This is a genomic window from Corynebacterium sp. UMB6689 (genome assembly GCF_030215295.1).
GTDB lineage: Bacteria > Actinomycetota > Actinomycetes > Mycobacteriales > Mycobacteriaceae > Corynebacterium > Corynebacterium aurimucosum.
Genome location: NZ_JASOLS010000006.1, coordinates 1 through 57,348, shown reverse-complemented (window position 1 = coordinate 57,348; position 57,348 = coordinate 1). Strand labels below are relative to the sequence as shown.

Below are 57,348 nucleotides of genomic sequence, written 5' to 3'. Positions count from 1 at the left end.
GCGCGAGACATCCACCTCGTGCACGCGCACGCCCCACGCGCCCATCTGCGCGGAGATGGCGGTCACGGCGGCGGTGGCCGGGTCCGCGAGCAGCGGGCTGGACTCGGCACCGCGATCCTCCCGGATAGCGGCGAGGAAGCGCTTGCGGGAGGCTCCCACCAACAGCGGGAATTCGCCCTGGAGGAACTCCGGCAAGGCCTTGAGCAAAGCCCAGTTATCTTGTGGGGACTTGGCAAAGCCCAGGCCCGGATCCACGACGATATTGTCGTGGCTGACACCTGCTTGCAGGGCGCTATCGGCCAGCTTCGCCAAGGATTCGTGGACATCGCGCACAACATCCCCGCCGTGGTCGGCCACTCCGGCCGCGCTGCCGAATTGGACGGTGCGCCAGTGCATGAGGCACACCGGTAGGCCGGTTTCCGCCATGGCGCGGTACATGTCCGGGTCGGCTGCACCACCGGAGACGTCATTGATCATGTCGACGCCGGCCTCCGCAGCGGCTTTGGCAACCGAGGCCCGCATCGTATCCACGGAGGTCTTAATCCCCTCCTCGTGCAGCGCCTTGATGACGGGCACGACGCGGCTCTCTTCCTCCTCGGCAGCCACGCGCACCGCGCCCGGGCGGGTGGACTCGCCGCCGACATCGATCATGTCCGCGCCGGATTCCACGAGGTGGCGGGCGTGGTTGAGCGCATCGTCGATGTTGATCCAGCGCCCGCCATCGGAGAAGGAATCCTCCGTGACGTTGACGATGCCCATGACCAGCGTGCGGCCGGGAACAGTGAGATCGCTGACTGCCATTGCTGCTAGCTCCTAATCAGGCTCATGACCTCCGCGCGGGAGGCCGCATTCTTCTTGAATCCGCCGCGGACCGCAGACGTCGTCGTGGTCGCCCCCGGCTTGCGGATGCCGCGCATGGCCATGCACAGATGCTCGCACTCGATGACGACGATGACGGACTGCGCGTGGAGGACCTCCACCAGTGCATCGGCGATCTGGCTGGTCAGCCGTTCCTGGACTTGCGGGCGCTTGGCGTACATGTCCGCCAAGCGAGCCAGCTTGGACAGGCCGGTGACATGGCCGTCGGGACCGGGGATGTAGCCGATGTGCGCCGTGCCGTAGAAGGGCACGAGGTGATGCTCGCACGTGGAGTAGATGGGAATATCACGCACCAGGACAAGCTCTTGGTGCTCCTCGGCAAAGGTCTTGTGCAGGACTTCAGTCGGATCCTGGTGGAGTCCTGCGAAGACCTCGGCATAGGCGCGGGCCACGCGGGCCGGGGTCTCGCGCAGGCCCTCGCGATCGGGGTCTTCGCCCACGGCGATGAGCAGCTCGCGGATGGCTGCTTCGGCGCGCTCGTGATCGAAGTCGTGTTGCGCCGAGATGTTATCGCTCATTGGTGTCGCCATCCTTGTACGGGTTGTTGCGGTATTCGTTCTCTCCCCAGCCGGGTGCTCCCCAGGAGTGATCCTCCGGCTTGGCATGGCGGCCGCGGCGTTCCGGTTCGCGCGGTCGCGACTGGGCTTCCGGCTGCGGTGCAGCGGCATTCGGCACACGCGGAATCTCTTGGGTGTCCTCGTGGCTAGGGCCGGCCTGTTCTGGGGCCACGGTCTCCTCTTGCGCCCCATCGCTGGCGGCCTCATCTGCGCTGAGCTCGCGGCCGGTGGGCTCGGTGATATCGGACTCGCCGAAGAAGGTATTGCCCTTCTCCGGATCCACAAAGTCGCCTGCGTGCTGGCCAAAGCTGAAGCCGATCTCCTCGACCGGCGCCGCCGATGTCGCGGCGGCAGTCTCGTCGCCGTTCTTCTTCGCGCGCTCGAGCTCCGCGTGGCGGCGCTCGCGGGCGGCACGGGAGGCGTCGAGAAGCGTCATGCGCTTCGGCAACTCCTCGCCGCGCTCCTGGGCCAGCTCGACCGGGGTCTTCACCGGCTCGCGGCCAGCCTGGCGCGGGAAGCGGGCGTCCTCGTTCGGGAAGACGTCGAAAGCCTCGCGCGGCTCAATGCCTTCGAAGATGCCCTCGAGGTCCGGGCGGCGCAGGGTTTCCTTCTCCAAGAGCATCTCGGCGAGCTTATCCAGGTAGTCGCGGTGCTCGGAAAGGATGTCATAGGCCTGCTGGTGCGCGCGGTCCAGCAGGTAGGCCATCTGCTCATCAATCTTGGCGGCCACGGCATCCGAATAGTCGATGGAGCCACCGCCGCCGGCGGCATAGGCGAAGGGATCGCCCTGCTCCTTGCCGTACTTGACGGTTCCCAAATCCGGGCTGAAGCCATACTCTGTGATCATGGAGCGCGCAATCTTGGTGGCGTGCTCAATATCCGAAGAAGCGCCGGTGGTGGGTGCTCCGAACACGAGCTCTTCCGCGGCGCGCCCGCCCATGGCAAAGACGAGGCGTGAGAACAACTCATCGCGGGTGTACATGCCCTTATCGTCTTCCTGCGCGGTCATGGCATGGCCGCCGGTGCGGCCGCGGGCCAAGATGGTCACCTTGTAGACGCGCTCGATATCCTTCAGCGCCCACGCGGACAGGGTGTGGCCGCCCTCGTGGTAGGCGGTGACCTTCTTCTCATGTTCGGAGATGATCTTGCCCTGGCGGCGCGGGCCGCCGACGACGCGGTCGGTGGCCTCCTCCAGCGCGTCATAGGTAATGACGTTGCCGCCGATGCGGGCGGTGAGCAGGGCAGCCTCGTTGAGCACGTTGGCCAAGTCCGCGCCGGACATACCGGCGGTGCGCTTGGCCAGCTGCGCCACATCCACTTCCTTAGCCAGCGGCTTGTCCTTGGCGTGCACGCGCAGGATTTGCTCGCGGCCGGCCAGGTCCGGGTTGGTCACCGGGATCTGGCGGTCGAAGCGTCCCGGGCGCAGAAGCGCCGGGTCCAGAATGTCGGGGCGGTTGGTCGCGGCGATGAGGATGACGCCTTCGCGGTCGCCGAAGCCATCCATCTCCACGAGCAGCTGGTTCAGCGTCTGCTCGCGCTCATCATGGCCACCGCCGGTGCCGGAACCACGCTGGCGACCCACAGCGTCAATCTCATCGACGAAGATGATGCACGGGCTGTTCTGCTTGGCCTGCTTGAACAGGTCACGCACGCGGGAGGCACCCACGCCGACGAACATCTCCACGAAGTCGGAGCCGGAAATGGAATAGAAAGGCACGCCAGCCTCGCCCGCGACCGCGCGGGCCAGAAGGGTCTTACCGGTACCCGGCGGGCCATAAAGCAGCACGCCGCGCGGGATCTTTGCGCCCAGCTCATGGTAGCGCTCCGGATCATCCAGGAAGTCCTTGATTTCCTGCAGCTCATCCACAGCTTCATCCGCGCCGGCCACATCCGCGAAGGTGTTGGTAGGCATGTCCTTGGTCAGCTCCTTCGCCTTGGAACCACCAATGCCGAACATGCCGCCCGCGCCCTGCTGCATGCGGGTCATCATCCAGAACAGCAGCGCGAAGAGGATCAGCATCGGCAGCAGGAAGCTGATCATGGAGCCAATGAAGGAATCCTGTGTGACCTTGGTCTGGTACTTATCCGCACCAGAATCCTTCACCGCGTTGAAGACCTGCTCGGAGGCGCGTGCCGGGTACTTGGCAATGACCTCCTCGATGCCCTCCTGCTCTTCGACCGTTACTGGTTCCTTGAGCTTGAGGCGCAGCTGCTGCTCGCGGTCATCGATCTGCGCTTCCTCAACGTTCCGATCCGCCAGCTGCTGCATGGCCACCGAGGTGTCAACCTGCTTGAAGCTGCGGGCATCGTTGCTAAAGAACGTAAAGGCGTACAGCAGAATGAGAACCAGGCCCGCGATCGAGCCATAGCGAATGATGTTCTTATTTTTCATTAATTACCTTGCGAATTCGAGGCCTCATGGTGAGAGGACAAGAAAAGACTAGTCGTTGCTGTAGACCGCGGGGTCCAGCGTGCCCACGAAAGGAAGATCGCGATAGCGCTCCGCGAAATCCAGGCCATAACCCACGACGAACTCGTTAGGGATGTCAAAGCCCACGTCAAAAAGATCCAGCTCCGCCTTGACTACTTCGGGCTTGCGCAGCAGCGTGACCACTTCCAGGGAACGCGGCTGGCGGCCCTGCAGGTTGCGGATGAGCCAGGACAAGGTCAGGCCGGAGTCGATGATGTCCTCCACGATGAGCACATCGCGGCCCTCGATATCGCGGTCCAGATCTTTTAGAATCCGCACCACTCCCGAGGAGGAAGCCGAGTTACCGTAGGACGAGACCGCCATGAACTCCAGCTGGGAGGGGATGCTGAGCTTGCGGGCGAAGTCCGTCAGGAAGAAGACCGCGCCTTTGAGCACGCAGACCAAGATGAGGTCCTCGTCGGTGTTGCGGTATTTCTCGGCAACGCGGTCCGCCATCTCCTGGATGCGCGCCTGAAGATCGTCTTCGGCGATGAGAACGTTTTTGATGTCCTCTCCGTAGGGGTGGGCGGGGACGGCTGATTCATGGGTGTCGTGCACGTGAGCGCTCCTTTGCTGACCGAGGCAATAGTGACAGTTTGCCACCAACGCGTGCTACTTCCAACCTTGTACCTTTCTTTTCGCTGCGGACGGCGACGGGGCCTTGTCCATGCCAGCGCGTGCACAGGGCATCGATGCCGCGCACCGCCTCGCGCGTAACCTCCGCTCCTTCTTCGCGCAGCCACGCGGCGATCGCCCGGCGGCGCTTCGGTTCTGGAAGAACGGCCAGCTCGGTGCAGTCGGTGGTGGGGTGGGTGCTGAGGAGGGCGTCGTCAAGCGCGGCGTCGTGGGCTGCCTGGGCTAGGGCCGGGACGGGGTCTCCACCCACGATCTCCTGCAGTCGCGGGAGGATCTCGCGGCGCAGTGCTACGCGGCGGAAGGCCAGGTCCTGGTTCTGGGGGTCCTGCCAGACCTCCAGCCCCAGCTCCGCGCAGGCGGCCTCGGTCTGGGCGCGGCGCACGCTCAGTAGGGGCCGCAGGATGCGTACACCTTCCACCGCGGAGCGCTCGCGCATGCCCGCCACCCTCCCGCGGAGGGCGCTGAGCAGCAGGGTTTCAGCCTGGTCATCGGCGGTATGCGCCACCGCCACCTCAGCCCAAGGCGCGAAGGCACGGTACCGGGCGGCGCGGGCTTCGGCCTCGACGGAGCCTTGCTTGGCGACGTCCACCCGCAACACATCCGCTCCCGCCCCCAAGGCGCGGGCCTGCTCAGCAGCTCGGCGCGCCTGCGCGGCCGAGCCTTCCTGCAGACCGTGGTCGACGCACAGCGCTGTCACCTCGTGCCCCTCCGCGAGGAGTGCTGCGGTCAGCGCCAAGGAATCGGCGCCGCCGGATAGACCCACCGCTATGGCGCGTGGTTGCTCACCCACCACAGCGCGGACGGCGACGCGGCAGGCCAAGAAGTTGGGGCTTTTACGTGGCCAAAAAGGTTTCTTAGAAGTCATGAAGTGCGGCGGCGAGGGCGTCTTGGGCCTGACGGGCGGAGGTGACTTCGCCGTCGTTGACCAGGAAGGCGAAGGCGTAGACGCGGCCCGACTGGCCCTGGGCGGTACCGGTCAGCGCGGAAGTTCCCGTGAGGGTGCCGGTCTTGGCGCGAACAAATCCGCGCGCAGAAGAATCGTGATAGCGCTCATAGAGGGTTCCTTCGCCACCGGCAAGAGGGAGGTAGCCCAAGAGCGGGCGAAGCTCGTCGGTGGCTACGGCTTGGTCCGCGATGTGGGCGAGGAGCCCAGCGGGAATGCGGTTATCGCGGGAGAGGCCGGAGCCGTCCTTGACGGTGACGCCGTTGACGTCGATGCCGGCGCCACGCAGCTCGTCGAGGATGGCCATCGTGGCGCCGTCGAAGCTTGCTTCCGTGCCCTGGCCGACGGCCAGCTCGCGGGCGATGGCCTCCGCCATGACGTTGTCTGAATACTTTATTGCTTCCTGGGCGCGCAGGGCCAGTGGCTCGGACTCGCTGGTGCCGAGGACCTCGGAATTCTCGGGGGCTGAGCTTAAGTCGGCTTTGTCGGCGCCCAGGCGGGCGGCCAGCGCGCGGGCTACATCGAGGGCAGGCTCGTGGGAGCGCGGAACGTCGCCGGTCTTTTCCCCAATGCGCCCGCCATAGAGCATGGCAGGCTGGATGGGAGCGACATAGCCGCCATCGATATTGTCATCGTCCCAGCCTGGTGCCTGGTCGGGACCGGCCCAGATGGAGGTGTCGATGGAGACTCGCGTGACGGTATCCATCTTCTGCTGGATCTGTTCCGCCAGCTCATCGAGACGCTCGTCCGTCAGCCAGACATCGCCGGCGGCCTTGATAACAACTTCGCCCTCGTGCGCACCTGCGACCACCTCGGTGGTGAGGCGCTCTTCCTCATCGAGAGCGAGTGTTGCTGCGGCGAGGGTGAGGACCTTAGTAGCGGAGGCCGGGGTCAGCGGCTTCGCGGGCTCGCGCTCCCACAGCACCTCGTGGGTGGTGGTGTCGATGACCTGCCCGCCGAAAGTAGCTAGAGCCTTGTCTTTGCCCAGCTCATCCAACCTGGCTTTGAGCGCAGCGGCGTCGAAATCGCCGGGCTCGACGGGCTGGACCAGTGTTGTGGGTTCTTCCTGCTTATAGGGCTGGCCGTGGTCCAGGTGATCGTAGGTGCGCTGGACTTCTACGCCCACGGCGGCCGTCGCCGCCACGGCACCAGCCGTGACGAGGGCCGCAGTACTCCACCAGACATGCTTAGCTTTCATCGCCCTTTAGACTAGCGCGGTAGACTAAGCGGAGCACATACCAACCTAATAGTTATGGAGGATTCAGCCGTGAGCGTTGAAGTAACCATCGAGATCCCTAAGGGCTCCCGCAACAAGTACGAGATCGACCACGAGACCGGCAAGGTCCACCTCGACCGCTACCTGTTCACCCCGATGGCCTACCCGGCTGACTACGGCTTCATCGACCACACCCTGGGTGAGGATGGCGACCCGCTGGACGCACTGGTCATCCTCCCGGAGCCGGTCTTCCCCGGCGTTGTCGTAGAGGCTCGTGTCCTCGGCGTGTTCAAGATGACCGACGAGGCCGGCGGCGACGACAAGCTGCTCGCCGTCGTCGATGACCCGCGCTGGGAGCGCTACCAGGACATCAACGATGTGGAGCAGCACATCAAGGATGAGATCGAGCACTTCTTCACCCGCTACAAGGACCTGGAGCCGAACAAGGAAGTAACCGGCTCCGGCTGGGGCGACAAGGCTGAGGCAGAGAAGATCCTCGAGGAAGCGAAGGCTCGCTTCAAGTAAGCCGCTGCTTCCGCGTGCCAGCTAGAGCACTGTCAGGTACGTTTTGGTAAATAAGGGCTGAAAACCTACCAGTTTTTCGCCACTATTTGCGAAAACGTACCTTTTTCGTTCCGGGGGGAACATTGATTGAGATTTATCGGGGACGCGATGTCTCCCGCGGGGCTCGGCGCAAGGGAGCCATCAAGATTGCGAATGGCTTTTACCTCTCAAAGGAGCCAACACCGCTTCAGCTAGCACAAATCATGTCGCGTGAATGGCCTGACTTAGCGCTTGACGGCTATTCCGCCGCTCGCCGGTACTTAGAACAGCCCCTTCAATTCCCGCTCGAGTTTATTCGCGACTCCACTCTCCCATCGAGCACGTACTTTCGCAGTCGGCGGGCGCGCCCCAAGGCACTGGGCAGCATGAACGGAGTCAATGTATGTAGTCCCCTGCAATGCATTGAGACGATGGCGCAGGAGGATGCCGTAGCCTTCATCGAAGCCTTCTTCGCCGGGCCGCACGGACGCTCGCGCATCGAGACCGAACAGCTGGACTTTCGCCGCCTGCCCAAGCACACGCGTGAAATCCTAGAGAAGGCCATCGTTGGGGCGGATAGCAAGCCGGAGCGCGACCTCACCCGGGGTCTCGAGCCGCACGTCAAGGTCCGCAACAACGTGCGGGTTGGGTCCTACCGCTGGGACTTGGTGCTAGAGGAGTACAAGGTGGCCATCGAGGTGGACGGCTATGCCTATCACAAAGGCGAGAACCGGCAGCGTTTCGAAATCGACCGCCAGAAGCTTAACGACGCCATCCAGCGCGGCTACCGGCCCCTCCACTTCACCGCCGCCACGATTGAGCACCACCTCGACGTCGCTGTGTACCAGGTTCTCGCGGTCATACAAGGGCGGGGTGAGTTCGTGCCTCCGCCGTGGAAGTGGCACCACTACTGGCGGTGGGAAGGCGAGCGTTGGGCAGGCTAGCGTTGCAGCTGTTCAGCCGCAACGTGCCGACAACGAACTGGGCTGACTAACGCTGCGGCTTACTAACACTGCAGCTAACTAACTACAGTGGGACGCGAGCCAGCCGTCGAGCTCGGATTCCGGGGCATCGGGAGCGATGGGGTCCTCGGCGAATTCCTCGCCCGTGCGCGCCTTGTCCTTGGCCGTGGTGAGCATGAGCGAGCGGCCGTCCGGATAATCCAGGACCACGTTGGCAGAGGCGTAGCCGGCAGTCGGCTCACCGAAGGTCCGCACGTTGTCCAGCCCGCGGAAGGCCAAGAGGGTGGCTTCGGCGGAGGAGGCGGTCTCACCGTCGGTCAGCACGGCGACGGGAACGTCGAGCTTGCCGCCCGCTGTGGTGGTTGCAGTACCTCCGCCGGTCACGGAGTTTCCGTCGATGACCACGTCAGTTGTGCCCATACGGCTGACGAAGGAGAGCGCGGTGCCATCCGGTAGCAGGGGGCTTAAGCCCGCATACATCGGCCCCATGTCGCCGCCGTCATTGCTCCGCAGATCCACCACGGCAGCGCAGGCCTCCGGGTGCGCGGCCAGACCTTGAGCGAGCGTATCGGCGTAGGCCTGGCCGTCATCGTGGCGGCCGATGGAGGGCACGGTCGCGCGCAGGACGCCGTCCTCGAAGTCGACCGAAGGCTCGGTGCTTTCGGCGGCCTTTTCCTTTTCGGTGCTAAAGACCTTGGAGTGCTTGCCGCCGGCGGCGTTGATGGCGGCATCGAGGAGCTCGGTGTTCGTGGGGTCCTCCTTGAAGGCCTCGCGTGCGCGCTGGAATTCCTCACTTTCGCCATAGATTCCGGAGAGCGCTGCGGTATCCACCATCGCGGTATTGATGCGCTTCTCGCTGGCATTGAAAAGAAACACGGGTTTTCCGAAGAATGCCCCACCGTAAGAGGGGCCGAAGAAATACACGGCCGCAGCCACGGCGATGAGGGCAACGAGAAAAAGTCCGCCGAAGATTTTCAGTACAGTTTTCATTCTTTTCTCCCTCCGGTTCGCAGCACGTAGCCGCGCAGGGGCTCAACAAGGATAATGGCAAGCAGCGTGACCAGCCAGCCCACGGCTAGGAATCCGAAGGCCATGAGCAGACGGCCAAGAACGTCGACATTGCTTTGTTCGACGCTGGAGAAGAACATCAGCGAGGCGATCCCGCCGCCGAAAAGGAAGCCGAAGAAGCTCAATCCCACCACAGGCCCCATGATGGTCAGGACACCGGAGCGGAACTGGAAGCCGCGCGGCACGCCCATGAGATCCAGGGAGCGGATGAGTTCCTTGTCTTCGAAGATGCCGGAGACCTGCCCCAGAATGATGGACATGGTGGTCAGCGTGAAGCCGAAGATGAGGGTTAATAAGACACCGGTGGAGATGTCTTTGAATACCACGTTCATTCCGGGATCTTCCTTGAGCACGAGAGCCAAGGCGTCGGAGCCCAAGGGGGCGGCAACGAGAAAGCCCGCCAAATAGCCGAAGAACGCGATGGCCGCACTCCGCTTCCATGCCGGGCGCGCATTGCCCGCCACTCGCTGGCAGGCCACGAAGTGCGCGGTGCCAGGAAAGAGAGACATGATGTGTGCGCCGAGCTGCAAGATAAAAGGGGAAATGAGGTTGATGCTCATCACCATGCCAAACATGACCACGATGACCATGGCGGTCGGCGGGCCCGCCTTTCCGGAGAGCAACACACCACCGATACCCGCGATGATGAGGAAGACGATGACGCGCCACCAGCGATAGGCCGCGGGCATCTGGCGCTTGGCCACACCCAGGGGGCTCACGCGCACGCGCTGCATGCCGACGAGTGCCGCACCGATAGCCAACACAAAGAGCACACCGGCCACGGCTAGATAACCCCACCACGGGAGAAGAATCTCGGATACAGCAATAGAACGCATCTGGAAGTCCACCTGCGTAAAGACCGGCGCGATGAGCAGGCTGATCAGCCCACCGAGCACGATGCCGATGATGGCTTGCAGGCCCGTCTCCACGATGGCCATGCGCTCCACCTGGCGGGAGCTCAACCCTAGAAGGCGCAGGGTGGCCAGGCGCTGCTCTCGGCCGGAGGCTCCGAGGACGGCGGCTTGGGCTGTGAGGTTAAACAGCGCCGGAAGAATGAAGGCGCAGGCCAGCAGAGCCAGGGCAAACCACGGGTAAAGGAAGGCCTCCATCTCGTTTCCGAAGGCCTCTTTCAAGGCTGGTGCCGCCTCCTCCACGTGCTGAGCGCGTTCCCAAAACATCCACGTACCGCCCGCAACGAGGAAGGCGATGGCGGACCCAATGGTCAGGCTCACAATGGCCAGCAAGGAAACAATTCCTGTTCCGGAGCGCGCACGAATGGATTCGCGCTGCAGGTCAAAGACTAAAGTCGCGGTGTTCATCGAATCACCTCGAGGCGGCGGTCATCGTGGATGATGCCATCGCGAATCTCCACGCGGCGCTGCATCCAGTCGGCCACCTTCGGGTCGTGCGTGACCATGACCAGGCTCGCCCCGGACTGGCGCACGATGGTGGTCAGCATCTGCATGACCTCGTGACCCGTGGATTGGTCCAGCGCACCGGTGGGCTCGTCGGCGAAGACCACGCCCGGATTGGCCACCAGCGCACGCGCGATAGTCACGCGCTGCGCCTGGCCACCGGACACCTGCGCAGGGCGGCGCTCCGCCAGACCACCCAATCCCAGCTGGTCCAGCAGCTCCATCGCGCGCTTGCGTGCAGCACCGCGCGAAACGCCGTTAAGCATCGCGGGCAGCGCCACGTTATCCACGTTGCTCAGCTCCGGCAGCAATTGACCATCCTGGAAGACGAAGCCGAAGTTGCGCAGGCGGAGGCGGGAGCGGGGGCCGTCGCCAAGCGCGGAGAGCTCCTCATCTCCGTAGCGCACGCTGCCGTGCGTGGGGGTCAGCACGCCGGACATGCAGTGCAGCAGCGTGGACTTGCCGGAGCCGGACGGCCCCATGACGGCCACGAGCTCGCCCGGTTCAATGTCGAGGGAGATTCCGGCGAGCACCGGGCCGCCGCCAAAATCCTTGGTGATGTCTGTCAGGGAAAGTGTCTGTGCCATGTCTCTCATTCCACCGTGAAGGGCCCGCAGAAAGAACAGCCCTAGCGTTGCTCTTTACGGTAGTGCCAGCACTACCCCTGTAGTCGGTGGCGCCCGTTATGCTGAAAGCCGTGTTCCGAAGAAAGCCCCAGCCCGCCAACCATGAGCAACAGCAAGCACAGAAGATTGCGCAGCTCACGGCCTCGCGCCGCGCCATCGCGGATGCCTATGAGGTGGAGCGCGCACGCATCGAGCGCGACCTGCACGACGGCGCGCAGCAATACCTCGTGGCCGCGAGCATGAAGTTGGGAGAGGCACTTCTCGACGCCCCCGCAGACCTCGCCGAGCTGCTCACCGCCGCCAAGCAGGACGTGGACCGCGGCCTGCACTCCCTGCGTGCCACGGTGCACGGCATCCACCCGCAGGTCCTGCAGGATCATGGTTTGGTCGCCGCGCTTGCCGACGCTGCTTCTTCCCACGGCCCCCACGTCAGCGTCTTCGCCCCGCATCCTTTGCCAAAACTCTCCGCTTCCGTGCTGGCCTGCGGCTACTTCTTCGGCACGGAAGCTCTGACGAATGCGGCCAAGCACGCGCCCGGCGCGCCGGTCTCCGTTTTAGTGACCGCAGATGCCTCTTTAAAAATCACCGTGGTGGATGAGGGGCCGGGCGGCGCGCAGGTTGTACAAGGCCACGGCCTAGCGGGGATGGCCGAGCGCCTCGCCGCTTTCGGCGGAGAGATGACTTTATCGTCTCCCCCGGGCGGGCCCACGAGACTGGCGTGCTCGATTCCTCTTCTTCTCGATCGCGGACAGTCAGGAGTGTAAGAAATGAGTTTGAGAATCGTGGTGGCGGATGATTCCGCCATTCTGCGTGAGGGTCTCGCCGGCCTTCTGGAGCGCCGCGGGCATTCGATTGTGGGCCAGGCGGATTCTGCGCCGGCGCTCGAGGCGGTGGTGGACAAGCTGCGCGATGAGCTCCCGGATATCGTCATCACGGACGTGCGCATGCCACCGGCCATGGGCGATGACGGTTTGAAAGCCGCCGTGAACTTGAGAAATGCCTACCCGGGCTTACCCGTCATGGTGCTCTCCCAGTATGTAGCCCCCGCATACGCGGTGGAGCTCTTCGACTCCCCTGATGCCGGGACCGGCTACCTTTTGAAAGACCGCGTCTCCGAGGTGCGGGACTTCCTCTCCAGCTTGGACGTGGTGGCCCAGGGCGGTACCGTCATCGATCCCACCGTGGCGCAGGCCCTCATGAGTTCTGGGCGCAGCGGCTTGGGCGAACTCACCCCGCGCGAGCGCGAGGTGCTCGAATTGATGTCGCGCGGCAAGTCCAACAAGGACATCGCCGCCGAGCTCGTCCTGTCTTCCGCCGCGGTGGCCAAGCACGTCTCCAATATCTTCACCAAGCTGCGTTTAGATCCCAGTGAAGACAACCGCCGCGTCAAGGCAATCTTGGAGTACCTCTCCGCGCACCGCTAAACCGGCCGCTGCCGTTTTGACCCCGTACTCCACACGGGTAGCAGCTGTATGCTTTCGCCCCTCGAGCACGTTATCTTGACTACGCTCACGGTAAATAAGGCCCAAATTTTCGCGATTTTTCGGCCTTATTTACCGTGAACGACATCAAACCCCCTCGCACACTCACACAAAGAACCGGTGCCACATCCACGGCGGGTCCAGATACCGTTTCGTCCCTTGTGCCACCCCGCGCACCTGCTCCACCACCTTGTCCAAATGATGCTCAATCGTGGTCGCGGTGAAGTGGAGGGGCGTATAGCCGCGATGCACCACATCATTTAGCTTTTGACGGTCAAGCTCGAACTGCCGGCGGTTTTCCCCGCGGTGATAAGCGTATCCGTCGACCTCGATGGCAATCTTGTGCTCTTCTAAAAGGAGATCCCACCGGTAGGGGCCAATTTTCGCGTTGTTGAGCACCTTAAAGAAGGGCTCCAGAGCACGAGTAAGAGCCCACTCGGGCACACTATCCGCACCGATGACTGCTTTCTCTAACACTCGCCGAGTGTGTTGCGGGAACCGCCGAAAGTCCATGGAGAGCAACTTCAGCCGCTTTTCCGCGTCCCTACCAGACAAGAACGTTTCCAGGAACTTCACCGCGTGCTTTTCTTCTATGGCCTCCACCGCCTGCAGTGGATTGCAGACGTTTATCCCGTCATAGGGAAATACCCCCTTTGGGCGGGCGCGGCGACCGACATAAAAGCGCGTATCCTCTAAGCCTTTTTCGCGAATGAGCTGCAGTGGAAAGCCAGGTTTCCGCTCAAGAAGCACCATCGCTGCGGAATATCCGTCCAACGCACTGTCTGGCCAATGCCGGCTGAGCACCTGCGCTAGCTCGTATGCCGTTGGTTCACGCGGTAGGTACAGCCCCCGCGTAATTTTGATCGCCTCACCTTTGGCCGCTGCCGCTGCGCCTGCGCGGCCGACAATCTCCTCCATTTAGCCCCCTCCGATTGATTACCCCACCCCGTACTCCTCACAGTAAAGTGCCCCAACCAGTCCCGCAAGAAAACCCCGTAAGCTGGTGCGCATGCAGAACGTACAACCCACTGAAGTACCTGAAAACGCCCAGCTCATCGACGTCCGCGAGGGCCACGAGTGGAACACTGAGCATGCCCAAGGCGCCACGCACATTCCGATGGGACACCTCGTAGAGCGCCTCGACGAGATTGACCCGGACCGCGATATCTACGTCATCTGCCATGCAGGCGGGCGCAGCATGCAGGTCTGCCAGTACCTCGAGCACGCGAAAGGCTGGGACGTCATCAATGTCGAGGGCGGCACGGACGCATGGAAGGCCCAAGGCCGCCCCATGGTTTACCCAAACTAGTGGGCCATAACCCATGATTTAAGTTTGCTACGGTAGGCGCGTAGTATCGTCGGCATGCCTACCTTTAACTCCGTATCGATTCCCACCTCGCTCCTAGAGTCCCCCTCCTTCCAGCTGGAGCGCCTCCGCCGCCGCACCCGCGAAGGCGTCGAGGCCGCACTACAAACGCAGAAGACCACCCTGCGCGAGTACTGGGTTCTCACCTGCCTGGTTGCGGAAGCCGCGTCCTCCCAGTCCGCACTATCGGAAACCTTGGCCATTGACGCTTCCGACATGGTGCGCCTGCTGGATTCACTGGAGTCTCGCAATTGGGTTAAGCGTGAGCGTGACTCCAAGGACCGCCGCCGCCAAATCATTGCCTCCACCAAGAAAGGCGTGAAGGCGCACAAAGAGCTCACCGTTTTGGTAGCGAAGGCCGAGGACGAAGCCCTCGACGCGTCCACCAACAAGCAGCTCAAGCACCTGCGCAAACTGGCCACCGCCATCATCGCGGCGGACACACCTGCCGATACAGAAAGCAGTGATGCTTAAATGACGGAACCCGATAATCTTCCCAGTACAGGGGGCCGCCATGCCCTACACACAGACGAGCCCGAGACCCCGGTAATGCCCGAGGTCCCCAAGCACTACCTCCTTGGTGATGAGGCCGCACCGGCGCGCACCCTCTGGGATATCGTTAAGACCACAGCCGCGCACTTCCCCGAGGCCGCGGCCCTCGACGACGGTGAAATCCTCACCTACGCCGAACTGCTTGCCGACGTCTCCGCATGGGCCACCGAACTCCACGCCAGCGGTGTGCGCCGTGGCGACCGCATCGGCATCCGCATGACCTCGGGCAAGCGCGAGCTCTACCTGGCCATCCTGGCCACGCTCGCCGCCGGCGCGGCCTACGTGCCCGTCGATGCCGACGACCCCGACGAGCGCGCCGAGATGGTCTTCGGCGAGGCCGACATCGATGGTGTGTTCACCGACGAAGGTTTCCGCATGTTGCGGGAGGGCGGGGCGCGGATGGCGCGCCCCGCGTTCGACGAAAAGGATGGCGGTGGAGATGGCGTCCCCTTCGAGGAACCGCGACCCGAAGACACCGCGTGGATCATCTTCACCTCCGGCTCAACGGGTAAGCCCAAGGGCGTGGCCGTAAGCCACCGCTCCGCGGCCGCCTTCGTTGATGCCGAGGCTGCCCTCTTTTTGGTGGATAGCCCGCACGGTCCGCTCGGTCCGGAGGACCGCGTCCTGGCTGGCCTTTCTGTAGCCTTCGATGCCTCCTGCGAGGAAATGTGGCTGGCCTGGGGCCACGGTGCCTGCTTGGTTCCGGCCCCGCGCTCGCTGGTGCGCTCCGGCATGGACTTAGGTCCCTGGCTGATTCGCCGTGACATCACGGTGGTCTCCACCGTCCCAACCTTGGCCGGCCTCTGGCCCGCCGAGGCCCTGGACAACATCCGCCTCCTCATCGTCGGCGGCGAAGCCTGCTCCCAAGAGCTCACGGACCGCCTGGCCACCGAGGACCGCGAGATGTGGAATACCTACGGCCCCACCGAGGCCACGGTCGTGGCCTGCGCGCAGCGCATGCTGCCGGGCAAGCCCGTGTCGATTGGGTTGCCGCTGAAGGGCTGGGACCTGGTGGTCGTCGACAAGCACGGCGTCCCCGTGAACATCGGTGAGGTGGGCGAGCTCGTCATCGGTGGTGTGGGCCTGGCTGCTTACCTGGACCCGGTGAAGGATGCGGAGAAGTACGCGCCGCTGGAGTCCCTGGGCTGGGAGCGCGCCTACCGCACCGGTGACCACGTGCGCCTGGAAGAGGACGGCCTGTACTTTGTGGGTCGCGTCGATGACCAGGTCAAGATTGGTGGCCGCCGCATCGAACTCGGTGAGGTCGAAGCTAACGTCGCCGCGTTGCCGAACGTGTACAACTCCGCCGTGGCCGTGCAGAAGACACCGGGCGGCGAGTCCGTGCTCGTCGGCTACGTCTCCCTGGATGACCCGGATGCCGGCTTCGACCACGAGGCCGCGCACGCCCGCCTGGCGGAGTCCATGCCGGCAGCGCTCGTCCCGCGCATCTGCGTCATGGAGGAGCTACCGATTCGCACCTCCGGCAAGGTGGATAAGAAAGCCCTGCCGTGGCCGCTGCCGGGAGTGGGCGTGGAGGCAGACGGCCTCAACCCCACCGAGCAGTGGCTGGCGGAGCTGTGGGTGGACACCCTGGGTGTTTCCGTGGAGGACGTCAACGCTGATTTCTTCTCCCTCGGCGGCACCTCGCTGGCCGCGGCGACCTTGGTCGGCCGCATCCGCGAGCGCTTCCCCACCGTGGCCGTGCGCGATCTCTACGACCACCCGCGCCTGGGTTCCCTGGCGGAGCAGCTTGCCGGTGCCGAGTCCGTCGAGGACGCCGGACCCGCACGCGAGGTGAAGCCCGTCGGCGCCGGCACGCGCCTCGCGCAAACACTCATCCAGATCCCCGTGATGACGCTGGCCGCCACGACGTGGCTGGCCTGGCTGCTGCTGGGCTCCAACCTGGCGAACCTGCTGGGCGTGGAGTGGGCCATGACCACGCCATGGTGGCTGGTCATCCTCCTTATCGTCATCTTTGTCACCCCCATCGGCCGCATCCCCATCGGTGGTTTCGGCGCGCGGCTGATTACCGCCGGTATTCAGCCCGGCGAGTACCCGCGCGGCGGCTCCACGCACCTGCGCATTTGGGCAGCGGAGCGCTGGGCCGATGCTTCTGGCTCGCGCTCGATTGCGGGTGCTACGTGGGTCAACAACTATGCCCGCGCGCTGGGAGTGAAGATGGGCCGCGGAGTGGACCTGCACTCGCTGCCGCCTGTAACGGGTCTGCTAACCCTGGGCAAGCACGCCGCAATTGAGCCCGAGGTCGATCTCTCCGGCTACTGGCTCGACGGCGATGTTCTGCACGTTGGTGCCATTGAGGTCAAGGAAGGTGCTCGCGTGGGCGCGCGCTCGACGCTGCTTCCAGGCACCGTCGTGGGCAAGGATGCCCACGTCGAGGCCGGCTCCACCGTCACTGGGCGCAAGAAGATCAAGGACGGCCAGCGTTGGTCCGGATCTCCTGCCAAGAAGGTGGGCCGCTCCAAGCACCGCTTCCCATCGCATGCCCCGAAGCGCCGCCCGTGGTGGGTAGCCATCTACGGCGCTACTTCTATCCTTCTGGCCCTCCAGCCCATCGTGGCGCTGGCCGTGGGTGCTGCCGTGGTCGTTGCCCTCATCGCGGTGACCGAGGGCTCTGCCTTCGTCGGCTCCATCTTCTTCGCCCCGCTGGGCGCGCTTGCGGCATTCACCACCTTCATGCTGCAAACCTGGCTGGGCGTGCGCATCCTCTCGCTGGGTATCAAGCCCGGTGTGGCACCGGTGCGCTCCGCCAAGGGCTGGCGCCTGTGGGCCATCGAGCGCCTCATGGACGAGGCCCGCACGCAGCTCTTCCCCATCTATGCCTCGCAGCTCACCCCGGCGTGGCTGCGTTCCTTGGGCGCGACGATTGGCAAGGACGTGGAGATTTCCACGGCCGTCATGGTGCCCAAGCTCACCGAGGTCAAGGACGGTGCGTTCCTGGCGGATGACACCATGATCGGCGGCTATGAGCTCGGTGGCGGGTGGATGCTCACGGGTGAGACCAAGGTGGGCAAGCGTTCCTTCGTGGGCAACTCTGGCATCACCGGACCCGGACGCAAACTATCGAAGAACTCGCTGGTTGCCGTGCTCTCCTCGACGCCGAAGAAGACCAAGTCTGGTGCTAACTGGTGGGGTTCCCCGCCGGAGCGCATGCGCCGCGTGGAGGCCCACGTGGACGGTGTGGAGGGCGAATCCCTCACCTATAACCCGGGCTTTGGGGTCAAGGCCGCGCGTGGTGCGATTGAAACCATGCGCCTGCTGGCTCCGATGACCTCGGCCATGTTGCTGGCGGGCACGTTGGCATCGCTCTACGCTCTTGCCGACGCCCTCGGCATCGCCACCGCCTGGGCCCTCGGCGGCCTCATCCTCATGGTGGCGGGCGCCATCGCGATGGCGATCACCGTGGCGGTCAAGTGGATCTGCGTGGGCACGCAGACCGCTGGCGATCACCCTCTGTGGTCCGCCTTCGTGTGGCTCAACGAGCTACAGGACACCTTCGTGGAGGCGGTGGCCGCCCCGTGGTTCTTTACTCACACCTATGGCATGGGCGAAATCAACCAGGGCCTGCGCGCGCTGGGCGTGACGATTGGCCGCGGCGCCTGGATCGATTCCTACTGGTTCCCGGAGACGGACCTGTGCTTTGTGGGCGAAGGCGCGTCCGTCGGCCCGGGCACCGTGGTGCAAACGCACCTCTTCCAGGACCGCGTCATGAGCCTAGATACCGTCACCATCAAGGCCGGCGCTACCCTGGGCTCGCATTCGGTGGCGCTGCCGGCCTCGGTCATCGGCAGCGTGGCAACGGTTGGCCCCGGCTCCTTGGTGATGCGTGGCGACCAAGTCCCGGGCAACTCCGAGTGGCAGGGAAACCCTATCGAGCCCTGGAAGAAATAGATAAAAAAATAAAGGAGGCGGCAGGTTTACCTGCCGCCTCCTTTTTATGCCTGACTCGCTAATGAGCGGTCGGGGTGCCGTGATTAGTCACCGATCTGGTCGCGACCGCGCTTGACAATCTTGTCATCCACCTGGTCAACGAGCTCGTGGTCCTTGTTGGTGTACTCAAACTTGGAGAGCACGTAGCGCATCGCGTTGATGCGGGCACGCTTCTTGTCGTTGGATTTAATGGTGATCCACGGAGACTCTTCCGTATCGGTGTAGCGGAACTGCTCCTCCTTGGCGCGGGTGTAATCATCCCACTTATCCAAGGACGCTAGGTCCATGGGCGAAAGCTTCCACTGACGGACGGGGTCAATCTGGCGAATAGCGAAGCGAGTGCGCTGTTCCTTGCGAGTCACGGAGAACCATAGCTTAGTCAGGGAGATACCCGAGCCTAGGAGCATGTTCTCCAGCATCGGTACCTCGCGCAGGAACTCTGCGTGCTGGGACTCTGTGCAGAAGCCCATGACGCGCTCCACACCGGAGCGGTTGTACCAGGAGCGGTCGAAGAAAACGATTTCACCACCGGACGGGAAGTGCTGAATATAGCGCTGGAAGTACCACGACGTGGACTCGCGCGGGGAAGGCTTCTCCAGCGCCACGGTGCGCGCACCACGCGGGTTGAGGTGCTCGTTGAAACGCTTAATGGTGCCGCCCTTACCCGCGGCATCGCGGCCCTCGAAGAGGATAATGTGGCGCTGGCCGGTTTCCTTCGTCCAGTTCTGCCATTTCAGCAGCTCAATCTGCAGGGCGCGCTTGATGGATTCGTACTCATCGCGCGTCATGCGCTCCTCGTACGGGTAGTTCTCGCGCCAAGTCTCGACAGGCGAGCCATCCGGCATGATCAGCGAGGGATCATCTTCATCAGAGTCATCGACGACGTAGCCGTCGGTCTGCGCAAGGTCGATCTCGGGGAGTTCGTCGTCTTTAATGTCAGCCATACCTTTAATTCTATCTAGGAAGCAGACATCTGGCGCGATAAAAGAAGTTGTAGCCGCGTGATTTACCCCCGTATGCCCGATGGGCGGCAGCATCCGCCCAGAATGTACGTTTCTAACAATTAGTGCCCCCGAAAGTTGAAGATTTGGGGGCTTAAATGATCGATCCGTACCTGGCCGCCGCCGTCTTGGTACGTTTTCGCACGCAAGCTCATGAAACCGCCTGATTTCGGGGGCTTATTTGCGAAAACGTACCACGCCACCGCGCTGGCCGAACTCAGTCCGGCGGCCCAGTCCTAGGCATCCGTCCGACGGCGAATTTTAGAAATGCGAAACCCCGCTGCCCAGAATGGGTCAGCGGGGTTAACGCTTAGTACTGCGTGAGCAGCGTGCTTTTTAGAGCAGGCCGATCAGCTTGGAAGCGCCGGAAGCCATGTCGCCCAGGCTGTACAGAACAGAGAGGATATCGCCGATGATACCGGTGGAGGAAAGGATTCCCATTGTAATTCTCCTTGGAAATTAAAGGTCTTATGTATGACGTGCCCTAAGGCACGTAAGGTTTACTTGGTGGAGGACATCCAGTTGAACTGCTCGGTCTTAGGAGCAAACTCGTAGGAGTCACCCTGCTTAGCAGCGCCAGCGATGGTATCGAAGACGCCAGCGAAGCCGGTGAAGAGCTTCTTGATGCCGTCAGCGAAGGTAGCGAAGTTACCGAGCTGGTCACCGATGAAAGAAAGATCCATTGTGGTCTCCTCTTGTGAAGTCCGGGTAAAGAGATTGCCCGGAGGGGGTTTGCGGTTTTGCAGACACCCTCAGCGGGCGTCACAAGGAACTATTTTGGCACACCACTGACACATTGCAAGTGAATTCGTGGGTGATTTTTCGCGCAAAGCGCTCCGAAAATCAGAATCACTTTTCAGGTTATTAATTCATCTTCTATTAACCCAGCCTGCAACAACGCGCCTATCTGCAGAAATAGGGAGCGCTCGAAATGAAGGCTTAAGAAATCTTCCTCAGAACGTAACGTTAGCTCCCTGAACCACGATTCATAGGCTTGCTTTACAGAGTAAACTCGCGAAATATTTTTCGCCGAAGCACCCCGAATTACCCCTATTCGGGGTGCTATAAGGACACAAAAGTGTCTCAAGAGGAAGAAAGCTCCCCACGGTCAACCGTGGGGAGCTCGTAATTTGCTAAGGCCTGAAGCCGCAATGCACTTCAGGCCGGGAAGCTAAGGACTAGAAGCCCATACCGCCCATTGCGTCAGCGTCCGGCATGCCAGCGCCTGCACCGGCCGGCTCCGGCTTATCAGCCACAACCGCCTCGGTGGTCAGGAACAGGGCTGCGATGGACGCAGCGTTCTGCAGCGCGGAGCGGGTGACCTTCACCGGGTCGTTGATGCCCGCAGCCATCAGGTCCACGTACTCGCCAGAAGCGGCGTTGAGTCCCTGGCCAGCCGGCAGGGAGGCAACCTTGTCAGCGACAACACCCGGCTCCAGACCAGCGTTCTGAGCAATCTGCTTCAGCGGAGCAGAGAGTGCCTCGCGCACGATCTTGACGCCAGTAGCCTCGTCACCGGTGAGGTCCGAGAGGGAATCCAGAACCTCGGCTGCCTGCAGCAGAGCCACGCCACCACCGGCGACGATGCCCTCTTCTACGGCAGCCTTAGCGTTGCGCACGGCATCCTCGATGCGGTGCTTGCGCTCCTTGAGCTCAACCTCGGTAGCGGCACCAACCTTGAGGACTGCCACGCCGCCGGCCAGCTTGGCCAGGCGCTCCTGCAGCTTCTCGCGGTCGTAGTCAGAGTCGGAGTTCTCGATCTCGGCACGGATCTGCTTGATACGGCCGTCGATCTGCTCCTGGGAGCCGGCACCCTGAACGATGGTGGTCTCATCCTTGGTCACGACAACCTTGCGTGCCTGGCCAAGGTACTCGATCTCAGCGGTCTCCAGGGAGAGGCCAACCTCTTCGGAGATAACCTGGCCGCCGGTGAGGATAGCCATGTCCTGCAGGGTGGCCTTGCGGCGGTCACCGAAGCCCGGTGCCTTCACAGCAACGGACTTGAAGGTGCCGCGGATCTTGTTGACCACGAGGGTGGACAGGGCCTCGCCCTCGACATCCTCAGCGATAATCAGCAGCGGCTTGCCGGTCTGCATGACTTTCTCCAGCAGCGGGACGAGGTCCTTGATGTTGGAGATCTTGGAGGAAACCAGCAGGATGTACGGATCCTCGAGGACTGCCTCCTGGCGCTCCATGTCGGTAGCGAAGTAGCCGGAGATGTAGCCCTTGTCGAAGCGCATACCTTCAGTGACCTCAAGGTCCACGCCGAAGGTGTTGGACTCCTCAACGGTGATAACGGAATCCTTGTTCACGGAGCCGTTGCCCACGGTGTACATAGCCTCGGCGATCTTCTCGCCGATTGCCGGGTCAGCGGCGGAGATACCTGCAGTGGTGGCGATCTCTTCCTGGGTCTCTACTTCCTTTGCGGAGGAGAGCAGGGAGTCAACAACCTTCTTGGTGGCGGCCTCAATGCCGCGCTTAATACCCATCGGGTTGGAACCAGCGGCTACGTTGCGCAGGCCCTCACGCACGAGAGCCTGTGCCAGAACGGTAGCGGTGGTGGTGCCGTCACCGGCGACGTCATCAGTCTTCTTAGCTACTTCCTTAACCAGCTCAGCGCCGATCTTCTCGTACGGGTCCTCGAGCTCGATCTCGCGCGCGATGGAGACACCGTCGTTGGTAATGGTCGGGGCGCCCCAGGACTTCTCCAGGACGACGTTGCGGCCCTTGGGGCCGAGGGTGACCTTGACGGCATCGGCAAGCGTGTTGAGACCACGCTCGAGGCCGCGACGTGCCTCTTCATCGAAGGCAATAATCTTTGCCATGTGTTTGTGCTCCTTAAGCTTTGTTGAGGACGACACTCACGTCTGATCTATGACGGACGCCCGCGACGGCACGGCTGGCGAGTGTTCTCCAGCCCCAACCACATAGATGACTCTGTTTATTTCTGGCACTTGCCATGTGGAAGTGCTAGCGACCATTCTGGCACTCAGGCCTACCGACTGCAAGGTTCAACACGAACGCTATAAGCGAACGGGCGGTGCTTTCGCACCGCCCGCTAAAAAGAACCAATCACGCTGTCTTAAGAAGCAGCTTTCTTCGCCGTCCACTTATAAGCCGCGGCGATACCGCCAATGAAGAGGATGACGCCGATGAACTTGGCTGCCGTGCCGCCCTCGAAGATCTCCAGCGGGGAGTCGCCGGCCGAGGCCGCGATAATGCCGGCGTTGACCACGCCGAAGAGGGACTCACCGACGATGAGGCCGGTGGCCAGCAACGTACCCATGCGCTTGACAAAGTCCGGCTTGGACTGGCGTGCCGCCCAACGGTTGTAGAAGTAGCCCAAGATAGCGCCAATCGGCACCACGATGGTGATCGCCGCCGGCAGGTACATGCCCATGCCCACAGCCAGCGGGGACAAGGAGTACTTGTCGGTGAAGTGGCGCAGGCACTCGTCCACAATGATGATGACGGCACCAATGGCCGCGCCCAGACCGATAAGATCCCATGGCAGAGAGCTATCAAAGATACCGGAGGCCACCGAGGACATCAGCGCAGCCTGCGGTGCAGCCAGCGCATCCTCGCCGGCGCCCTCCATGCCCTGGAAGCCAAAGCCGGTGAGCATGACCTGCAGAATCGGCGGAATCACCAGGGAACCGAAAAGGACACCGATGATGAGTGCTACCTGCTGCTTCCATGGCGTTGCCCCAACCAGCTGACCAGTCTTGAGGTCCTGCAGGTTGTCATTGGAAATAGTCGCAATGCCGAAGACAATGGCCGCGGTAAACAGCGTGTAGGCCACAAGCGAGAGCGGCTCCGCATCCGTACCGCGGGTCACGGCGGCAATCAGCAGCGCCGCGGCGATGACCGCGATGATGCCAATAGAGGAAATCGGCGAGTTAGAGGCACCAATCAGGCCAGCCATGTAGCCGCACACCGACGCGATAACGAGGCCCACCAGCAAGGTGAAGAGCACGGAGACCGTGATCAGGACGGCCATGTGATCGTGAATATCGGTACCGCACACGAAGTTCCACAGCAAAAGTCCAATCGGAATCATCAGGACCAAGATGGTGCCAATGACATAGGGCGCTGGAATATCGCGCTCCTCCACTGCCACTTGCTGGCCATCCTTGCGGTTGCGGGAGGAGGCGAAGGACTCAGCCATGCCCTTGGCAATCGGACCCGTAATCTTAATCAGCGTCCACACGGCGGCGATGGCCATGGTGCCCACGCCGATGAAGCGGATCCTATCGGAGAAGACCGTATCGACGGTCTCCATGATGGCGGCCGGATCTCCCAGACCCTCACCACCGGTGAGGATGGGCAGCAGGATGAGGTAGGAAATAACCACGCCGACGAGCATGGCGATACCGACGGCCAGTCCGACAAGGTGGCCCACGCCGACCAGCGCCAGCGACAGGGAGGTGCCTAGCGTCGTCGCACCTGAGCCGAATTTGAAGTAGGTGGCCACCTCGGAGGCAGCCGCCTTCATTGCTGCCAGTAAAGCCATAAACGCGGAGAGGATGCCGCCAAAGACGATGACGCGCAGGCCCTTCGCGTTTTCCTCGTGGGCGGCTTCGCCGTCCTCACCGGAGCTATCGCCCACCTTGAGGACCTCGGCCGCGGCCACACCCTCCGGGTAGGGCAGGTCCGAGCCCGTCACCAGCGCGCGGCGGAGCGGGATGGAGTACATCACGCCGAGCACACCACCGATGGCGCACACCGCGGCGGTATCGATGAAGGAAAAGCCCTGCCAGTAGCCCACCATCACCAGGCCTGGGAGCACGAAGATGATGGCGGACAAGGTACCGGCTGCCGACGCGATGGTCTGCACAATGTTGTTCTCTTTGACGTTGTGCCCGGCAAAGCGGCGCAGCACCGCCATGGAAATCACGGCGGCAGGAATGGACGTGGCAAATGTCAGTCCTACTTTAAGGCCGAGATACACGTTGGCGGCAGTAAAGATCAGAGTGATGAGGCCACCGATAATAATGCCGCGCAGCGTGAGCTCGCGGAGCGTGGACTGGGAACCTTCGGCGGTCGTCGTCGCCATGTCAGGTCCTTTCTAAGGAATAGTTACTAGAACCCGGGATATATTACTCCCTACTTGTCGATAGACCGATTCGGGGATACGAGTAGGTTGGAGGGCATGACCAAGATTTCTGAGTTTGTCAGCAACGACCGCGATACCATTTTCCAGCAGCTCAAGGAGCTCGTCTCCTTCAATTCCGTCCACAACGAGCCGGGCCTAGAGGAGCAGACTGCAAAGGCGGCGGAGTGGGTTCACGCCGCGCTTGTCGACGTCGGCTTCACCCCCGAAGCCATCACCACTGCTGATGGTTCCACGGCGATCGTCGCCAAGCGCCCCGGCAAGGAAGGCGCGAAGACGGTGCTGCTCTACTCGCACTATGATGTCGTGCCCGCCGGCAACCCGGAGGCCTGGGGCTCCGATCCCTTCACGCTGACCGAGCGCGATGGCCGCTGGTACGGCCGCGGCGCCGCGGACTGCAAGGGCAACGTCGCTATGCACCTAGCGGCCCTGCGCGCACTCGACGCTCACGGTGGAACCGACCTCAACCTCACCGTGCTTATTGAGGGTTCTGAGGAACGCGGCGGCGAGGGCCTGTCCGCGCTCATCGAGGAGCGCCCGGAGCTCTTTGCTGCCGACGCCATCCTCATCGCCGATGCCGGCAACGCTAAGGTGGGCGTGCCGACGCTGACGACCTCCCTTCGCGGCGGATCCCAGATCAACGTCAAGGTCTCCACCCTCCATTCTGCTGTGCACTCCGGCCAGTTCGGTGGCGCGGCTCCCGACGCCGTCAAGGCGCTCATGCGCGCGCTGGATTCCCTGACGGATGAGTACGGCCGCACGACTATCGACGGCGTCGATTGTGCGGGCACCTGGCCGCTGGCCGAGGGCCAAGACACCGCCTACAGCGAGGAAAACTTCCGCTCGGATGCCCAGATGCTCGAGGGCACCGAGGTGATGGGCGCGAAGGTTCCGGCCGGTGCCACCGCCATCGCGGATATGATTTGGGCCCGCCCGGCGGTGACGGTGACCGGCTTTACCTCTACCCCGGTGGCCGAGGCCGTCAACGCCGTGCCCGCTACCGCTGAGGCCAATATCAACCTGCGCACCCCCGCCACCATGGATCCCCGCGCCACCGCGGAGGCCGTGGCCGAGCACCTGAAGAAGCACGTCCCGTGGGGCGCACACATCGAGGTCACCATCCTGGAGGCCAACCTGGGATTCGAAACCGATCCGGCAAAGCCCGCCGTGGCTCTGCTCGGCGAGTGCCTCGGCGAGGCTTTCGGGGCCGAGACCATCACCCAGGGCATGGGCGGATCCATCCCGCTGACCGTGGAGCTGCAGGAGAAGCACCCGAATGCCGAGATCGCGCTCTTTGGCGTCGAGGAGCCGCAGTGCACCATCCACTCCGCCAATGAGTCGGTCGACCCGGGCGAAATTGAAAAGATCGCCATCGCTGAAGCGCTCTTCCTCCAGCGCTTCGCCTAGGCTCCAGTCCAACGCCCAGCCACAGGATGCGCCGGGCGTTGGTCTCTCTTCTCCTGAGCTAGGCGGTTGGCGAGGTGGCGGAACGCCAACAGGAGACGCATATATAACTGTATGAAACGAAAATGTGAAAACTGGGATTTCAGACTGTATCGTGAGCATTAGTGAACGCCCGCCAGCGCGGTGGGTTTAACCCAGTCCCCCGACAAGGAAAGGACGCCACCGCAACCTCGTGCTCACTCTCTTTTGCGCCTTGGTCGTCGCATCCATCGCCGCTCCATTCCTCATTTTCTACCTTGGCCGCCGCGCCTTCGGGCTCTTGGCAATCGCGCCCGCGGTCGGCTTCTTCTGGGTACTCCAGCAGCTCACCACTGGCACGCTGCGCAACGGAAACCAGCTGGCTTATGACCTCAACTGGATGCCAGCCGCGCACCTCAATATCAGCTTCCGCATGGATGCGCTTTCTGCGTTATTCAGCCTCATCATCTTGGGAGTAGGCGCGCTGGTCTTGCTTTATTGCTGGGGCTATTTCGACCATCCTCGGCGCCGCCTTGCCCTCTTTGGTGGCCAGATGGTGGGCTTTGCCACGGCCATGTATGGCCTGGTCATTTCCGATAATTTCCTGCTGCTCTACGTCTTTTGGGAAATCACCTCCCTGCTGTCTTTCCTCTTGGTGAGCTATTACGGCGAGCGCGCCTCGTCGCGTCGATCAGCGCAACAGGCGCTCATGGTGACCGTTCTGGGCGGCCTCGCCATGCTGGTCGGTATCACCCTCCTCGGCCGCCAGACCGGCGCGTGGTCTTTCAGCGGTATCGCCGCCACCGAAGACCTCGCCAACACCCCCTACCTCACCGTGGCGATCGTGCTGATTCTCTGCGGTGCGCTCTCCAAGTCCGCCATCGCCCCGGCCCACTTCTGGCTGCCCGGCGCCATGGCCGCGCCGACCCCAGTCTCGGCTTACCTGCACTCCGCAGCGATGGTGAAGGCCGGTATCTACCTCGTCGCGCGCCTCGCTCCCTCGGTGCATGACATTCCTACCTGGCACCTCGTGGTCATCCCCCTGGGCGCCTTCACCATGCTGCTCGGCGGCTGGATGGCGCTCAAGCAGCGTGACCTGAAGCTGGTTTTGGCTTATGGCACCGTCTCACAGCTGGGCTTTATCACCGCCATCATCGCCATCGGATCCCGCGAGGCCATGCAGGCAGGACTGGCGCTAACTTTCGCGCATTCCCTCTTCAAGGCAGCGCTCTTCATGATCGTCGGTGCTATCGACCATTCGACGGGGACGAGGGACATCGACAAGCTTGCGGGCCTGGGCAAGAAGAACCCCGCGCTGTATGTCCTAGCTATCCTCCCCGCGATGTCCATGGCGGGTATTCCACCGCTGCTGGGCTTCGTGTCCAAGGAAGCCACGCTGGAAGCCATCATGGGCGAGGAGCTGCTCGTCGGCATGCCGCGCAACATGCTACTCGTTGCCGTCGTCGTCGGCTCCGCGCTGACGATGGCCTATGCCCTGCGCTTCTTGTGGGGTGCGTTCTCCTCCAAGGGGCAGGAAGAGCCTTCGGAGGCAGTGGCACACATGCACCACATCGGCCCCTTCCTGTGGATCCCGCCGACGGTGCTGACCTTGCTCACCATCTTCTTTGGCCTGCGGCCGCTGCCGCTATCCCACGGCATCACGCAGCACCTGGACAACACTTTTGGGACGGAGCAGGCTTCCGAACTAGCCCTATGGCATGGCTTCACCATCGCGCTGCTGCTTTCCGTGGTCATTGTCGCCGCCGGTTTCCTCCTGCACTGGCAGCGCCAGGCGCTCACGAAGGCCCAGTTCACCTACCCGGCCCTGGGCTCGGCAGATGATTCCTACGACGCCGTGATCAACGCCCTACGCCAGCTCTCCCTGCGCATCACCGCCTCCACCCAGCGCGGTTCGCTGCAGTTCAACCTCACGGTCATTTTCGCTACGCTCATGGTGCTGCCCATCGTCATGCTCATCAACGGTGATATCACCAACGTGCACATGATCGTGGCTGAGAACCCTTGGCAGGCCATCGCTGCGGTGATCATCATCATCGCTGCTGTCGCAGCCACCGTGCTGGATAACCGCCTCTCGGGCGTCATCCTCGTCGGCGTGACCGGCTACGCCTTGTCTTTCATCTTCGCGCTACAGGGCGCACCGGACCTGGCGCTAACGCAGCTCCTTGTGGAGACCATCATCATGGTGCTCTTCATGCTGGTACTGCGCCGTATGCCGGCCAATACCGAGTGGAAGCAGGAGCCCAAAACCGGTCGCTTGCGCGCCTGGCTGGCAGTCGGCGTGGGCCTGGCCGTCACCGTGATCGGTATGTTCGCTATCAACGCCCGGCGCGAGGAACCCATCTCGCACTACATGCCGGAGTTGGCCAAGGAGATTGGCCACGGCGCCAACACGGTCAACGTCCTGCTCGTGGACCTGCGTGCGTGGGATACCTTTGGCGAGATCACGGTGCTCGTCATTGCCGCAACGGGTATTGCCTCGTTAATTTTCCGCACGCAAAGCTTTACCCGCGCCTCCCGCCGCCCGACCTTGCAGGTCACTGGGCGCCGCTGGCTGGCTGCAGGCGTGGAATCGGAGAAGGCGCTCAACCGTTCGCTCATGGTGGACGTGAGCACCCGTATTCTCTTCCCCTCGATGATGGTGCTGTCCCTGTACTTCTTCTTCGGCGGCCACAACGCCCCCGGCGGCGGTTTTGCTGGCGGCCTCGTGGCAGCCTTGGCGCTGATTCTGCGCTACCTGGCGGGCGGCCGCGAGGAGCTCGAGGAGGCGCTGCCACTCGACGGCGGCCGCACCATGGCGGTAGGCCTGCTGTTCTCCCTCAGCGCCGTCATCACCCCGATGCTCCTGGGCTATCCACCACTGACCTCTGGGTACACGAAGATCGGCGTACCGCTCATCGGTGATGTTTCCTTGCCGTCGGCGCTCATTTTCGACGCCGGTGTCTACCTCATCGTCGTCGGTCTCACGCTCTATGTCTTGTCTTCCTTGGGTGCCAAGCTCGATGAGGAAGAAGAGATGCGTAAGCAGCGCGCCCGCGACCGCGCCCGTTCCCTGTCACGCCGGGCGAAAGAGAAAGAAACCACTGCCACCGCAGAGAAAGGACACGCCTAATGGATGCCAACCTCATGCTCCTGCTCGCTGCGGGCGTGCTCTGCGGCGCCGGGGTGTACTTATTGCTAGACCGCGCCATGACCAAGATGCTGCTCGGCATCTTGCTGCTGGGCAATGGCGCGAACCTCTTCATGCTCATGGCTGGCGGCAAGGCGGGCTCACCGCCAATCGACGGCCGGACCTCCTTGCCCTATGGCGAGGACATCGCCGATCCACTGGCCCAGGCGATGATCCTCACGGCCATCGTCATTTCGATGGCACTGACCGGCTTCATCCTCACCTTGGCCTACCGCCAATATCGCTACCGCACCGCGGACGTGATTGAGGATGACACCGAGGACGCCGCCATCGCCGCGATTGCCTCACGTCCGGGCAACGCCTCGGCTGCCCCCGACCATGACGCCTCCAATGACCCGACCACCGGCCGCAACACCAAGGAAGGCGATAAATTTGGCCCCGAATTCTTCGAGGCTCCCGTGAAGGAGGCCACCGATGAGTGACACCATCTCACCCCTGGTGGATCTGCTGCTGCCCTATATCAGCTACCTGATCCCCCTGCCGATCATCATCCCGGCCTTGGCTGCCGCGCTAGCGATGCTTTGTGCACGCAATGCCAATGCGCAGCGCCGCATCGCTTTCTTCTCCCTGCTCACGCTCGCCACCGTGAATGCCGCTCTGATTTTCATCGCGGATACCACCGGCATTCAAACCCTGCAGGTGGGCGGCTGGGACGCCCCAGTGGGCATCACGCTGGTGGCGGACCGTTTGTCCACGGTCATGCTCTTTACCTCCTCCGTCGTCCTGTTCTCCGTCATGTGGTACGCCATTTCACAGGGCGTGCGCGACGGCACTAAGGACGAGCCGGTGGCGACCTTCCTGCCCACCTACATGTTGCTAACCATGGGCGTGAACGTGTCCTTCCTGGCCGGTGACTTGTTCAACCTCTACGTGGGCTTCGAAATCTTCCTCGTGGCCTCCTATGTGCTGCTGACCCTCGGCGCCTCGCCCGCACGCGTGCGGGCCGGCGTGGGCTACGTCATGGTCTCCATGGCCTCCTCGCTCATCTTCGTGCTGGCCTTGGCTTATATCTACGCCACGGTGGGCACGATGAACATGGCCCAGATTGGCATCCGGATGGAGGATATCCCGGCGGGTACCCGCTCCGCAGTGTTCGCCGTGCTGCTCATTGCCTTCGGCATTAAGGCGGCCGTCTTCCCGTTGGATGCCTGGCTGCCGGACTCCTACCCCACCGCACCTTCCCTCGTCACCGCGGTCTTCGCGGGCCTGCTCACCAAAGTTGGTGTCTACGCCATCATTCGCGCGCGTACCTCAATCTTCACCGATGGAGGGCTGGATGGCCTGCTCATGTGGGTCGCGTTGGCCACGATGCTCGTGGGTATTTTGGGTGCTATCGCCCAATCGGATATCAAGCGATTGCTGTCCTTCACGCTGGTCAGCCACATCGGCTATATGATTTTCGGCGTTGCCCTCGGAACCTCGCAAGGTTTGTCGGGCGCCATTTTCTACGCCGTGCACCACATTCTGGTCCAGACCGCGCTCTTCTTGGTGGTAGGCCTCATCGAACGCCAGGCCGGTACCTCCTCGCTGCGGCGCTTGGGCTCGCTAATCTACACCGCGCCGCTCATCGCCATCTTGTACTTCATCCCAGCCATGAACCTGGGTGGCATCCCGCCCTTCTCCGGCTTCCTGGGCAAAATCATGCTGCTCCAAGCCGGCGCGAACGAGGGCTCGTGGATGTCCTGGGTCCTCATCGGCGGCGCGGTGGTCACCTCCCTGCTCACCTTGTATGTCATGGTGCTCGTCTGGGCCAAGGGCTTCCTGCGTGACCGCGGCGACGCCCCCGAGGGCAACCTCGCCATGGTGCGTCCTTCCCCGCTGGGCGAGGTCACCGAATACGTCGAACTGGCAGATCGCGATGATGTCGGCCGCGTGCCCTTCGGCATGCTGGCCTCCACGTCCCTACTCGTCATCGCCTCGGTGTCGATGTCCTTCCTGGCAGGCCCCATCTCCGGTGTCACCACCCGCGCGGCCACCTCGGCGCAGGATGATTCCATCTACCGTTATGCCGTGCTGGGTGATTCCGCCGAGGCCCCGACGCGCCACCTAGACCCCGCCGAGCGCTACGAGGAGGGCGCGGATTCCCGCAAGAACCGGAGCGAGCCCATCCCGGATCCGGAGCCGGTGGCGCCGACAACGAGGACGTCGCCAAGCGCCACGCCCGCTCTGCCCACCACCGTGCGCAAGGATGAAAAGGAGGTATCGCGATGAGATTTGCCGGGATTAAGCACCGCTTCCGGCCCTGGTTCATGGTGTGGATCATCGTCATGTGGTGCATGCTCATGGGCGAAGTCACCGTGGCGAACCTGGCAGGCGGGCTGCTTGCCAGCCTGTTCATCGTCTTCGCGCTACCGCTGCCGGCCATGCCCGTGGCAGGAATTTCGGTGAGCTGGGGCAAGCTTTTCATCTTCATGGCGCAGTGGTTTGTGGAGTTAATGGAAGCTTCCCTCAAGGTTGGCTGGCTGGCGGTGCGCCCGCAGGAAGTGCCGAAGACCGCGATTGTGAAGTTGCCGATGCGCGTGGAGAACGAGTTCGTTCTCGCGCTGGCGGTGAGCTTGTATAACCTGCAGCCGGGCGGCACGGTGTCCGATATCGATATTGCCAACCGCATGCTCACCATCCATCTCCTCAACGCTGACTCTGAGGAACACTTGGAGCGGGAGATCGCGGCGGTGCGCAAGCTGGAAGCCGATATGATTGCCATCTTCGAAAGGAGCCACCCCTGATGGATACTGACGTGTATAACATCCTGCTCACCGTGGCCGCGGGCTTCCTCGTGGTGGCCTTCCTCATCACCACGTGGCGCATCGTTATCGGCCCCAACTCGCTCGACCGGCTCATCGCCATGGACGGGCTCGTGGCCATGTTCCAATGCGCCCTGGCCACCTATATCTGTTGGACCTTGGACACCACAGTCTCCAACGCGATGCTGGTCGTGGCGCTCCTCGGATTCATTTCGACGGTCTCCGTTACTCGCTTCAGGAAGAGGGATTCATGAGTTACGCACTGATTGCCGATGTCCTCTCCATCATCCTCATCCTCGTCGGCTCGATACTCATTCTGGCGGCCGCGATTGGAGTGGCACGGTTTGGGGACACGATGGCGCGCGTGCATGCCATCGCTAAACCACAGACCACGGGGCTCATCTTCACCATTCTGGGCGCCATCATCAAGGTGACGGGTTCGGAAAGCTTCAGCGTGGCTGAGCGCGGCGACTTGGGCATCCTGGTGCTGCTTGTCCTTTTCGCCATGATCACCAGCCCGGTGACCGCACAAAGAACCACGCGTATCGCTCGCCGCGAGGGCCTGTACGGCACGCCGGATTCGATGCTGCGCAACGAGGCCCCCGCCGCGCGTTCCCTGCGCCGAAAGTAAGGACACGGGCCCCTTCTCCCAGGAAAAGAGGGAGCATTAATATAGGCTGCTAAAGGCAATAATAGGTGCTCATTCGAGGAGAGTCGACGTGAAAAAGCTGCAAGGCGTACCAACGATATGCGCTGTCCTCGCACTGGGCATCGCTGTGATGGTGTACAAGTTCAGCCAATACGATGGACCCCACTCCTTCACCTACATCCTCCCCTTCGACCTCTCCATCTACCGCATGGCGGGCGAGGACCTCAACACGGGCGGCCTGCTTTACGACGCCCCCTATATCTTCCAATTCCCCTTCACCTACCCGCCGTTCGCGGGCCTGCTGTTCAAGGTTTTGCCCTTCTTCAGCAAGGGTGCGCTGACCATTATCTGGCCCTCGCTCATGTTCCTAGCGGTGCTGGCGATCGTCGTCATGATCTTCCGCGAGCGGGGCGTGAAGATGACCCCGGCCGCGGTACTCGTCGCCGTGCTGCTTACCGCGCTCACCCCGGCGAATGAGGCGATGCACGGGTCGCTGTACTACGGGCAGGTCAACGTCTTCTTGATGCTGCTCGTGGCCTTGGATTTCCTGCCGCTTAAGCACCGCCTGCCGGGCGTGGGAATTGGACTGGCCGCGGGCATCAAGCTGACCCCGGCCTATATGGGGCTGGCCTTGCTTTTTGAGAAGCGCTGGTGGGCCGCCGCGGGGGCGGTCATCACCTTCTTGGTGACCGTGGTGCTCGGCTTCCTCTTCGTACCCGATGCGATGGATTTCTGGACCGATGCCATGTTCAATTCTTCCCGCGTGGGCGAGCATGCCAACCCCGGAGCAAAGTCGCTGCGCTCGCTTATGTTCCGCGAGCTCGGCATCGATGGCGGCATCTGGTGGCTGTTGGCGGTCATCGTGGTCTTCGCGCTTACCTGCCTGGCGCTGCGCACCGCATACCTGCGCGGCAACCGTACCGCGGCCTTCGCGCTAACTGGCCTGAGCACCTGCTTGGTCTCCCCCTTCTCGTGGTACCACCACTTCGTGTGGACCATCCCCTTCGTGGTCATGGTCTTCGTATCAGTCAACCAGGCGCTAACTGCTCGGCTATCCGGGAAGTTCGGCGAGCAGCTCGCCGGTCTTGCCTCCGTGGCGGCCCTGTTCGTGGTGTCACTGCCCTTCATGTCGGTCCCGGTGTGGTTCACCATGTCCACGGCCAACCTCGACGCGATCGAATCCTTCCAGCCGTGGGCGACCTCGCTGTGGACGCTGTCTTGCATCGTCTTTATCGCCGTCTACGCCGTGTGGGGCTTCGTCGCGCCGCGCAAGCGCGTGGCGGAGAAGAGCTAGGGGCGGTTCGCCAGGTCTTGACAAGGTACGTTTTCGTAAATAGTGGCTCGAAAACTCGTGTTCTACAAGGCTTATTTACCAATCTGTACCTTCGCCCCCTAGGGCTTAGCCCTCAGCGAGCGGCAGGAGCTGCTCCATCTCATCCGCGGTGGCCTTGACCACCTTCTGCCAGCTGCCGGTCTCCTCATACAAGCGGCGTTGGCGCTCATAGCCCGCACCAGAATCGATGATCTCCTGCACCAGCTGCAGCTCCCGGGCACAGCCTAGTTCTTCTGAGAGCGGGGCCAGCTCCACCAACAGATCCGCCAGCTCATCTTTGATCCAGCGCTCATCGGTCTCGCGCGAGGTGATGACCAGCGCGTCCATGCCATAGCGCGCACCGCGCCACTTGTTCTCCGCCACGTGCCACGGCTGGAGGGTTGGCAGCTTTTCGCCCGCATCGATCATGCGATCATAGTGCACCACCAGGCAGTGCGTGAGCGCCACGATGGCGGAGAGCTCGCGGAGGTTGGAGGCGGCATCGGAAATGCGCACCTCCACCGTTCCCCACTTCGAGGCCGGGCGGACGTCGAAGTGCATCGAGCCGGTGTGGTTGATGACCCCCGAAATGGCCTGGTCCCGCATGTAGGACTTCCACTGCTCCCAGTTTTCAAATTGGTAGGGCATGCCCGCGGTAGGCAGCTGTTGGTAGAGCATCGTGCGGTTGGAGGCGTAACCGGTATCGAGTCCCTCCCACCCCGGCGAGCACGCGGAGATGGCCAGCAGGTGGGGGTATTTGGTCATCAGCGCATTGATGATGGGCCACACGCGCTCCTCGTGGCTAATGCCAACGTGCACGTGCGTGCCCCACAGCAGCATCTGCTGGCCCCAGTACTGGGTGCGGTTGATGATTTCGGAGTAGCTCTCCTTCGCGGAGACGGGGTTCTTCCGGAAGTCCGTGAAGGGGTGCCCGCCCGAGGCCCACAGGCGCACATCCATGGAATTGGCCGCTTCACGCACTGCGCTGAGCGACGTCTGCAAGTCCCCCATCGCCTCCGGCACCGTCCGGCATACCCCGGTCACCAGCTCCACCGTGTTCTGGAGGAATTCCTTTTCCAAGTGGATGTCGGGGTGAGCGGCGTGTACGTGGTCAATGAGCTCCGCACCACGCGGCACGAGGTCCCAAGTCACTGGGTCAACGAGGGCGACTTCCCACTCCACGCCCAGGGTGGGCTCAGGCGAGCGGGCGAAGTTCTCTTCCGGAATATTCACCCATTCATCCTATCCACCAACAGGGTGAATTTAATAAGTTTTTATTCCTTAGGCCTGGGGAACGGCGAGGACCACGACGACGGCATCGCCCTTAGTGTAATCCCCGGTCAGCTCGGCCGGGTAAGGCGCAATGGCTTCCGCCGGAACATTGCCGCCGTAGTACTGGGCGGCGACTTCCTTGGCCAGGTTCTCGGCCGCCGCATCACCCTGCGGGAAGAAGATGGTGGTCTGCGGTGCGACGAGGACGTCGCCGCTGATGTTGCCTACCTCGGCCACCTTGAATTTTTCGGTCTTGAGGCGCTCTGCCTCGTCAGCGGCGTAGTTGGCGCGGCCGGAGTTGTTGAAAACGTTGACGGGGATCTCCGCCTGCGGGCGGTCAGAGTTGCCTACGGCGGCGCCCGCCTCAGCGTTCTCTTCGCGGTTCTCCTTGCGCTCCGCGCCGGCCTGGTCAGCGTTCTCCGAGTCGGCGTCGGCATCAGCCGGGCGCTCGTGCTCGGCGGCGTCCTTGTTCTTGTCGGCTTCGCCCTCCGCACCGCCGGTAGCAGCATCACCTTCAACGCCACCGGTGGCGGGACCGGAGACGGCGGCGTCGTTGGCGGGCGCATCCTGCGCGGTGTCCTCGGAACCATCCGAGGTCATGGCGTAAAGAGCCCACATGCCGAGCATGACGGCCACGGCGATGAGCACCATGGCAACACCACGCAGCGGGAGCTTGCTAGCGGAGGCCGGGGCGGCGGCAGCCGAATCGGAATCGGCGGCGTGGCGCGCGCGGTCAGCGGACGAGGCAGAGTTTTCCGGATTCACATTAGTCACACTGGCAACTCTAGTATCTATGGGCCTCAGTCCGGTGCATTGTCGTGTGCGGCGCGCCGGACGTCCTCGCGGGCGTCGCGAAGCCGGCGCAAACGCGTCACCAACAACGGGTAGGAAGCATGCGCGGCGGGGTTATCAAGGAGCACGTTAAGGCGTTGGTGGTAGCGCACCGGAGTAATGTCCAGCTGCGCACGGATGGCCTCCTCCTTGGCGCCGATATCGCGCGGGGCGTGGGACTCGAAGTCCAAAATCGCGGCGTCTAGGTCTGACAGGGAGTGCATGCTTAGACTGTATGCCATGACTATTCGTCCCATCGTTATCCACGGCGACCCGGTCCTCCACAATCCCACCGAGCCGGTCACTGAAGCCATCGACTCCCCCGAGCTACAGGAGCTCATCGCGGACATGCACGAGACCATGGATGCCGCGCACGGAGTAGGCCTGGCTGCAAACCAGGTCGGCGTGAACAAGCGCCTCTTTGTCTACCACTGCCCCGACACCGACGGGCCAGATGGCACCGAGCTTCCCGAAGGCGGCATGCGGCGCGGCTGCGTGATCAACCCGGTGCTGGAAACCTCCGAGATTCCGGAGACCATGCCGGCTGACGACGGCTCCGAGGACGAAGGCTGCCTCTCCGTTCCGGGCGAGGGCTTCCCCACCGGCCGCGCTGACTGGGCGCGTGTGACCGGCAAGAATGAAAAGGGCGAGGACATCTCCATCGAGGGCTATGGTTTCTTCGCGCGCATGCTGCAGCACGAAACCGGCCACCTCGACGGCTTCGTCTACACCGACGTGCTCACCGGCCGCTACAAGCGCCAGGCCAAGAAGGCTATTAAGCGCAACGGCTGGACCGAGGCCGGGCTTACCTGGCTGCCAGGCGAGGACGAAGATCCCTTCGGGCACGACGACTAATGTCCCGCATCTTCCGCTCCGATTCCGTCCAGGTGGGCGAGCGCGTGGTGGCCCGGCGCGATTTCGGCGGCGTGCACAGTGATGTCATCGGCCACGTGCTCAGCCTGGAGCCGCTGGTCATCCGCCCCCAGGAAGTCGGCGGCTACCCCTCTTCGCTCGACGCAGTGGAGATTCCGCCGGAGCAGCTCAAGATCATTAAGCGCCTCTCCCCACGTACCGTCCGCAATTCCGATATCCGCGCCGTCGAGGTGGCCACCGCGGCCGCCTTCCCCGGCAAGGAGCACACGTGGACGTCTGATGGCCAGTGGCTCCTGCGCGCGGGTGATGGCGTGACGGGCCGCTCAAACTCCGCGATTCCGCTGGGCCCTTCCGCGGGATTTCTGCCGGTACCGATGGAGGAGATCGACGCGTTTTATGCGCGCCACGATCTTCCTGTGCGCTTGGCCATCCCGGAGCGCATCGGCTCCTCCGCAGAAAAGCTCGTGGCGGCCGAACCCGAAGCCTGGGAGCTCGAGCCGGAAATCCTAGTGATGGTGCGTGATGTGGCGGATCTCCCAGAACCGGAAGAGGTCACCTTCCGCATCGATGCGCAGCCCGATTCCGAATGGCTCGATCTCTACCACTTCCGCGGCCAAGCTCTACCGCCTTTAGCCTTGGAATACCTGCGAAGCCACATCGAGGGAACGATGGGCTTCGGGCGCCTCCTCTCCCCTACGGGCGAAACCATCGCTATTACGCGCGGCACCCTAACGGAATCCGGGGACGGCACCGTGTGGCTGGGTTACTCCGCCGTGGAAGTGGCCGAAGGTTGGCGCCGCAAAGGATTGGGCACCGCCTTGGGCGCGCACATGCTGGCCTGGGGCAAGGCCCAGGGTGCGGAGAAGGCCTACCTGCAGGTCGTAGCCCATAATACGGCTGGGATCCGGCTCTATGAGAAGCTCGGCTTCCTCGAGCAGCACCGTCACCGTTACGCCCACCGTCTACCTCAAGTACCCTAAACCACATGCGCATCGCTACCTGGAACATCAACTCCGTTCGCACCCGCGCTCAGCGCGCGGTGGATCTGCTGGCCAAGCACGACATCGACGTGCTCTGCCTGCAAGAAACCAAGGTGGCGGATGCGAAGTTCCCCCGCGAGCCTTTCGAGGAAGCCGGCTACCACGTGACCTGCCACGGGCTGAACCAGTGGAATGGCGTGGCCATCCTGTCCAAGGAAGAACCGGAAGAGGTCCAGACCTTCTTCCCCGGTCAGCCTGGGTTCCACAAAGACCCCACTAAGGAGCAGGCGCGCGAGGCCCGGGCGCTATCGGCCCGCATCCGCGGGATTGAGATGTGGTCCCTCTACGTTCCCAACGGGCGCGACATCACGGACCGGCACTTCGACTACAAACTGGACTTCCTCTACTCTTTGGCGCGCTATGCGGAGACTCGGGCGCAGTCGAAACTCTTGCTCACGGGTGACTTCAACATCGCGCCGCGAGATGAGGATGTCTGGGATATGTCGCTCTTCCGCGGCAAGACGCACGTCACCGAACCGGAGCGCGCCGCCTTCCAGATGCTGGAGGAGTCCGGGCTGGTGGAAGTCACCCGCCGCTTCACTAAGGAGGAGCGCTGGACCTACTTTGATTACAAGTCCCTGCGCTTCCAGAAGAACGAGGGCATGCGCATCGATTTCCAGCTGGCCAGCGAACCCCTCGCACGCCTCGTCCAAGGAGCGCAGGTGGACATGGTTGAACGCGCCGGCGACAAGACCTCCGACCACGTTCCACTGATCGCGGATTTCGATGTCCCCGATTTCGCGTCAGTGCGCTAACCTGCCATGAACCTCAACATCGATCTCTCCGTCTGGCAGTTTGTACTGCTGCTTATTGATTACGGCATCAAAATCATCGCCATCGGCGTCGTTCCCGAAGGCCGCCGCCCCTCCAGCTCCACTGCCTGGCTGTTGGCCATTCTTGTGCTGCCCATCGTGGGGCTGCCGTTGTTCTTGCTCATGGGCTCGCCCTATATCAACCGCCGGCGCCACCGCATCCAGCAGGAAGCCAACGCCCTGCTTAACGACGTCACCGCCTCCACCCCCAACCACCCCTCGGGCCGCCTCTCCCCGGAGGTGGAATCCCTCATCCAGCTCAATCGCAACCTCACCGGCCACCCAGCTCTCATTGGCCACAACAAAGGCCTGCACGCCTCCTATGAGGAAGCCATCCTGGCCATGGCGCGGGCCGTGGACCGCGCTGAGAAATACGTGCTCATTGAGATCTACATCCAGTCCTGGGATGAGGTGACCGATGTCTTCTTCCAATCCCTCGCGCGCGCCCGAAAGCGCGGCGTGGAGGTCAAGCTGCTGCTAGACCAGATCGGCAGTTTGAAGTACAAGGGCTACTTCACGCTGGGCAGACGCCTCACCGAGATTGACGTCGACTGGCGGCTCATGCTTCCGCTGCAGCTGCACAAAGGCCGCTTCCGCCGCCCGGATTTGCGCAACCACCGCAAGATCGTGGTCATTGACGGCCACACGGGCTTCTTGGGCTCGATGAACATGATCAAGCGTGAATACAAGACCAAGGACCGCGCATGGATCGACTACATGGTCGAGATGACCGGCCCTGTGGTGACGTCCTTGGCCTCGGTGTTCGCGGTGGATTGGTACCTGGAATCCGAAGAGCAGCTGTCCTTGGATATGCAGCCCTATGACGACGCCATGACGGCCGACTCCAACCACCTCCAGTTGGTCCCCTCCGGCCCCGGTTACACCACGGAACCCAACCTGCGCATGTTTAATTCGGTGGTGCACCACGCCAAGGAGAAGCTCATTCTCTGCTCGCCCTACTTCATCCCGGACGAGTCCCTCTTGGAGGCGGTCACCACCGCGTGCTACCGCGACGTTGAGGTGGAGTTGTTGGTGTCCGCGAAGGCGGACCAGTTCATGGTCAACCACGCGCAGTCCTCCTACTACCAAGCACTGTTGGAGGCTGGCGTGCGGATCTTCCAATTCCCCGAGCCCTTCGTGCTGCACTCCAAGTTCATTCTTGCGGACCCGAACCTGCCGGAGCGCGACTCCTTGTGCATGTTTGGTTCCTCCAACATGGATATGCGCTCCTTCGGTCTCAACTATGAATCGACCATGTTGGTGGCCAAGGGCGACCTCATCGATGACTTCACTCAGTTGGCCAGCAACTACAAGAAGGTCTGCCACGAGCTCACCCTCGAGGAGTGGAACGAGCGCGGCCTGCTGCGTCGCTACGTGGACAACGTCATGCGTCTGACCTCCGCCCTGCAGTAGGGGATGCATGGGGACCCGCACGTGGTTCCCTTATTGCCAAGGGAGCCGAACAGCACGCAGAAGGCATCTCCTAGAAGGCGTCTACCAAAAGGCGCTTTTGGTCCTAAAAACGCCAACTAGCGCCCGCAAAAGGCGTTTTCAGAGGCAAAGACGCCCTTTGACTGATGCCTTCTGCAGTGCGCCGTTTGCAAGGCTCCAATTGCGTAGCACGCGGTGCTCGGTGTCTTGTGACGGTACCCGTTTGCTCAGCGGCTTGTACTCGGGACCTTGTGCAACGTCCTGGTGCACAGCTCCGCACTAGGCGGCGCTGCGCGCTACGCGGCGCCGCGGGCCAGCCGCGTGGATACCACAAGGCCGCACAGCGAGATGAAGCTGCAGCACACCATTCCGATGGCCATGGTCAGCGCTGCGTTCGAGCCCCAGCCCATGAGCGGGCTGATGGCGCTGGCCAACATAGACTGGCCGAAGCCCATGATCGCGGAGACGCTACCCGCTCGCGGGCGCATGAGGCCCGTGGCCAACGCCGTGGCGTTGCCCATGATGAAGCCGGTCGGCGCCACGCAGGCAAAAAGCACAGTGAGGCAGACCCATACCGGAGCGCCAAACAGCACCGACAGCAACAAGAGCACTCCGCAGACAAAGACACCGGTCACGCCGATGCGCAACATGACCGCCGGGGAGACCGAATCCATCGCCCGCGAATTCACCAGCGTGGCCGCGAAGAGGCCCACGGAGTTGACGCCAAAGATCAGCGAATAGCCCAAGGGCGAGAATCCCCACTGGTCCTGCACCACGAAGGCCGAGGCGGAGATGTAGCAAAACATCGAGCAGAAGCCGAAGGCCATGGTTACCAAGTAGCCCCACACCCGGGCATTTGTCAGCACCGCCCAGTAGTTGCCCGCGACCGTGCGAAACAGCCCGGCGCGGGAGCGCCCGCCCGCGGTTTCCGGGACGATGGCAACCGCCAGCACCAATTGCACCGCATGCAGCCCAGCCAGCACCCAAAAGATGCCACGCCAGCCCAACGGCTCCGCCAGGACGCCGCCGAGCACCGGGGCCACCGCCGGTGCGATGCCTTGCAGTGCCATGAGCAGCGAATAAGCCTTCGCAGCCGCCGATCCGTGCACAAGGTCAGGAACCACCGCGCGGGCCAGCACCGTGCACGCACCGCCACCGAGGCCCTGCAGCACACGGGCAGCCACGAGAACGGTGGCGGTAGGAGCCATCGCTGCCAGGACAGAGGCCGCCAGCGCGAGGGCGGCACCGGCAATAAGGAGGCGCTTGCGCCCGATGGCGTCGGACAGCGGGCCCATCACGAGCTGACCCACCCCCATGCCAATGAAAAAGCCTGAGATGGTCAGCTGCACCATGGACCGGGTGGTGCCCAGTTCGGCGACGATCTCCGGCATCACCGGCAAATACATATCTGTGGCAAAAGGCGCTGTTGCGGACAACAGCGCCAATGTAGCCAAGAGTGGATAGGGAATCACGCGTCGCGCTTCTCCAGCACGATGACGCCCACAATCCACAGAACTGCGGCCCAGCCGAAGAAGACGAGAGCCTCAAAGCCTACCGATGACCACGGCGCGTTCTCATCCACATAGTTCACCGCCCAGTTCTGGAAGGCGGTAAAGGGCATGAAGTGAATGACTTTATCGCCCACCAGCGGCAGCACGCGCACGATATTTTCCAAGCCCAAGTACAAGATGAGGCAGATAGCCACCGTGCCGGCGGTTTGCCGCAGCAGCATGCCTAAGCCTTGAACAAAGGCAACCAGGCCAAAAGCGGCGAGCGGGAAGGCCCACAACATGTACTTGCCATCCTCGCTGGCAAAGGGCTGAAAGGCCTCCGCCGCAGATTCGTTCGTAGTCACATCCGCCAACACGAAGATGTACACCAAGCCCAAAAAAGCAATAATCGCCGCAATGACTCCGTAGAGCAGCAGCTTGGCGCAGGCCACGGTCCAACGCTTCGGGTTGGCCATGAAGGTCAGGGATTGCGTCCTATAGCGGTACTCCGTAGTCACCACCATCGCGGCCTGGATCATGATGATCGGCATGCCCATGAGCAAGATGATGGCACCCAGGCTGCGCTCCTGCAGCGGGCTAATACCCAGAACCGCTTCGCCCGCGTTGAGCGAGTTCAGCAGCGTCCAGCCGGTCACAATGAGGAAGATGAGGACCGTGGTCCACCAGAAGGACTTCGTCGTGCGCAGCTTCGTCCACTCCGAGTGAACAGTATTGAGAAACATTAGCGGTGTACCCCTTCCTGCGGTGCCTCCGCCTGGTACTGCACCGCGCGATCCGTCATAGCCACATAAGCCTCTTCCAGCGAGGCGCGGTGGAGCGTCAATTCCGTCAGCGGCACACCCGTGGAATAAGCCAGCTGGCCCACGTAGTCCGTGGTCTGGTGAGGAATCACTAGCGTTGGTCGCTGTTCCTCATCAGCCGACTCGTGGTAAAAAATCCCGGCTTCCTTGAGCGCCGAGCCGAACTCGCGCAGGTGCTCCGAGCGCACGATGACCGAAGAGCTGGAATTCTCCTTCACAAAGTCATAGGTACGCTGATTAGCCAAGAGCCTGCCGCGGCCAATGACCACCAAGTGGTCGGCCGTCTGCGCCATCTCCGCCAGCAGGTGGGAGGAGATGAGCACCGTGCGGCCTTCTGCTGCCAGCGCGCGCACGAGCGAGCGCACCCAGCGAATGCCCTCCGGGTCCAGGCCGTTGACCGGCTCATCCAAAATCAGCACGCCCGGGTCCCCCAGCAATGCAGCCGCCAAGCCCAGGCGCTGCCCCATGCCGAGGGAGAAGCCGCCGGCCTTCTTGCCCGCAACATCAGCCAAGCCCACAAGCCCGAGCACCTCATCAACGCGGGAGGTGGGGATCCCGTTGGCTTGCGCCATCCACGTCAGGTGGTTGGCGGCGGTGCGGTTGGCGTGGACCGCTTTGGCGTCGAGAAGCGCGCCCACCTCACGCAGCGGGTTCTTCAGCTCGCGGTAGGGTTTGCCGTGCACTAGGGCGGTGCCAGCGGTGGGCTTGTCCAAGCCCAGGATCATGCGCATCGTCGTTGATTTTCCAGCGCCGTTGGGCCCCAGAAAGCCGGTCACTTGGCCCGGCTCCACCTGAAAGGTGAGGTCATCGACGGCGCGGACAGACTTGTACTGTTTGGTCAGTCCGGCTACTTCAATCATGTCCTACAGCGTGCCACAGGTTCCCGCCGCGCGCCTGTATCAGCTGCCGTTTTCTTCCCAATACTTCAGCAACCGCGGCAGTGCTTCCCGGAAGGGAGCCAAAAGCTCCAGCTCTTCTATCTGGTTAAAGGGCACCCAGCGCAGCTCTGCGGATTCTTCGTTGGCGGTCGTGGCTAAGCGCTGCCCCGAAAGAGTCCGCGCTAACACCGTGGTATAAGTCCAGCCTTCCTCGAAGGGCCCGGCGGTAACGAGCGAGCCTAGAACCTCGACGTCCGCCGGCGAGATTCCGGTTTCTTCCTCCGTCTCCCGCAGCGCGGCCTGCTCCGGCGACTCCGGCTTATCCCGCGCCCCGCCCGGGATTCCCCAGGTCCCACCGTTATTCGTCCACGTAGCGCGATGCTGCAGAAGCACGTCATCCCCTGCCACGAGGAAGAGGCCAGCGGCGCCAAACTTGCCCCATACCGGCACCCCGCCCGGACCTTTAGACCAGCCATCACCGGAAAGCTCTGGGTTAACGCGTGTACACATGTCTTATACGATACGCGAGAATAAGCCCACACCACCCTGCCCCAAATCATCGCGCGATGGGGTGCGGGGCGCTATCCTAAGGGAATGACCGGCCCGGCCACCGAACTGCGCGAGCACTCCCCCGAATCATGGGGCGATCATTGGCTCGATGAGGTCACCGAGCCTGCTGCCCCGGCTTTTAGCCGCCCCACGCAGCTGGCCATGAGCTCCTTCTCCGGCCCAGCGCGCGTCCTCCGGCGCTTTTATAGCTTTGCTTCCACCACGCCCGGCAAGCTGTTTACGGTCACCGTCATCCTGACCGCCGCGCTCGCGGCAGCCGGGTTTTCTATGTCTTCTTCCTCGGCCGCGCGCCACGATGACCTGGATACTCTGCTGACCTCCACGGAGCCGATGTCGAATGCGGCGCATCACCTCTACACCAACCTGTCTCTGGCCGATACCGTGGCCACCACCGGCTTCGTGCAGGCGGGCGTCGAACCGGAGCATAACCGCAACCGCTATAACGAGGCCATCGATGCCGCGTCGGTCGCCGCCACGCAGGCCATCGTGGGCACCTCCGCCGAGGATGAGCGCGTGCGCGAGCTCGTCACCTTTATCCAACGCGAGTTGCCGGTGTACACCGCCCTCGTGGAAAAGGCGCGTGTCAATCACCGCGCGGGCCACGCCGTGGCGAATTCCTATATGTCCAACGCCTCGGCACTCATGCGGACCCAGATTCTCCCCGCCGCCGCGGAGCTGTTCACCCTGACCTCGGAGAAGGTGAGCCAACAGCAGCAGCGTCTGACCCGCCCGCAGTGGGTTCCGCTGTCCGGGCTGGTTGCCGCACTCATTTTCCTCGGCTTGGCGCAGTGGTGGCTGTGGCGGCTGACCCGCCGCCGCTTCAACCGTGGCTTCGTGGCGGCCACGGGGTTGCTGTTCCTCGCGCTGGTGTGGGCCTCCGCCTCCAACTTCGCCACGTGGGCCTCGGGCCACCAGGGTTTCGAGACGGTGTCGCGCCCCTGGGACTCACTGACTGCCTCGCGCATCGAGGCCCAGCAGATGCGCACCTCGGAGACTCTCGCGCTAGTCTTGCGCTCCTCCGAGCAGGACATGTCCGTGCACTTTAGCTCCACGGTGTACTCCGTGGACCAGGCCCTGCGGGATTATGAGCAGGCGCTTAACGACGACGACTTCCCCTCCTCCGATCCCTCCCTGATTCCCCGCGCCAAGCAGGCAGTGGAGGACTGGACATCCACGCACGAGAAGTTCACCGAGGACCTTGCCATGGGCGACTATGATGGCGCGCTGTACCAGGCCACCGCCATCGATCCGGATGGTGACCCTACCGCCGCCAGTGCTTTCAACGCCGTGGATAGCTCCTTGGCAGCGCTCATCGATCAAGCCCGCGATGCCATGCGCACCTATCTGGTCCAGGGGCTCAATGCCATGACGATGGTCTCGACCGGCGTGCTCCTGGCCACCTTTGGTGCGATTATCGCCGTGTGGCTAGGTATTCGTCCCCGTCTGCAGGAGTACCTGTGATGCGCCGCCGAAACTCTCAACGCTTAGCGTGGACCACAGCCTTGCTCATGCTCAGCAGCGCCGTGGCGCTCAGTGGCTGTGAGCCGGAGCCACCCAGCACACAGGACCCCATCCTCCCGTCCACCGCGAACCTCGATTCCACGCCGGGACCACCACTGCCGGAGGATGCCATCATCGAGCCCGCTGGCGCCGGCGAGGCGTCCAAGCAAAGCACCGAAGAGGCCTATGGCTCCTACCGCCCGGACGATAAGAAGCCGGAGGAGCGCGTGCCCGATATCCTGGCGCGCGGCCGGCTTATCGTGGGTGTGGATCGCTCCAATAACCTGCTCAGCTACCGCGATACCGCCAGCGGCGAGGTCCGCGGCTTCGAGGTCGATATTGCTCGCGAAATCGCCCGCGATATCTTCGAGGATCCCAACAAGGTGGACTTCCGCTTCGTGGAGGCTTCCGAACGCGCGCGTGCGCTCAATGATCGCACGGTGGATATCGTCATCCGCACCATGACGATTAGCCCCAGCCGCCAGCGCGAAGTCTCCTTCTCCATTCCCTATATGCAAACCGACGCGCGTTTGCTGGTGCTGAAGAACTCCGGCGTTGAGTCCATCGCGGATACCGCTGGGATGACCTTGTGTGCGACAAAGGGTTCCACCATGGTGGACGCGATACGCACGCACGCGCCTGCTTCCGACATCCTAGAAACCCGCGCGTGGGGCGATTGCCTCATGGCCCTGCAACTGGGGCAAGCGGATGGCATCGTGGTAGATGATGCGCTGCTCTCCGGCATGCTGGCCCAGGATCGCTACACCGAGATTGTCGGTGGTCCCCTCGAAAGCCAAAGCTATGGCGTGGCCGTGCGCAAGCCCGATGGCTCGTATGATTCGCGCCCGCTTATCCGTCAGGTGAACTCCACGCTGGAGCGCATTCGCAAGGACGGGACCTGGCAGAGGCTCTTCACAACGTGGCTGGGGGATTATATGGAACAGCCGGTGCTCCCGGCACCTAAGTACCTCGATGAGACCCCACCCGCGACGGAATCCCAGCCGAGTTCCCCAACCAGCAACCCACCCGGCGAGAAGAAGGAGGGACACTAATGTCGCACCGCTTCAGCGAGGATGAGCTCGATCACCTCACGCCCGAAGAGCACGAGACCGCGGAGCCCGAAGGTCCTGCCGACGCCACGCAAGCCGTCCGCTTCGATCCTTTCGCGGATGACGATGACGATTATTCGGAGGATCACCTTCTCGGCACCTCGCCTGCGAAACCAGGCGATCCGAGAACAGCAGCCTCCGGCGCCGACAACACGGAAGCCTCCGACCGCACCGCGGCGGTACCTTTCGATCCCTTCGCCGATGACTTCGATGAGGATGACCCCGCCGCCACTGGCGCCGTCCTCTCCCCCGCCGGTCAGCCCGGCGCGCACGGCAGCGCGACGAACAAGCCTGGCGATGGCGAATACGTCGATTCAGACAATATCGCGGCACTGATCGAGGAGCTGGGGCAGCTGCGAGATCGTCGCAAAGCAGAGGACCCTTCGCAGGCCTCCCGCCGCCGCGCGCTCGATACCTTCCGCCAGCGCCGCAGCACCAAGCGCACCGACCGCGAAGTGGCCGATGGCATGGCCACCTTGCCCTTCGTCGTCCCGGATGATCCCACTCAAGCACTCATCGATCCGCAGGATGCGCCCCGCGCCGCCCCGCCGCAGCTTAAGCCGGGTGACATGGTGGCGGGCCAATACGAAATCCTCGGCGTGCTGGCGCATGGCGGGCTGGGCTGGATCTACCTGGCCAATGACCATTTCGTCTCCGGGCGCATCGTGGTGCTCAAGGGCATGCAATCCACCAACTCCGCCGAGGAAACGGCGACTGCGGAGGCGGAGCGTGAGTTCCTCGCGGATATCACGCACCCGAATATCGTCAAGATTTTCAACTTCATCGATGATCCCCGCGTGCCCGGCGGCTTCATCGTCATGGAATACGTCGGCGGACCTTCGCTGAAGCAGCGCCGCAACGACCAGGCCAATGACCGCTTCCCGGTCGATACGGCCATTGCCTATATCTTGGAAATCCTGCCCGCCCTGGATTACCTGCACGCCCGCGGCGTGGTCTACAACGACTTAAAGCCCTCCAACATCATCGTCACCGAGGACCAGGTCAAACTCATCGATCTGGGCGCGGTCTCCGGCATCGGTGCCTTCGGGCATATCTACGGAACACAGGGTTTTCAGGCGCCGGAGATCTCCACCCAGGGCCCCTCGGTGGCCAGCGATATTTATACCATCGGCCGCACCCTGGCCTGCCTGACGTTGAAACTGCCGGTGGAGGATGGCGTCTATAAGCCCGGTCTCCCCTCCCCCACGGAGGAGCCGCTGCTGCGCCGCTACCTCTCCTTCTACCGCCTGCTCTTGCGCGCGACTGACCCTGACCCGGAGCAGCGCTTCGCGTCGGTCTCCGAGCTGCGCGACCAGCTCTTCGGCGTCCTGCGCGAGGTCATCGCGCTCCGTGATGGCATCCAGCACCCGGCCCAGCACTCCGTCTTCTCCCCGCAGCGTACGACCTTCGGCACGAAGCACCTGGTCTTCCGCACCGACCAGCTCATCGATGGCATCGACCGCACCGTCCGCATCACCGCCCCCGAGGTGGTCTCCGCGCTGCCCATCCCGCTGGTTGTCCGCTCTGACATCGGAGCCCCGCTGCTGCAGGGTTCCTCCTATACCGAGCCGCAGGAAGCGCTAGAAACCCTGCGCCAGGCCATGCAGGCCCCGGAGTACGAAGAATCCGCCGAGATTCCCCTCGGCGTGGTGCGCGCCATGATTGACCTGGGCTATATCGGCCAGGCCCGCGAGTGGTTGACCTCCATCGAGGAGCGCTTGGGCAAGGACTGGCGCTTCCACTGGTACTCGGGCGTGACCGAACTGCTCTTGGACAAATACCGTGAGGCCCAGGCCCACTTCGCGCACGTCCTCGACGTCCTGCCCGGTGAGGCCGCACCGAAGCTGGCCATCGGCGCGGTCAACGAGCTCATCCTGCAGCAGCTGGGTTTTTCGGAAGCCGCGCTTATCGACGCTGCCGTTGCCCGCGCCTGCGCCAACCTGACCACCTCGCTGGCGGATTTGCCCAATGATGCTTTTGAGGACCAGCCGGGCATCTGGGACCACATCACCGATGATCCGGCCCACCTGCGTTTCAATTCGCTGCGTCTCTACGGCATCGTGTGGGCCACGAACCCGACGACGGTCTCCTCCGCCTTCGGCTTGGCCCGCCAGCTGCGCGCCGAGCACCAGGTTGAACTCGCCGTGGCCACCTTAGATAAGGTCCCCAATGCGTCACGCCACCACCGCATGGCCCGCTTGACCACGGTTCTGCAGCTCATCGTGCACGACCTTTCCGAGTCCCGCATCCGGCGCGCCGCCCGCCGCTTGGAGGAGATTCCGCAGAACGAGCCGCGCTTTTTGCAGATCAAGATTGCGGTCATCTCCGCCGGGCTGACCTTCCTGCGTGAATCAGACCTCGACGCCGCGGCCTCCCCCAACGATCTCTTCGAGTTCCCCTTTACCCAGCGCGGCCTGCGCTATGGCCTGGCGGATACCCTGCGGGCACTGGCCCGCCAGGCACCGTTCGCCCGCCACCGCTACGCGCTGGTGGACCTGGCCAACAAGGTCCGACCGGTCACGATGTTCTAGCCGCCGACCAGCCGTCGGCATAGCCAACGCTCGACTTAGTACAGGCCCGCCTCCCGGGCCATGGCCGCAATGCCCGCGGACTTCTGCGCGATAGCCAGCTCCTCGTTGGTCGGCACCACGAAGACCTTGACCTGGGAATCAGCAGTCGAAATCATGCGCGGCTCCTTCGAGCGCACGAGGTTGGCTTCCTTGTCGAAGTCAATGCCGTACATGTCCAGGTTGTACAGCGAATCCTGGCGGACCTCAGTATCGTTCTCACCCACGCCGGCGGTAAACGTAATCGCGTCCACGCGGCCCAGCGCAATCATGTACGCGCCGATGAAGCGGCGCAGCTGGTGGATGTAGATGTTATAGGCCAGCCAGGCATCCTGGTCCTCGTTGTTGATGCGCTCGCGCAGCACGCGGAAGTCGTTGACACCCGCAATGCCCTTCACACCGGAGCGCTTATTCAAAAGGTTATCGATCTCATCGATCGACATGCCTGCCTCACGCGAGAGGTGGAAGATAATACCCGGGTCAATATCGCCCGAGCGCGTGCCCATGGCCAGACCCGCCAGCGGGGTCAGGCCCATCGAGGTATCAATCGGGCGGCCGTTGCGAATCGCCGCCGCCGAGGCACCGTTGCCCAAGTGCAGCGTGATCTGGTGAACGTGGCCCGGGTCGCGGTCCAGCAACTTCGGCACCTGCTGCGAAACGAACTCGTGGGAGGTTCCGTGGAAACCATAGCGGCGGATGTCATACTGCGAGGCCACGTCGTTGTTGATGGCATACAGTGCTGCCGCCGGCGGCATGTGGTTGAAGAAGGCCGTATCGAAGACCGCCACGTGCGGGATCTCCGGCAGCAGCTTACGCGCCACGCGGATACCGTCCAGGTTCGCCGGGTTGTGCAGCGGTGCGAGCGGGATGAGGTCCTCGATCATGGACTCGATCTGGTCCACGATGAGCTGCGGCTCGCTGAACAGGCGCCCGCCGTGCACCACGCGGTGCCCCACGGCAATGACCTCGACATCCGTCGGACCCACGCCGTGCTCGTGCATGATGCTAAACGCGCGGTCCAAGCCGAAGGAGTGGGTGGGGATCTCCAGTTCTTCCTTGAATTCCTCACCGCCCGTCTTGACGGTCACCGCGCCCTGCGGCTCACCGACCTGCTCCACCAAGCCGGAGACCAGCGGGGTATCCGTGGCCGAGCTTTCCGGGTCCACCAGCTGGAACTTGACCGAGGAGGAACCCGAGTTGAGAACGAGTACGTACGCCATCTACTTCACCCCTGCCTGAATAGCGGTGATAGCCACCGTGTTGATGATGTCCGGAACGGTTGCGCCGCGCGAGAGGTCATTGACCGGCTTGTTCAAGCCCTGCAGAATCGGGCCTACCGCCAACGCACCACCGGTGCGCTGCGCCGTCTTATAACCGATATTGCCGGCCTCCAGGTCCGGGAAGACGAAGACCGTGGCCTTACCCGCAACCTCGGATTCCGGAGCCTTCTTGGCGGCCACGCCGGGGTCGCAGGCAGCGTCGAACTGCAGCGGTCCATCCACCGCCACGGAGGAATCGATGCCGCGAGCCACCTCGACGGCCTGCGCCACCTTCTCCACGTCCGGGCCAGCGCCCGAGGTTCCCGTGGAGTAGGACAGCAGCGCCACGCGCGGGTCCAGGCCGAACTGTGCTGCGGTCTGGGCGGACACGATGGCGATCTCGCCGAGCTGCTCCGGAGTCGGGTTCGGGTTCACCGCGCAGTCACCGAAGGCCCACAAGCGCCCCGGCATCACCATGAGGAAGATGGAGGAGACCACGGAGGCCTCCGGCTTGGTCTTAATGATCTGGAAGGAAGGCTTAATGGTGTGCGCCGTGGTGTGCGCTGCGCCGGAGACCATTCCATCGGCCAAGCCCTTGTGTACCATCATCGTGGCGAAGTAGGACACGTCTTTCATGGTCTCGCGCGCTTGCTCCAGCGTCACGCCCTTCTTCTTGCGCAGCTCCGCGAAGTCCGCCGCAAATTCTTCTGCCAGCGGGGATTCCAGGTGGTTGATGATGTCCACACTGGACAAGTCAATCCCGAGTTCCTGGGCGCGCTTTTCGACGTCCCCGTCACCCAGAATCGTCAGCTTCGCCACCTTGCCCTTGATGAGCTCACCCGCGGCCTGAAGGATGCGGTCATCCTCACCTTCCGGCAGCACGATGTGCGCGCCAATCTCGCGGGCCTGATCCAAAAGCTGCTTCTGGAAAAGCTCAGCGCTCATATAAGGTTCGATCTCCTCCAGGGAGGAAATCGCACCAGGAACCGAGGAGACGTCGGTCAACGCGCCCACCACCGTGGCACCCACCGAACGCGCGTGGTTCAGCGCCAACTCCGCGGCGCGTGCGGGTGCAGCGGAAATCAACACGAAGGGCAGACCTAGGGCGGCGGCGGCCTTGGCATCAAAGTCCATAACGCCGGTGCCCTGGAGGACCAGGTTGCCCGCAGGGGCATTCTCCAGGACTTCGCTGAGCGTGGTTCCCAAGTCATCTACCTGGGCGAAGGTGGCCCCTAGTTCCTGAGCCACAGCAGCAACGTCCAAACCGTCGAAGCCGCGCCCAATGACGCTGATAAAGGCGGAATTCCGTGAGGACTTGGCGGTCATGAGAAACCTTTCTCTGCTTAGAAAGCGTGTACCCGGGCTCACATAGTGGGGCACACAGTGACACTACGACACTTTCACAGTACGGCAACGCACCTCTTCTCGCCGCCAATCCATCGCCTTCCCTCAGCAACTCCCCAGGCCACTGGCGCCCCACCCGAAGACAAAGTGCGTTATCCCACAGAAACTTGTCTCCATTAAACCCCCGGAGTAGGCTCCTAACCAGGATTGTTACTTCGGGCAAGACCTAGGCTCCCCACTCTTAGCCGTGTGGGGATGGTTCGCTATGAACCATTGTGGCCTAGGTCTTTCTTGGTTTTTAGCCACAGTGCCTGCCTACTCTCGAAAGGATTCTCATGTCGACAGAGACTCGCTCGGCAGCCGAGGCCATCTTGGATGGCATCGGCGGAGCGGAGAACATCACCTCTTTCACGCACTGCGCTACGCGCCTGCGCTTTGAGCTGGCTGATGCCTCCAAAGCCGATAAGGAAGCACTCGAATCTATCCCCAAGGTAATGGGCGCTGTGCCCCAGGGTGGCCGCAACTACCAGGTGGTCATCGGCGGTGACGTGGCCACGGTCTATGACGAGATCAACGCTCTCCCACAGATGAAGAACGCCGGCGCCTCCGCCGGCCAATCCAACGACGATGTCAAGGCCGCGGCCCGCGCCAAGTCCAAGGGCAAGCTGCCGTGGATGGATACCTTCTTCGAGTATCTCTCGGATTCCTTCCGCCCCATCCTGGGCGTGCTGCTGGGTGCTTCCCTGGTCATCGCCTTCGCCTCGGTGCTGGATGCTTTCGGCGTCGTGGACTTCCGCTCCCCGGACAAGCCGGCCTCCTGGTTCTTCGTGGATGCCATGTGGCGTTCCGTCTTCTTCTTCCTGCCGGTGATGGTGGCCTATAACGCTGGTAAGAAGCTGCGCATCGACCCCTGGGTTCCCGCGGCGGTCATGCTCGCGCTATTCACCCCGGAGTTCCTCGATCTCTCGGAGAACCCCGCGGTCCAGTGTGTTACCAACGACACCCTCGGTGCGGAGCAGTGCTCCATTGAGATCTTCGGCATGACCATGCAGCTGCAGGACTACGGCGGAAACGTCTTCGTCCCGCTCATCATGGCTGCTGTCGCCGCCCTCTTCTACAAGGGCTTCCAAAAGATCATCCCGTCCGCGGTGCACATGGTCTTCGTTCCCTTCCTCACCATGATCGTCCTCATCCCGCTGACGGCCTTCCTCATTGGCCCCTTCGGCGTGTGGGCCGGTAACGGCATTGGCGCCGGCCTGTCCTGGATGAATGACAACGCTCCGTTCGTCTTCGCTCTGGCCATCCCGATGCTCTACCCCTTCCTGGTTCCGCTGGGCCTGCACTGGCCGCTTAACGCCCTCATGCTGGTCAACATCCAGACTTTGGGCTATGACTTCATCCAGGGCCCGATGGGCGCATGGAACTTCGCCTGCTTCGGTGCTACCGCTGGTGTGCTGGCTCTGTCCATCCGTGACCACGACAACGTGATGCGCCAGACCTCTGGCTCTGCCCTCCTGGCCGGCCTGCTCGGTGGTGTGTCTGAGCCTTCCCTCTACGGTATCCACCTGCGCTACAAGAGGATTTACCCGCGCATGCTGGTGGGCTGCTTCGCTGGTGGTCTGACCGTGGCTCTGCTGACCCTGGGCACGAACGGCATTACTACCGATGCCTTCGTCTTCACCTCCCTTTTGACCATCCCGGTCTTCACCCCGATGGCCAAGTACGCCATCTCCATTGCTGTGGCCTTCTTCGTGGCCTTCCTGCTCATCCTCTTCACCGACTACCGCACCCCGGAAGAGCGCGCTGAGGCCAAGGCCGCCCGCGAGGCAGCCGAGAAGGCCGAGCTCGACAACGCCGACAACGCTGACAACGCCGCGCTTGCCGACGCCCCCGCAACCGCAGGCACCTCTGCTGCCGGCGCCGGTGCTGGCGCTGCCACCGCAACCGCTACCAAGGCAGACGCCCCGGCCAAGGCTGCTGAGCCCGCCGCTGGCACCACCACCGACATTGCTTCCCCGGCTGCCGGCAAGGTTGTCCCGATGGCTGAGATCGATGACCCGGTCTTCTCTGCTGGAACGCTCGGCGATGGCGTGGGCATCGTCCCTGAGGGCAACGACGTTTACTCCCCGGTGAGCGGAACGATCGTCAGCGCCATGAAGTCCGGCCACGCCTACGGCATCAAGACCGAGGACGGCGTGGAGGTCCTGGTCCACATCGGCATCAACACCGTCAAGATGAAGGGCGAAGGTTTCGCCCCGGCCGTCAAGAAGGGGGACACCGTCAAGCAGGGCGAGCTGCTTGCCACCGTTGACTTTGCCAAGGTCACCGAAGCCGGCTACGACACCACCATTGTCCTGGCCGTGACCAACACCAAGGCACTGTCTGCCGTCACCCCGGCTGGCCTCAACCATGCCTCCGCTGGCGATACGGTCATCACCACGACCCGCTAAAGGACCCACTAGGGAACCTTTAGCACGCCTTTGACGAACCCTGACTAAGCTGGCTCGATGTAATCACCATCGTGGCCGGCTTTAGTCGTTTTGGGCCTCAACCGTCTAGCCTCATCCGGCTAGCCTTAACAAGTTAACCTCAACCAGAAAGGTGCCTTGTGCAACTGCTGCGAGTATTCAATAATAACGTCGTTCTCGCACGGCGCGGCGCGGAGGACGTCATTGTCACCGGCCGCGGCATTGGCTTCCAGGCAAAGCCTGGCACTGAGGTTGACCCGGCCAAGGTGGTGAAAGTCTTCGTCCCGGATACCGGCCGCGACCCGGACCACCTCGCCGCCATGATTGCCGGTATCCCCGGCGAATACGTGCAGCTGGTCATCGACGCCATGCACTCCGTGGACATGTCTGAGGCTCTGCGCAGCAAACTCACGCTCGTCGTAGCGATTGCGGATCACATCCATGGTGCGGTCAGCCGGGGCAAGCCTGTGGCTTATCCCTTGGAAGCTGAGGTACGCCACCTCTACGCCGATGACTTTGCCCTCGCGCAGAAACTGCTCGCCGCCATCAACAGTGGACTGCACAAGCCACTAGCCCCTGACGAGGCCGTGGCCATCACGCTGCACCTGGTCAACGCCGGCTTCACGGTCGGGGATCTCTCCGGCACTTACCGCATGACGGGCCTCATCCAACAGATCCTGGCCGTTATCGGCTCACACAACGACACGGAGCTCAACAGCGAGGACATCTCCGTCGCCCGCTTCATCACGCACCTGCGCTACCTCTTCGTACGCATGGCGGAGCACCAACAGCTCGACTCCGACGACCGCCAAGTCGCCACCGCCATCTCCGCCCGCTACCCCGACGCCGTCGAGACCGCCCAGATGGTAGCTAACCTGATTGAGCTGCGCCTCGACAGCGCTCTAACCCCCGATGAAGTCTCCTACCTGACGCTGCACATCGCACGCCTGGAGGAGTCCTCCGCCTAAGCCGCCGGCGCCTCAGCGCCACCTTCAACAGGTGCTACCGGCTCTGCCACGGTGATGATGTTGTCCTCGTAGCCGAGCTGGCCACCAACAAACTTGCCACCGCAGGTAATGAGGACCAGACGGTTCTCCCCCTCCGTGTCATTGACCACGTCCGGGAAGCCCGCGCCCTTCTGCAGACGGTACGGTGCTTCGGTCACGCGGAAACGGCGCTCCTCACCATCGATGAAGACGGTGAATTCTTGGCCCTGCTCCAGGGTGGTGAACTTCTCTGCAAAGCCCGTTCCCTGCCCTTGGTAGTTGATGTGGCCGGTAATAACGCTGGAGCCAACCGGGCCAGCCTCGCCCGGGACAGCGGATGCGGAGTACCAGCCCAAGCGCTGCACATCGCGCGGCGGGATCAGCATACCGGTATCGGTGACCTGAATCGGATCGATGGCCGCGAACTCCTCGTTGATGCCCAAGGACATGGCGCCAAAGCCACGGAATTCACCCGGTGCCGGTTCCACCTCATGGTTCTGCTCACCGGAGTCATCCACGAAAGGATCATTGTTGGTCGTCGGTGCGGCCTCCTCAGTGCTTTGCGATGTCTCCGCCTCGCCACCACTGGCATTATCATCCGCGGAATCATCGCCATTGCGGCCTGCATAGATGACCAGCTGCACGACAACCAAGATGATCGCGATGAGCGCGGCAATTCCGATGAGCAGCTTCTTGTTGCTCTTCTTTTCTCCGCCTACCGGTTGTGCATCCCCGGCTCGGTGTTTCGCCCCAGCAGTCTCCCCTGTGGAATCGGTGGGGTACTCCGGAAAATCGTTCTGCTGGCCTTCCTCAGCCATAATCTCTGCTCCTAGCTTCTAAAGTTCTAGCGGTTGGGTTCTAATGCTTAAGTTCTAAAAGTGTCTTAGCTCTAAAAATGCTAGCTATAGTTCTTCTTTTTAAACCATAGATTAAAAATCAGACGACTAATCCCCTCCAGCGTTTTACGCCCTGGAGGGGATAGTCTTAATCATTCTCTGCCCCTACCACTCCCGGGCGGTGAGGGCCGGGATGGTGTTGCAGTGTGGACTACTGAATGAAGTCCTTCATGCCTGGGTCAAGCTCGGTCGCACCGGACGGTACGTGCTTGATCTCCACGCGCTTGGAGTTGGACGGCAGCGGCTGGCCAGCGTCCTCCGGCGGAGTTGCATCCAGCACAGTGACCTCGCGGTCGTCGCGGCCGGTGTTGCCACCATTCTCCTCGGTCGACTCACCGTGGTTGTTGCCACGGCCGCCGTCCTCGGTGACGTCGTTGTGGTTGCCACCGTCGTGGCCACCGTTACCGCCGTCGTGGCCGCCATTGCCACCATCGTGGCCACCGTTGCCACCGTCGAAGCCATCAACGATGATCTTGATCAGGCCCAGACCCGGGATGAGCAGCAGCCACCAGGGCAGGTCCTTCTTCGAGGAGCCCTTGCCACCGCCGTTCTCCTCGTCCTCATCCGGGGTATCGGACGGGTTCTCCGAAGTGACAGTCTGGTCCTCGTCGTTGATGTCCTTGTGCTCACCAATCTCGTTCGGCGTCTCATTGCCCGGAGTCTCCTCACCCTTGGAATTAACTTCCTTAGAAGTCAGAGTCTCAAAGGCAACCGCAGCCTTAACCGGCTTAGTCACATCATCATTAACGGTAATGGTCACAGCCTCAACACCATTCGGCGCAGTCGGCACAAACTTATGACCAATGGTCTCACCAAGAACAGTCTTGCCATCAGCCTTCGAAATCAGCTGCGCATCCAGGAAGTACTCCTTACCCGGAACCAGACCCTCATAGGAAACCTGGTCAACAATCTTGGCACCAGCAACAACCTCACGCAGGCCACCCTCAAAGTCAGCATTCGTCGAAATCTTCGGCTCACCAGACTCATCACCCTCATCAGAGGTCACAGTCTGATCCTTATCGTTGATGTCCTTGTGCTCAGCAATGTCATTCGGATTCTCCGAATCAGCATCCGGAGTCTCCTCGCCATC

50 protein-coding genes (1 of these 50 only partly in view) are annotated in these 57,348 nt (G+C 62.7%); 24 read left to right on the top strand and 26 right to left on the bottom strand.

What is annotated here, in order from left to right:
* The 6 genes in view from folP to dacB are tightly spaced (at most 48 nt apart) and all read right to left on the bottom strand, a layout consistent with a single transcriptional unit that may run on beyond the window.
* Positions 1-801, bottom strand: the 5' portion of a protein-coding gene (gene folP / locus QP363_RS04775; RefSeq protein WP_284763069.1) for a dihydropteroate synthase. The gene continues 129 nt to the left of window position 1, outside the view; the window shows 801 of its 930 coding nt (coding positions 1-801); it begins with the start codon at positions 799-801; its stop codon lies beyond the left edge, outside the window.
* Positions 802-806: 5 nt separating this feature from the next.
* Positions 807-1,397, bottom strand: coding sequence for a GTP cyclohydrolase I FolE (folE, locus tag QP363_RS04770; protein ID WP_284763067.1), 591 nt, complete (start codon positions 1,395-1,397; stop codon positions 807-809).
* Positions 1,387-3,828, bottom strand: coding sequence for an ATP-dependent zinc metalloprotease FtsH (gene ftsH / locus QP363_RS04765; RefSeq protein WP_284763065.1), 2,442 nt, complete (start codon positions 3,826-3,828; stop codon positions 1,387-1,389). Before ftsH ends, folE begins: the two co-directional genes overlap by 11 nt.
* Positions 3,829-3,876: 48 nt before the next feature.
* Positions 3,877-4,464 (bottom strand): hypoxanthine phosphoribosyltransferase, encoded by a 588-nt coding sequence (hpt, locus tag QP363_RS04760; protein ID WP_070645541.1) that lies wholly within the window; start codon positions 4,462-4,464, stop codon positions 3,877-3,879.
* Positions 4,448-5,407: a tRNA lysidine(34) synthetase TilS gene (gene tilS, locus QP363_RS04755; RefSeq protein WP_083311452.1), complete on the bottom strand. Its 960-nt coding sequence runs from the start codon at positions 5,405-5,407 to the stop codon at positions 4,448-4,450. The genes hpt and tilS overlap by 17 nt, the downstream gene beginning before the upstream one ends.
* Positions 5,397-6,683, bottom strand: a complete 1,287-nt coding sequence (gene dacB / locus QP363_RS04750) for a D-alanyl-D-alanine carboxypeptidase/D-alanyl-D-alanine-endopeptidase (protein ID WP_284763063.1) — start codon at positions 6,681-6,683, stop codon at positions 5,397-5,399. The genes tilS and dacB overlap by 11 nt, the downstream gene beginning before the upstream one ends.
* A gap of 69 nt (positions 6,684-6,752) precedes the next feature.
* On the opposite strand from dacB, the gene QP363_RS04745 reads away from it, so the two are divergent.
* On the top strand, positions 6,753-7,226 hold the full coding sequence (locus QP363_RS04745; RefSeq protein ID WP_010188812.1) for an inorganic diphosphatase: 474 nt from the start codon (positions 6,753-6,755) through the stop codon (positions 7,224-7,226).
* 404 nt (positions 7,227-7,630) lie between these two features.
* Entirely contained in the window at positions 7,631-8,188 is a 558-nt protein-coding gene (locus QP363_RS04740; RefSeq protein WP_236659381.1) for a DUF559 domain-containing protein, read from the top strand.
* A gap of 78 nt (positions 8,189-8,266) precedes the next feature.
* On the opposite strand, the gene QP363_RS04735 is transcribed toward QP363_RS04740, so the two are convergent.
* Genes QP363_RS04735 through QP363_RS04725 form a run of 3 tightly spaced genes read right to left on the bottom strand, consistent with a single transcriptional unit; the run spans position 8,267 to position 11,276 of the window.
* Complete coding sequence (locus QP363_RS04735) at positions 8,267-9,196, bottom strand: S41 family peptidase (protein WP_070445869.1); 930 nt, start codon at positions 9,194-9,196, stop codon at positions 8,267-8,269.
* Entirely contained in the window at positions 9,193-10,593 is a 1,401-nt protein-coding gene (locus QP363_RS04730) for an FtsX-like permease family protein (RefSeq protein WP_216381227.1), read from the bottom strand. Before QP363_RS04730 ends, QP363_RS04735 begins: the two co-directional genes overlap by 4 nt.
* Positions 10,590-11,276, bottom strand: coding sequence for an ABC transporter ATP-binding protein (locus QP363_RS04725; protein WP_070731706.1), 687 nt, complete (start codon positions 11,274-11,276; stop codon positions 10,590-10,592). The genes QP363_RS04730 and QP363_RS04725 overlap by 4 nt, the downstream gene beginning before the upstream one ends.
* A 98-nt stretch (positions 11,277-11,374) precedes the next feature.
* Here QP363_RS04725 and QP363_RS04720 point away from each other — a divergent pair, with 98 nt between their 5' ends.
* Together QP363_RS04720 and QP363_RS04715 are read left to right on the top strand one after the other, a co-directional pair.
* Entirely contained in the window at positions 11,375-12,079 is a 705-nt protein-coding gene (locus QP363_RS04720; protein WP_070718164.1) for a sensor histidine kinase, read from the top strand.
* A gap of 3 nt (positions 12,080-12,082) precedes the next feature.
* Positions 12,083-12,739, top strand: a complete 657-nt coding sequence (locus QP363_RS04715) for a response regulator transcription factor (protein ID WP_070645531.1) — start codon at positions 12,083-12,085, stop codon at positions 12,737-12,739.
* Positions 12,740-12,901: 162 nt separating this feature from the next.
* Here the strand turns inward: QP363_RS04715 and QP363_RS04710 are convergent, their stop codons facing one another.
* Positions 12,902-13,714, bottom strand: coding sequence for an endonuclease domain-containing protein (locus tag QP363_RS04710; protein ID WP_284763043.1), 813 nt, complete (start codon positions 13,712-13,714; stop codon positions 12,902-12,904).
* 91 nt (positions 13,715-13,805) lie between these two features.
* On the opposite strand from QP363_RS04710, the gene QP363_RS04705 reads away from it, so the two are divergent.
* From QP363_RS04705 to QP363_RS04695, 3 genes are all read left to right on the top strand, one after another.
* A complete protein-coding gene (locus tag QP363_RS04705) occupies positions 13,806-14,105 on the top strand; it encodes a rhodanese-like domain-containing protein (protein ID WP_144656931.1) in 300 nt (99 codons plus the stop codon).
* Between the two features lie 54 nt (positions 14,106-14,159).
* The gene (locus QP363_RS04700; RefSeq protein WP_070546251.1) at positions 14,160-14,636 is read left to right on the top strand and encodes a MarR family winged helix-turn-helix transcriptional regulator; all 477 of its coding nucleotides are present in this window, start codon (positions 14,160-14,162) and stop codon (positions 14,634-14,636) included.
* A 75-nt stretch (positions 14,637-14,711) separates the two neighbouring features.
* Positions 14,712-18,623 carry a Pls/PosA family non-ribosomal peptide synthetase gene (locus tag QP363_RS04695; protein WP_284763174.1) on the top strand — a complete coding sequence of 1,304 codons (3,912 nt, stop codon included), beginning with the start codon at positions 14,712-14,714 and terminating at the stop codon, positions 18,621-18,623.
* An 83-nt stretch (positions 18,624-18,706) separates the two neighbouring features.
* On the opposite strand, the gene ppk2 is transcribed toward QP363_RS04695, so the two are convergent.
* The 5 genes from ppk2 to QP363_RS04670 form a co-directional block, all read right to left on the bottom strand.
* Entirely contained in the window at positions 18,707-19,606 is a 900-nt protein-coding gene (gene ppk2 / locus QP363_RS04690) for a polyphosphate kinase 2 (RefSeq protein WP_010188788.1), read from the bottom strand.
* A gap of 393 nt (positions 19,607-19,999) precedes the next feature.
* Entirely contained in the window at positions 20,000-20,104 is a 105-nt protein-coding gene (locus tag QP363_RS04685; protein WP_284763038.1) for a porin, read from the bottom strand.
* A 59-nt stretch (positions 20,105-20,163) separates the two neighbouring features.
* Positions 20,164-20,346, bottom strand: coding sequence for a PorH family porin (locus QP363_RS04680; protein WP_284763037.1), 183 nt, complete (start codon positions 20,344-20,346; stop codon positions 20,164-20,166).
* Positions 20,347-20,841: 495 nt separating this feature from the next.
* Positions 20,842-22,488 (bottom strand): chaperonin GroEL, encoded by a 1,647-nt coding sequence (groL, locus tag QP363_RS04675; RefSeq protein WP_070445838.1) that lies wholly within the window; start codon positions 22,486-22,488, stop codon positions 20,842-20,844.
* A gap of 257 nt (positions 22,489-22,745) precedes the next feature.
* Complete coding sequence (locus tag QP363_RS04670) at positions 22,746-24,719, bottom strand: OPT family oligopeptide transporter (protein WP_284763035.1); 1,974 nt, start codon at positions 24,717-24,719, stop codon at positions 22,746-22,748.
* A 96-nt stretch (positions 24,720-24,815) separates the two neighbouring features.
* On the opposite strand from QP363_RS04670, the gene QP363_RS04665 reads away from it, so the two are divergent.
* From QP363_RS04665 to QP363_RS04630, 8 genes are all read left to right on the top strand, one after another.
* Positions 24,816-26,183 (top strand): dipeptidase, encoded by a 1,368-nt coding sequence (locus QP363_RS04665; RefSeq protein ID WP_284763033.1) that lies wholly within the window; start codon positions 24,816-24,818, stop codon positions 26,181-26,183.
* A 229-nt stretch (positions 26,184-26,412) separates the two neighbouring features.
* Positions 26,413-29,328, top strand: a complete 2,916-nt coding sequence (locus tag QP363_RS04660) for a Na+/H+ antiporter subunit A (RefSeq protein ID WP_284763032.1) — start codon at positions 26,413-26,415, stop codon at positions 29,326-29,328.
* Positions 29,328-29,828 (top strand): Na(+)/H(+) antiporter subunit C, encoded by a 501-nt coding sequence (locus QP363_RS04655; RefSeq protein WP_070445823.1) that lies wholly within the window; start codon positions 29,328-29,330, stop codon positions 29,826-29,828. Before QP363_RS04660 ends, QP363_RS04655 begins: the two co-directional genes overlap by 1 nt.
* Entirely contained in the window at positions 29,821-31,617 is a 1,797-nt protein-coding gene (locus QP363_RS04650) for a Na+/H+ antiporter subunit D (protein WP_284763030.1), read from the top strand. The genes QP363_RS04655 and QP363_RS04650 overlap by 8 nt, the downstream gene beginning before the upstream one ends.
* Positions 31,614-32,132: a Na+/H+ antiporter subunit E gene (locus tag QP363_RS04645; RefSeq protein WP_070445817.1), complete on the top strand. Its 519-nt coding sequence runs from the start codon at positions 31,614-31,616 to the stop codon at positions 32,130-32,132. The genes QP363_RS04650 and QP363_RS04645 overlap by 4 nt, the downstream gene beginning before the upstream one ends.
* A complete protein-coding gene (locus QP363_RS04640; protein ID WP_010188770.1) occupies positions 32,132-32,404 on the top strand; it encodes a monovalent cation/H+ antiporter complex subunit F in 273 nt (90 codons plus the stop codon). Before QP363_RS04645 ends, QP363_RS04640 begins: the two co-directional genes overlap by 1 nt.
* Entirely contained in the window at positions 32,401-32,781 is a 381-nt protein-coding gene (locus tag QP363_RS04635) for a monovalent cation/H(+) antiporter subunit G (RefSeq protein WP_070445814.1), read from the top strand. Before QP363_RS04640 ends, QP363_RS04635 begins: the two co-directional genes overlap by 4 nt.
* Positions 32,782-32,869: 88 nt before the next feature.
* Positions 32,870-34,093, top strand: a complete 1,224-nt coding sequence (locus QP363_RS04630) for a glycosyltransferase 87 family protein (protein ID WP_070645519.1) — start codon at positions 32,870-32,872, stop codon at positions 34,091-34,093.
* A 105-nt stretch (positions 34,094-34,198) separates the two neighbouring features.
* On the opposite strand, the gene QP363_RS04625 is transcribed toward QP363_RS04630, so the two are convergent.
* From QP363_RS04625 to QP363_RS04615, 3 genes are read right to left on the bottom strand one after another with little or no spacing between them, the layout of a single operon-like run.
* On the bottom strand, positions 34,199-35,344 hold the full coding sequence (locus tag QP363_RS04625) for a glutamate--cysteine ligase (RefSeq protein ID WP_284763018.1): 1,146 nt from the start codon (positions 35,342-35,344) through the stop codon (positions 34,199-34,201).
* 48 nt (positions 35,345-35,392) lie between these two features.
* Complete coding sequence (locus QP363_RS04620; RefSeq protein ID WP_083311451.1) at positions 35,393-36,157, bottom strand: LytR C-terminal domain-containing protein; 765 nt, start codon at positions 36,155-36,157, stop codon at positions 35,393-35,395.
* 26 nt (positions 36,158-36,183) lie between these two features.
* The gene (locus QP363_RS04615; protein WP_284763014.1) at positions 36,184-36,438 is read right to left on the bottom strand and encodes a DUF3263 domain-containing protein; all 255 of its coding nucleotides are present in this window, start codon (positions 36,436-36,438) and stop codon (positions 36,184-36,186) included.
* Between the two features lie 16 nt (positions 36,439-36,454).
* On the opposite strand from QP363_RS04615, the gene QP363_RS04610 reads away from it, so the two are divergent.
* The 4 genes from QP363_RS04610 to cls are packed head-to-tail and all read left to right on the top strand — an operon-like array spanning position 36,455 to position 40,352.
* A complete protein-coding gene (locus QP363_RS04610) occupies positions 36,455-37,069 on the top strand; it encodes a peptide deformylase (RefSeq protein WP_144657595.1) in 615 nt (204 codons plus the stop codon).
* On the top strand, positions 37,069-38,067 hold the full coding sequence (locus QP363_RS04605; protein WP_284763012.1) for a GNAT family N-acetyltransferase: 999 nt from the start codon (positions 37,069-37,071) through the stop codon (positions 38,065-38,067). Before QP363_RS04610 ends, QP363_RS04605 begins: the two co-directional genes overlap by 1 nt.
* 5 nt (positions 38,068-38,072) lie before the next feature.
* Complete coding sequence (locus QP363_RS04600) at positions 38,073-38,882, top strand: exodeoxyribonuclease III (RefSeq protein ID WP_070711595.1); 810 nt, start codon at positions 38,073-38,075, stop codon at positions 38,880-38,882.
* Positions 38,883-38,888: 6 nt separating this feature from the next.
* Positions 38,889-40,352, top strand: a complete 1,464-nt coding sequence (cls, locus tag QP363_RS04595; RefSeq protein ID WP_284763009.1) for a cardiolipin synthase — start codon at positions 38,889-38,891, stop codon at positions 40,350-40,352.
* Between the two features lie 314 nt (positions 40,353-40,666).
* On the opposite strand, the gene QP363_RS04590 is transcribed toward cls, so the two are convergent.
* From QP363_RS04590 to QP363_RS04575, 4 genes are read right to left on the bottom strand one after another with little or no spacing between them, the layout of a single operon-like run.
* Positions 40,667-41,842 carry a multidrug effflux MFS transporter gene (locus tag QP363_RS04590; protein WP_284763008.1) on the bottom strand — a complete coding sequence of 392 codons (1,176 nt, stop codon included), beginning with the start codon at positions 41,840-41,842 and terminating at the stop codon, positions 40,667-40,669.
* Positions 41,839-42,603, bottom strand: coding sequence for an ABC transporter permease (locus tag QP363_RS04585; protein ID WP_284763006.1), 765 nt, complete (start codon positions 42,601-42,603; stop codon positions 41,839-41,841). Before QP363_RS04585 ends, QP363_RS04590 begins: the two co-directional genes overlap by 4 nt.
* Positions 42,603-43,541 (bottom strand): ABC transporter ATP-binding protein, encoded by a 939-nt coding sequence (locus tag QP363_RS04580; protein WP_070445782.1) that lies wholly within the window; start codon positions 43,539-43,541, stop codon positions 42,603-42,605. Before QP363_RS04580 ends, QP363_RS04585 begins: the two co-directional genes overlap by 1 nt.
* 39 nt (positions 43,542-43,580) lie before the next feature.
* A complete protein-coding gene (locus QP363_RS04575) occupies positions 43,581-44,069 on the bottom strand; it encodes an NUDIX domain-containing protein (RefSeq protein ID WP_070524690.1) in 489 nt (162 codons plus the stop codon).
* 84 nt (positions 44,070-44,153) lie between these two features.
* Between QP363_RS04575 and QP363_RS04570 the strand changes: the two genes are divergently transcribed.
* The 3 genes from QP363_RS04570 to QP363_RS04560 are packed head-to-tail and all read left to right on the top strand — an operon-like array spanning position 44,154 to position 49,269.
* Positions 44,154-45,590, top strand: a complete 1,437-nt coding sequence (locus QP363_RS04570) for a hypothetical protein (RefSeq protein WP_010188750.1) — start codon at positions 44,154-44,156, stop codon at positions 45,588-45,590.
* Entirely contained in the window at positions 45,590-46,681 is a 1,092-nt protein-coding gene (locus tag QP363_RS04565; RefSeq protein WP_284762999.1) for a glutamate ABC transporter substrate-binding protein, read from the top strand. Before QP363_RS04570 ends, QP363_RS04565 begins: the two co-directional genes overlap by 1 nt.
* Positions 46,681-49,269: a serine/threonine protein kinase gene (locus QP363_RS04560; protein WP_284762997.1), complete on the top strand. Its 2,589-nt coding sequence runs from the start codon at positions 46,681-46,683 to the stop codon at positions 49,267-49,269. The genes QP363_RS04565 and QP363_RS04560 overlap by 1 nt, the downstream gene beginning before the upstream one ends.
* A gap of 35 nt (positions 49,270-49,304) precedes the next feature.
* Here QP363_RS04560 and QP363_RS04555 read toward each other — a convergent pair whose 3' ends face one another.
* Positions 49,305-50,525, bottom strand: a complete 1,221-nt coding sequence (locus QP363_RS04555; RefSeq protein WP_010188744.1) for an acetate kinase — start codon at positions 50,523-50,525, stop codon at positions 49,305-49,307.
* A complete protein-coding gene (gene pta / locus QP363_RS04550; protein WP_284762993.1) occupies positions 50,526-51,890 on the bottom strand; it encodes a phosphate acetyltransferase in 1,365 nt (454 codons plus the stop codon). It abuts the gene before it with no gap.
* A gap of 353 nt (positions 51,891-52,243) precedes the next feature.
* On the opposite strand from pta, the gene QP363_RS04545 reads away from it, so the two are divergent.
* Positions 52,244-54,358 carry a glucose PTS transporter subunit IIA gene (locus QP363_RS04545; protein WP_284762992.1) on the top strand — a complete coding sequence of 705 codons (2,115 nt, stop codon included), beginning with the start codon at positions 52,244-52,246 and terminating at the stop codon, positions 54,356-54,358.
* A 158-nt stretch (positions 54,359-54,516) separates the two neighbouring features.
* Positions 54,517-55,344: a PRD domain-containing protein gene (locus QP363_RS04540; protein WP_284762991.1), complete on the top strand. Its 828-nt coding sequence runs from the start codon at positions 54,517-54,519 to the stop codon at positions 55,342-55,344.
* Here QP363_RS04540 and QP363_RS04535 read toward each other — a convergent pair.
* Positions 55,341-56,180: a class F sortase gene (locus QP363_RS04535; RefSeq protein WP_284762990.1), complete on the bottom strand. Its 840-nt coding sequence runs from the start codon at positions 56,178-56,180 to the stop codon at positions 55,341-55,343. The genes QP363_RS04540 and QP363_RS04535 overlap by 4 nt on opposite strands.
* 229 nt (positions 56,181-56,409) lie before the next feature.
* Positions 56,410-57,348: VaFE repeat-containing surface-anchored protein (locus QP363_RS04530; protein WP_284762988.1), on the bottom strand; the 939-nt coding region annotated here is incomplete at its 5' end.

Excerpts from the sequence above, each read along its gene's own strand:
- folE (WP_284763067.1), bottom strand. The coding sequence starts at position 1,397 with ATGAGCGATAACATCTCGGCGCAACACGACTTCGATCACGAGCGCGCC.
- ftsH (WP_284763065.1), bottom strand. The coding sequence starts at position 3,828 with ATGAAAAATAAGAACATCATTCGCTATGGCTCGATCGCGGGCCTGGTT.
- tilS (WP_083311452.1), bottom strand. The coding sequence starts at position 5,407 with ATGACTTCTAAGAAACCTTTTTGGCCACGTAAAAGCCCCAACTTCTTG.
- dacB (WP_284763063.1), bottom strand. The coding sequence starts at position 6,683 with ATGAAAGCTAAGCATGTCTGGTGGAGTACTGCGGCCCTCGTCACGGCT.
- QP363_RS04740 (WP_236659381.1), top strand. The coding sequence starts at position 7,631 with ATGAACGGAGTCAATGTATGTAGTCCCCTGCAATGCATTGAGACGATG.
- QP363_RS04735 (WP_070445869.1), bottom strand. The coding sequence starts at position 9,196 with ATGAAAACTGTACTGAAAATCTTCGGCGGACTTTTTCTCGTTGCCCTC.
- QP363_RS04730 (WP_216381227.1), bottom strand. The coding sequence starts at position 10,593 with ATGAACACCGCGACTTTAGTCTTTGACCTGCAGCGCGAATCCATTCGT.
- QP363_RS04725 (WP_070731706.1), bottom strand. The coding sequence starts at position 11,276 with ATGGCACAGACACTTTCCCTGACAGACATCACCAAGGATTTTGGCGGC.
- QP363_RS04720 (WP_070718164.1), top strand. The coding sequence starts at position 11,375 with ATGCTGAAAGCCGTGTTCCGAAGAAAGCCCCAGCCCGCCAACCATGAG.
- QP363_RS04715 (WP_070645531.1), top strand. The coding sequence starts at position 12,083 with ATGAGTTTGAGAATCGTGGTGGCGGATGATTCCGCCATTCTGCGTGAG.
- QP363_RS04710 (WP_284763043.1), bottom strand. The coding sequence starts at position 13,714 with ATGGAGGAGATTGTCGGCCGCGCAGGCGCAGCGGCAGCGGCCAAAGGT.
- QP363_RS04705 (WP_144656931.1), top strand. The coding sequence starts at position 13,806 with ATGCAGAACGTACAACCCACTGAAGTACCTGAAAACGCCCAGCTCATC.
- QP363_RS04700 (WP_070546251.1), top strand. The coding sequence starts at position 14,160 with ATGCCTACCTTTAACTCCGTATCGATTCCCACCTCGCTCCTAGAGTCC.
- QP363_RS04695 (WP_284763174.1), top strand. The coding sequence starts at position 14,712 with ATGCCCGAGGTCCCCAAGCACTACCTCCTTGGTGATGAGGCCGCACCG.
- ppk2 (WP_010188788.1), bottom strand. The coding sequence starts at position 19,606 with ATGGCTGACATTAAAGACGACGAACTCCCCGAGATCGACCTTGCGCAG.
- QP363_RS04685 (WP_284763038.1), bottom strand. The coding sequence starts at position 20,104 with ATGGGAATCCTTTCCTCCACCGGTATCATCGGCGATATCCTCTCTGTT.
- QP363_RS04680 (WP_284763037.1), bottom strand. The coding sequence starts at position 20,346 with ATGGATCTTTCTTTCATCGGTGACCAGCTCGGTAACTTCGCTACCTTC.
- groL (WP_070445838.1), bottom strand. The coding sequence starts at position 22,488 with ATGGCAAAGATTATTGCCTTCGATGAAGAGGCACGTCGCGGCCTCGAG.
- QP363_RS04670 (WP_284763035.1), bottom strand. The coding sequence starts at position 24,719 with ATGGCGACGACGACCGCCGAAGGTTCCCAGTCCACGCTCCGCGAGCTC.
- QP363_RS04665 (WP_284763033.1), top strand. The coding sequence starts at position 24,816 with ATGACCAAGATTTCTGAGTTTGTCAGCAACGACCGCGATACCATTTTC.
- QP363_RS04655 (WP_070445823.1), top strand. The coding sequence starts at position 29,328 with ATGGATGCCAACCTCATGCTCCTGCTCGCTGCGGGCGTGCTCTGCGGC.
- QP363_RS04650 (WP_284763030.1), top strand. The coding sequence starts at position 29,821 with ATGAGTGACACCATCTCACCCCTGGTGGATCTGCTGCTGCCCTATATC.
- QP363_RS04645 (WP_070445817.1), top strand. The coding sequence starts at position 31,614 with ATGAGATTTGCCGGGATTAAGCACCGCTTCCGGCCCTGGTTCATGGTG.
- QP363_RS04640 (WP_010188770.1), top strand. The coding sequence starts at position 32,132 with ATGGATACTGACGTGTATAACATCCTGCTCACCGTGGCCGCGGGCTTC.
- QP363_RS04635 (WP_070445814.1), top strand. The coding sequence starts at position 32,401 with ATGAGTTACGCACTGATTGCCGATGTCCTCTCCATCATCCTCATCCTC.
- QP363_RS04615 (WP_284763014.1), bottom strand. The coding sequence starts at position 36,438 with ATGCACTCCCTGTCAGACCTAGACGCCGCGATTTTGGACTTCGAGTCC.
- QP363_RS04610 (WP_144657595.1), top strand. The coding sequence starts at position 36,455 with ATGACTATTCGTCCCATCGTTATCCACGGCGACCCGGTCCTCCACAAT.
- QP363_RS04605 (WP_284763012.1), top strand. The coding sequence starts at position 37,069 with ATGTCCCGCATCTTCCGCTCCGATTCCGTCCAGGTGGGCGAGCGCGTG.
- QP363_RS04600 (WP_070711595.1), top strand. The coding sequence starts at position 38,073 with ATGCGCATCGCTACCTGGAACATCAACTCCGTTCGCACCCGCGCTCAG.
- cls (WP_284763009.1), top strand. The coding sequence starts at position 38,889 with ATGAACCTCAACATCGATCTCTCCGTCTGGCAGTTTGTACTGCTGCTT.
- QP363_RS04585 (WP_284763006.1), bottom strand. The coding sequence starts at position 42,603 with ATGTTTCTCAATACTGTTCACTCGGAGTGGACGAAGCTGCGCACGACG.
- QP363_RS04580 (WP_070445782.1), bottom strand. The coding sequence starts at position 43,541 with ATGATTGAAGTAGCCGGACTGACCAAACAGTACAAGTCTGTCCGCGCC.
- QP363_RS04575 (WP_070524690.1), bottom strand. The coding sequence starts at position 44,069 with ATGTGTACACGCGTTAACCCAGAGCTTTCCGGTGATGGCTGGTCTAAA.
- QP363_RS04570 (WP_010188750.1), top strand. The coding sequence starts at position 44,154 with ATGACCGGCCCGGCCACCGAACTGCGCGAGCACTCCCCCGAATCATGG.
- QP363_RS04565 (WP_284762999.1), top strand. The coding sequence starts at position 45,590 with ATGCGCCGCCGAAACTCTCAACGCTTAGCGTGGACCACAGCCTTGCTC.
- QP363_RS04560 (WP_284762997.1), top strand. The coding sequence starts at position 46,681 with ATGTCGCACCGCTTCAGCGAGGATGAGCTCGATCACCTCACGCCCGAA.
- QP363_RS04555 (WP_010188744.1), bottom strand. The coding sequence starts at position 50,525 with ATGGCGTACGTACTCGTTCTCAACTCGGGTTCCTCCTCGGTCAAGTTC.
- pta (WP_284762993.1), bottom strand. The coding sequence starts at position 51,890 with ATGACCGCCAAGTCCTCACGGAATTCCGCCTTTATCAGCGTCATTGGG.
- QP363_RS04545 (WP_284762992.1), top strand. The coding sequence starts at position 52,244 with ATGTCGACAGAGACTCGCTCGGCAGCCGAGGCCATCTTGGATGGCATC.
- QP363_RS04535 (WP_284762990.1), bottom strand. The coding sequence starts at position 56,180 with ATGGCTGAGGAAGGCCAGCAGAACGATTTTCCGGAGTACCCCACCGAT.